Here is a 42,095-nt window from a genome sequence, read left to right on the forward strand (position 1 = left end):
TTGCCTGGGGCTGCGTTGCTCCTCGGTCACAGCCCCACTGGCGGGGGATGCTCGCTCGTCGCGCCTTGCCCCAGGCCAAATTGGGCGCAACGAACGTGAGCGTATTTACGAAACGGACCACTTAGGCGTGACTATGCAATTCGACGCCGCGTTCCCCATCACCCCCTCCCTCTCCCTCAGGGAGAGGGAGGGGTTTTCCTCGGCGCAGGAATGGTCACCGAATCGTGAATTAGAACAACGCCGTGGAAATGTTCTCCCTCTCCCCAGGGGAGAGGGCCGGGGTGAGGGGAAGAGCGGCGTCGGACTGAATAGTCACAGTTCAGTGTGATGGCCCAGATGGAGGAGGAACAGGTCCATATTCCCTCCGAAGGCCGGCGCCTCGAAACGCCGGCGCGCGACGCCTTGCTCGAACATTACGCGCGCACGGATTCCATATCGAAAGGGGCGCTGGCGTTTGAAATCATCGTGATTGCCGGTCTGAGTTTGTGGCTTCTGGGCCGCGGCCTGCAGGTCACCTCGGCGCTTCCCTGGCTGGCGCTGGCTCTGGGCGGATTCGGGGTTTTCCGCTGGTTCCTGCACCACGTCTTCCTGAACAAGAAAAAGCTGAACGAAATCCGCCCGGACGCGCAATTCGGCATTCACAACCGGGACTCCCTCCTGGCTCTGACGCGGCGCGTCTTTGCGCAACTTGGGCTTAAACCGGACGCCGCGCCGGTCTTTGTTATCCGCGCGAAAGACGTGAACGCCCATGCCGTGCGCTGCGAGCTCTGGCCCGGCCTGCACCTGTTCAACGGCGTGTTTCTGAACCGTTCCATCCTCCACTTGCTGGACGAACCGGAACTGGCGAGCGTGGTCGGACACGAACTGGGCCATGTGTTTCCGTACGCGCCGTTGCTGTCCCGCTGCTATCTGCTGCACGCGGCGTTCGCCGGGATCGCCTCGTTCGCGATCACTGCGCGGCTCGAATCCGCCGCCGTGGCGATCCTCGCGCCGCTGGCGATTCTTTGGGCGCTCGACTGGGTGATCGCTTTCCCGCACCTGCGGCTTTCGCGTGGCATCGAGTTTCTCTGTGACGATTTTGGCGCGCACGCCGCGGGTTTGCTGCCGGCGCTCAGTTGCGAAATGAAAATCGCCGCCGAACAGGAGACCCGGCAGAAATTGCTCCTCCGGATTTTTGAAGCCCGCCAACAAGGGAGCCCTCTCAACCTGGCCAGTCTTGCGGAAGCCTATGAAGCCGCGGTCCCATTCGGAAAAGCGGATCCGCAGGAATTTGAGCGGGAGTTCCAAAAATTCGTGGGGCAAAAGAAAAGCGCCGCCGGCCGAATCTCCCTCGGAGGTTTCCTCGGCTTTCTCCAGGACGCTCCGTCCGGCGCCGCCGAGGAAGGCGCGGAGGAATTGGCGGCTGAACTGCGGCATCTGCAAGATTTGCCGCTTTTGCCCCTGGACCGCAGCCTCTACGAGCGCGGCAGCAAAGGGTGGTCGATTGGCCTGGCGGAGCGGTTGACGCGCGAAATCGAGAGCTGCCCTCAACGCGTGCTGTTCCAATTGCCCGTTGAAGTGGACGACCGTACCGCCTCGCATCCCAACACCACCCGGCGTGTTCTATACCTCTGGCGGAACCAGGCGCACTATCCCGTCTGCGTTTGAAGGGGAGCACACGCGCCCTCGCGGGTGCCGACTGGCGCCGTACCTGTTTTGCGCGGTAAGGACGGATTCCACTCCGTCCCAACTGAGACCTTGAGGGCAGACTGCCTTCCAGGAAGAGACGGTGGGGCAACGGAGGCTCCTGGTTTTTCCATTGTCCGTCTCTCCATTCAAGGACGGCCTCCAAGATTAGCAGGGACGGAGTGGAATCGGTACGTACCGGCGCTAACACATACGGAGCCTCGACCCGGCCGCGAGACGCGCGCGCGCTCTTCTCCGGAATGGTCGTTTCCTACGACGACCCCATCTCCAGCCCACGCATCGTGCCGGTGGAGGACGCGAATTTGTCCGTTTCCAAACCCATCCGCTGGAGCATGGAGACGAACAGATTGGGCAGCGGATAATTGTGCGCCGTGTCGAACGCCAGGTGCTGGCCGTGCTTGAAGCCGCCGCCGGCAAACAGGGCCGGCATGTTCGTCGTCACGTGGGTGTTCGCGTTGCCGAGGTTCGAGCCGTAGAGAATCATTGTGCGGTCGAGGAGCGGTTCGCCGTCTTCCTGCACGGCCTTGAGTTCGCGGAAGAGATTCGCGAGCAGGTTCATGTGCCATTCGTCGATGGCTTTCAACTGCGCCAGCTTTTGCGCCGATTTGCCGTGATGGGAAAGATTGTGGTAGCCGTCGCTGGTTTTCACGTCGCCGAACTCGATGGCCGGCGAGTTCACGCTGTCGAGCAGCAGCGAGATCGAGCGTGTGGAATCGGTTTCAAAGGCAAGGCGCGCCATGTCGTACATCAGCTTCACCTTTTCCATGTAGGCGGCGGGACTGGCGGGATCGAGCGGCACCGAAGCGCTCACTTTCGGCTTGGGCTTGCGTTCCCATTCGCGCGACATCTGCATGCGCCGCTCCAATTCGCGCACGCTGGTGAAGTATTGGTCGAGCCGGTCGCGGTCGCGGGCGCTGACATTGCGCTGTAATTCTTTGGCCTGCCCGGCCACAGCGTCGAGAATGCTTTGGCCGGTCTCCAGTTTGCGAACCTGCGCTTCGGTCTCGTCCTGGGTTCCCTCCAGGAACATCCGGGCGAAAACGTCGGCGGCCTTCTCTTCACAGGGAATGAGCACGCCCGACCCCGTCCAGGAAAGGCTGCGCACCCCTTGCTGTACGTTGACGCCGAGCGTGAGCGACGGAAATCGCGTCAGATGCCCGATGCGCTCGCCGATGTATTGATCGAGCGAGATGGTGTTGCGAAAGCCGGCGCTGCCCGGATGCGGCGCGGCCGTGAGAAAACAGTTGTCCGCCGGATGCCCGCCATCCACGTCCGGATGCCACACGCCGCTGAACACCGTGAAATCGTCGCGGTGGTCCCTGAGGATTTCGAGGTAGGGCGGCAGGGGGTAGTCCCGCCCGCTCTGCTTGGGGAAGAAATGGTCCGGCAACAAGCCGAGGTTATTGCAGATGCCGAAGAAGCGCCGCCGTTTGCCGCCTGGCGTCCCATCGCTTGCCGTGCGCTTCGCCACGGCGGCAAAGGCCGGCGTCATCGCCTCCAGCAGCGGCAGCGAAAGCAAGATGCCGGCGCCGCGGAGAAATTTGCGGCGGGAAAGCGGGGAACGCGTGGAAACAAAGGGGGCGTTGGTCATCATAGGCGCAAATGGTTGGCGGCTTACTGGCTCGTAATTTACTTACGCTTGCGGATTAGAAAAGGAGGATTTTAGGAGAAACGTAAAAGTCGATCAGCCACTCGGCGGGAGACCTTCTTTCGGATCCGCCGGTGTGAAGTGCGCGCAGGAGTGCGGATCCTCCCAAGAACCTCATTCACCTCCGCTATCTCAGTTTTCTCCTGTTGAATTCTTTTGGAAGTGCGATTTGCCGCATCGAAGCTTTGGCAGGCCGACTGCACTTGACCGTGCCGGAAGTGCTTTGCAAGGCCGCAGAACAGATGGTCCTGCGTCAGGCACCACGCCAGCCGACAGCGAACGGCGACTGGCGATTTCCAGAAGGCCGCCATCTCGGGGCCTTCCGCGTCTCGGTCGAGACCTGGCGCCTGCTGGGAAACGAAGCGGCCGTTTGAGCCACTATGATTTCCTTCGACACCAACCTCCTCCTGTACTCGCTGAACCAGGACTGTGCGGAATACAATGATGCACGCGCTTTTTTCGCCTCCTTACCCGCAACGCCGAACACCGTGGCCGTTTGCGAACTCGTCCTGATCGAGCTTTATGTGCTGCTGCGGAATCCTGCAGTCCTGGCCAACCCGCTCGACCCGGCCGACGCGTTTGTCGCGCAGCCGTTTCGGGCGCCGGCGCGGACGGAAGGTGTAGGAAAGTTGCGTGACGGTGAAGATGCCTTTGCTGCGGAGTTTCTGGCGCTCCTTCGCGCTCATGCCGGCCAGCAGGCTCAGATCGTCCTTGTCGATGGCGATCTTCCGACAGCGGGCCTGGAATTCGCACTCAGCGCAGTGGCGGTTCAGGACGAGATCCGGCGGCGTGGTGCTGGAGAGCAGCGCGGCGATTTTCTCAGTGCGTTTCCTCACTTCGCTAACGAGGGCGGCAGCCTTCACCTTCAAGATCGGTGGCCGCAGTTGGAGTCATGAGGGGTCGCACGACGCCGCTCCAGGTTGGCACGTTTCCATGGAGTCTCTGGACTCGGCAGTGCTTTCTGAGCCTGTTGGGGTGATTTTCATGCGACAAGCTTACACTTTGTCGCGTTGTCTCTCAGCGGCGGCGTCAATGCATAGACTTCATTGGATGAGCGGTGAGCATGCCATCCGGGATGGGGAGCACACGCGCCCTCGCGTGTTCCGACCGGCGCCTCGCCGGTCGGAAGGAACGCATCGGTTGGTCACTTCCCAAATTTAAGTGATGGTTGTTCGAACCCACCGAGGTGGTCGGCGAGGGCGCCGACCACAGCACGCGAGGCGCGTGCGCTCCCCGTCTCGATGTCGCCGCTACCTTCTATTTGTTCCGGAACAATTCGCTCTGCACGATTTCATGCATGAGCGAGCGCACGCCGTAGTGGCTCGGTTTGGCGCGTTGGAGAATGGCTTCGATTTGGGGACGGTCCGCGAAGCGAATCGGCGCGCCGGTGGCATAGACGGCCAGTTGCCGCGCGAGATTGCGCGCGAGCTGCGCTTCGTCGGCCAGCAGAAGTTGTTTGAATTCGCGCACGTCGCGGAATGTTCGACCGTCGGGCAGCACGCCACTGGAATCCACGGGCAGCGCATAATGGAACGCGAATTTCTGTCCGCTCTTGGCCAGGCCTTTCTCCGGCGTCCCGCCGCCTTCAGCGCGATAGCGCTCGCGCCAGCCGCCCAGGACGTCGAAGTTCTCCAGGGCGAAGCCGGGCGGATCAATTTTTGCGTGACAGGCGGAGCAGCTTTCCAGCGTGCGATGCTGGTCAAGCTGCTGGCGAATGGTGACGGCGCCGCGAATGTCCGGCTCAACGGCAGGAACGCTCGGCGGCGGCGGCGGCGGTTTCTGGCCCAGGATGCGTTCCATGATCCATGCGCCGCGCAACACGGGCGAAGTTGTGGTGCCATTGGCGGTGACCTTCAGCACGGCGGCTTGGGTCAGCAATCCGCCGCGAACACTGTCCGCCGGGAGCGCAGTCCGGCGCAGAGCCACGCCCTGCACGGGCGACAATCCGTAATGCGCCGCGAGCCGTTCGTTCAGCAGGGCAAAATCCGACGCCGCGATGTTGCGGGCGGGCAAATCGCACCGCAGCAGTTCCGCGAAGAACAGCCGAGTTTCCTCCAGCGCGGATTCGGTCAACAAATCGTCCAGGTAGTAATCGCCGTACAAATTCGCGTCCGGCGCGGTGGCCACAATCTTCCGCAAGTCCAGCCAGTAATCGAGAAAGGCCTCCACAAAGCGGCGGGATTTGAGATCGGCCAGCAGGCGTTCCGTTTGGGCGCGCAACACGTTCGGTTTGTACAACTCATTCATCGCCGCGCAAAGCCGCAGTTCATCATCCGGCGGCGAGTTCCAGAGAAAGAAGGAAAGGCGCGAAGCAAGCGCGTAGTCGTCGAGACGTCCTGGCCTTTCTTCCAGGCAAATGAAGCCGGGCGAAGAAAGAACGGCCGTGTACGCCGCCAGCATGGCGTCGGTGAAGCTGTTTCCCAGCTTCAGTGCGTTTTCGACGACGGGAAGAAAGCGCGCTACTTCGACCTTGCTCGTGGGCCGGCGATAAGCGCGGCGGATGAATTCAGGCAGCAGCCGTTTCGCATCGCGCAACGGCTGGTCTGAGAAGACCTCAACTCCCGGCGGCGGCGTGAACCGGCGGTCGCCGAACCGATTGGTGCGGGCCAGATTTCTCGCGGCGCGCCCTTCTGCGTTCGCGTCCACTTTTCGGCTGACCAATGACAGGTCGCCGAAGAGGAGTCTGTGTCCCGCCGGCGGCCACTCGTCATAAATCGGGCCTTCGACTTCGAGCCACCGGAACACGACGCCCGGTTGCCCGTCCTTTTCCGCGAGTGGATTCTGCCAGCGCGACGCGCCGGGGCGGGAACGAAAAAGTCGTCCGGCGTCCGGACGGATCATCTCGCCGGCCAGCAGCCAGACGTCGAGTTCATGCACGGACGGTTCCGGCGTGACATCAAAATCGCCGAGCTTGCGCAGCAGACGAGGGGGAGTTTCGGCCGTGATCGTGACCGGTTCGTCGCGGCGGCCTTTAGAAATATCATCCAGATTGGGAATGAACCATTTGTTGCTCGGCCCGAGGCCGACCCAAACCGAATAGGCATGGAAACGGAGTTTGTAGCGGCCTGCCAAGGGAGCCCGGAACTGGTTGAACTTCGGCTCAATCGGCTCGTAAGCGCTCGCGACCACGCCGACGCCCTCCAGTTCGCGCAACTCCGCGTTGGTGCTGCCGACGGTGATTGGCGCGTCGCCGCGGCGCACGTCCGGCTGCCCCTGAAAACCGAGCACGGGAAACGTGGCGCGTTCCGGCGCCGTGTTGAACACGGAAAATTTCATCGGCCCGGTGTAACTGCGCTGGTCGCGCGCGTAATAGCGGACCGTGTTCGTCTCGGGACGAGCTGCATAGGGCGCCATGGCTTGACGGAGCGCGTAGTCCGCGGCGTTGAGGTAGCGCGCCATTTGCACGTGCGACACATCCAGCGCATCGCCGACCTTGTTGAAACGGTGCGCTTCGCCGTCTTCGGGAAGCGAGTCCCTGATCTGCAGCCACGGCGCCTGCAACAAATCCCGCAGCGCGTTTTCGTACTCGTAGCGATTGAGCCGCCGCTGCGTGGCACGGCCTTCACGCTTCAGGTCGGCCTGTTCAGCAGCGACGAGCGAACCGGACAGCGACCTGGCGAACGCGGCCAGCTCCGCCGAATTCGGGCGGGGTTTTTTCTTCGGCGGCATTTCACCGGCGCTCACGCGATCATGCACGAGAACCCATCGATTGAAGTTGGTGGAGTTCGCGAGATCGAATTTCAGCGCTGCCAGATCCAGTCCGCCTTTCTGCGTCTCGGCGTCGTGGCACTCGAGGCAATGCTCCTGCAGGAATCGATCGACGTTCGACGTTCGTTCACCGGACGCCGCGGAGGCTGCCGTGGCGAAAAGGAGAGAGAACCGCAGAAGTTCTTTCATGGTAACTCTTCAGTTAACGACGGTGGAGCGACGCTCCTGCGGAGCTTTTCTTCGATGGCATGGCTCGGCAGGAGCCTCGCTCCACCTTAACTAACTACCTTAACTGAGGGGGTACGTTTCATGGGGCTTTCGCGAACCAGGTCGTCCTCCATCACGGCCGAGTGAAATACTCGATTTTCTTCGTTTCGACCGAGGCGCCCCAAATCTTGATGTTGTTCACCTTTCCCGTGTCGTCAAACGAACCGAAACCGATGTGCCCGGCGCCGAAAGTCTTGTCCTCGGCAACCATGATCGGTTTCGTCAAATCGTCGAAATAGACCTTGATCGAGCCGTCGGAGAGTTTTCGTTCGAGGCGGACTTTGTGCCAGACGTTCAGGCCCCAGTTGACGCCTTGGGTGGTTTCTTTGGCGATGTTGGTCCGCGGTTTGTCATTCACGATGAAAATGTTGTGCGCATTGGGGTCGGCCGCCGTCGCGATGTGCGCGTAGTAAAACTTGCTCGGATCCTTGAACCCGAAGACCAGGACCATGTCGCGGTGCCCGTATTCTCGCCCCGTCTGAACGAGGTCCGCTTCGAGAATGAAGTCGCCAAAGGCCTTTTCCGCGATCAAGGCGATGTTGAAGGGCGAGCGCACTTTCGGGGTGTATTTGCTTTGCGCGACGAGTTCCAGCGCGGAGGACTTTTCATCCGCGGAGAACTTCCAGACCTTCGCGTCCGTGAACACGAAATGCTTCAACGCGGATTCGTCCTCGAACGTCTGTTCGTAGAGAAGTCTGAAGCCGTCGGGCAAAGGGAGTTTGCTCTTCTCGTGGAATACCAGCGCCCCACCGGATCGAGTGGGAGGGAACTGGGCTTTGGGGCCGTCAGCCGCGGGGGTCTGCGCTGAAGCGCCGGGGGCGCCGAGGAGAAGGAGCCACGTGGAGACGGCGCCGATTGGGAGGGAAGCAATGATGTTCATGACGTGCGAGCGTTCAGATCGGTTGCCAAAAGTAATTGATTCAGCACTCGTCCCGTTATCTCTCTCTCCCCGCGAGGAACGAGTAGGGAGAGAGTCGGGGAGAGGGGAATTCTCGACCGAACGCCCTCCCCTGCCCTCTCCTCCTTGCTTGGGAGGAGAGGGAGAAAAGCGCGATGCATCGCAAGGATCAGACGTTTTCCGGAACGACGAACGGCGGACGGTAGTTGTCCTTCAACAATTTGTCGGCTTCAGGATTGTCGATGAACCGCTCGGTTTTGCCGTTCATCCGCAAGAAGGCCCCCAACGAAGCTCGGGTCTTTTTCAGATCGACGCCATTCGCCGCCAGGTGCTCTTCCATCCGGCCCAGGGTTTCCACGGCGGCTTTGTCCGCCTTGAGCGCCTCGCGGATTTCCTCCGGGTTCGCCTCTTTGCCCAGGCGATAAGAGATGTTCGAGGTGTGGCAAAGCGCGCTGGAAAGGTGGCCTTCCAGGATGTCCGCGTTGAGATCCGAAACTTTGCGGCTGCGGACGGCCTTGATGAAATTCTCAAAGTGTCCTTCTTCGCCGCGCCCCATGAAACTGCGGATGACCTGCCCGTCGTTGTCATAAACCGACGTGCCCGCCAGGTAGCCGCCTTCGCATTCGATCACGTGCCCGACGCTTTGCGTGCGGTATTTGTCCATCTCGCGTTTCCCGGTGCCGGCGGGCAAACCGCGGACCTCGAAGATCAGCAGCGCATCGCCATAATCGTGCACGGCAAATTGCGTATTCGGCGTTTCGCCATCATCGGCGTAACCGAGCCGGCCGCCAACACTAAGGATCTTCGGCGAAAGCTCCGGCTTGTTCAGCGCCCAGCGGCAAATGTCCATCTGATGGATGCCCTGATTGCCAATGTCGCCGTTGCCCGTGGCCCAGACCCAGTGCCAGTCATAGTGCAGGCGGCTGCGCATCAGCGGACCGTTCGGCGCGGGACCGCACCACAGATCGTAATTCACCGAAGGCGGAATCGGCTGCGGGCCCTCGACTTTCCCGATGCTCGGACGAGGCTTGTAGCAAAGCCCGCGGGCAATCTTGATCTTGCCGATATTGCCCGCGCGCACCCAATCGAGCGCTTCGCGCAACCCGGCGTTCGAGCGACTTTGCGTGCCGGCCTGGACGATGCGCTTGTATTTGCGAGCCGCCTCGACGGCCTTCCGGCCTTCCCAGACGCAGTGCGAGATGGGTTTTTCCACATAGACGTCTTTGCCGGCCTGGCACGCCCAGATCGTGATCAAGCCATGCCAATGATTCGGCGTGGCGGTGCTGATAACGTCGATGTTCTTGCTTTCGAGCAGGCGGCGGACATCGATGTGGGCTTCGATGGTCTGGCCTTTCTTTTGCAGACGTTGCGCGGAGGCGTCCAATACTTTGCTGTCCACGTCGCAAAGCCCGGTCAGGCGCACGCCCGGAATATTGGAGAACCCGCTGATATGACTGCCTCCCCGCCCATTGAAGCCAACGACCGCCACGCGGATGTCTTCGTTTGCGCCCAGGACATTATTCCACGAACGCGCCGAAAGGCTCAGGGCGCCGGTGGTGATGAGGGAGGATTTGATGAAACGACGACGAGACAGTGTTTTCATTTGATTATCTCCAGGTTTGTGTTTTCGGATCAGGCTCAGAAACTTGGTTCCGCTGCGTTTGGATTGAGCAACCTTTCCCCTCACCCTGGCCCTCTCCCCAAGGAGAGGGAATCCCGATCTCCACGCCTCGCAGAATGCCAGCGGGCTTCTTCTGCGCCACCGCGCAATTCGATACCCCCTCTCCCCAAGGGAGAGGGTTGGGGTGAGGGGAACGAGACGCCCGATGGAGAACGCGCAATCATTCGTGAGGGCGACGCTCGGCTAAACGATTTCAGGCACAACGTAAGGCCGGCGATAGTGGCGCGTGAGCAGGGCGTCGGCTTCCCGGCTGTTGGTGAATCGCTCCGCCTTCGGGTCCATGGTCAAGAACTCGCCGAAGGTGAGTTTGTCGTGATTGAGATCCACCTCGTTCGCCTTGAGGTGCTCGACCATTCGGCCAAATGTTTCCAGCGCGGCGCTGTTGCTTTTGAGTTTCTCGCGGACTTCGTCCGGGGATTTCTTGGCTCCCAGCCGATAGGACACGTTGCCGGTGTGGCAAAGCGAGCTCGACAAGTAGCCTTCGAGGATATCGGCGTTCAAATCAGTGTGCTTCCGGGAGCGGCACGCTTTGATGAAGTTGTCGTAGTGGTCGGTCGAGCCGCTCCACCGTTTGATTTCTTTGCCGTCCTTGTCGTAAGCAATCGCGCTGTTGTAATTCGGACTCACGACATAACCGCCTTCGTAGTGCACGATCGCCGCCACCCGCCCGCCCATGAACGTGTCCATGTTCCTGGAACCGCTCTTTTCCGGCAAACCGCGCACCTCGAAAATCAGCGGCGCCTTCGGGTAATCATGGAATACGACCTGAGTATTCGGCGTCTCCGCGTCGTCCTGGTAACCGAGCCGGCCGCCAAAACTGAAAACGCGCGGGGACAATTCCGACACGCCAAGGAACCAGCGGGCGCGGTCCATTTCGTGAATGCCCTGGTTGCCGAGATCGCCGCAGCCGTAGGCCCAAAACCAATGCCAGTCGTAGTGCAGGCGCTTGCGCCGGAGCGGATCGACGGGCGCCGGGCCGCACCAGAGATCGTAATTGATTTCGTCCGGTATTGTCTGCGGGCCTTCGGTTTTTCCGATGCTCCCACGTGGCTTGTAACAGAGACCGCGAGCCACAAGGATTTTGCCCAGGTTCCCGGCTTGAACCCAATCGACTGCCTCTCGGATACCGTGGCTGGACCGGCTCTGCGTGCCGGTTTGGACGATCTTTTGATACTTGCGCGCCGCCTGCACCATCTGGCGGCCTTCCCAAACATTATGGCAAACGGGTTTCTCGACGTACACGTCTTTGCCCGCCTGCACAGCCCAGATCGTCGCCAGCGCGTGCCAGTGGTTCGGCGTCGCCGTCGTGATGACATCAATATCTTTTCGCTCGAGCAATTTCCGGATGTCTGTGAATCCGTCGGCCACGTTGCCTTCCTTGTTGAGCGAACCCAGCCCTCGGCTCAGAACAGTTTGGTCCACGTCGCACAGCGCAACGATGCGAACCTGCTTGTCCTTCAGCTTACGCATGCCGTTGATGTGGTCCCCGCCGCGCCCGCCAAAGCCGACCACGGCCACGCGAATGGTTTCGCTGGAACCGGGGACTTGAGACCAGGAACGGGCGGAAAAACTGAGCGTGGTGGCGGTGAACAGGGAACTTTTCAGGAAGGAGCGACGCGTAAGATGTTTCATGGTTTTCAATTTGGTTCGTAGTTAATGGACGACTGACGAATTAAATTCATTGCTTCAAAGTAGGGCAGGCTTCCAGCCTGCCCAGAAATTCAATCCAGATGAACCGTTGCAACAATCTGCTTCATGAACCAAAATCGATTGGCTTCTGCGGAAGCGAGAAGGAGGCAGGATGCCTGCCCTACTTTTGGGCGACCTTCGTTCGCGCGTATTCCTCGTACTGTTCGGCAACTTTCCCGTGCTTCTCGTCGCCTTCGTGGAAGTAGATGCGATACCGGAACGTCACGCTCTGGCCTTCCGGAAGAACCAGGTTGCCGGCCTTTCTGTCGGGCAGACTCTCGAAATCGTGGCGGCCAAAGGCATTCGCGGCAAATAATCCGTAATCGCGCACGTGCCACCAGGTCGGATGCCGCGGATTCTGTGGGTGATCGAAGATGGCGACGCCGACCACCTTGCCATCGACCGGCCCATAGTAATCGCACCACTTGGCGCGTTTGCCCCAGGTCTGGCCGTCGCGCACGCCTTCGCTGTTGACGATGCGGCCTTCGCCAGGACGGCTTTTCTTTTCACCTTTGGCCGGCGGTTTCGTCAGGCGCATCGACTCGTTCAGACGGAGTGCCATCGTCCCCTCCTTCGTGTCACCAAACGTCACGTCGCTCTCAGAGGCGTGAATCGTCACCTCGAAGTCCATCATCCGGTCGTGAGCGCGATTGTAGATCCGCATCGTGCGATCTTCAGTGCAAACCATTTTTCCATCGACCGCGACCAGTTTGTTTTGAGTCCGGATCACACCCACATCCTGCCCGGATTTGATTTCCGTAAAAGCAACATGAACGGTCTTGCCTGACTTGGCGCTCTCGGCCCAGAAGTCATGGCCATTGATGTCGCCGTGAGCGTACCAAAGAGAGCGGTGATGCGGATGATCGTGCGCTTCGCCTTCAACATCCTTCATTGGCCAATTGCGCGTCATGGGCACGCCACCGGGGCCGATCACAGGATAAAAAAACGGCCTGGACACTTCTTTGCCGCCATACGCTTTGGAGTGGTATTCGGAGAAGAGCTGGCCGCCGACTTTGATGACGAGCTTGCCGTCCTGCTCCGTGATCTGGACGCCTCCCGGTTTGCTTTCCGCCGCGTTGGCTCCGACAGCACCCACACCTGCCAGAAGCGAAATGACAAAGGCAATTGAAGGACGATGGAATTTGGCCAGTGGTTTCATGATGGAGATCGTATCGCCGCCCCAAATTCGCGGTCAATGGGAAATCGAACACTGAGTCGCGGCAATTACTCATTTCCGTAGCCCATTGGGAATCGCCAGTGCGATCGATTCATCGACCGGGTCGGACTCGGTTTCAATCAAGTAGGCCGCGCCGGGATCGCACGTCACCGTTTTGCTTTTGGGCTGCGCATTCTCGGCCCAGGTGTGCGTTACCGTGATCGGTGCGGCGGCTCTCGGCCGGTCATCCAGGCAATGGGCGTAAATGCGGATGTTGTTCAAGCCGGGATCGCCAACGTATCGGACGAAAACCGTGGCGGCGCGCTTGTCCAGCATTACTTCCCGATCCACGTTGAAGTGCCAGTGATCCTGATCCTCGGGGATTTGCGCGCGGTAGATTTGTTGAAAATGTTCCGGGGTTTCCATCTTCAAACGCAGATTTGTAATCTGCCGTATCGCGGAATTGTATTCCGCAGGGGCTCGACAAGTTCGAGGGCTCTGGAACTCGCCGAAGCACCGCCGATTGCAAATCGGCGATACGGCAGGTCCAACTCTGCGCTACGGGGAAATGGACCTTCGCGACGGTTTACGCGATCGCCTTCTTGATCACCTCACCCGCCACATCCGTCAGCCGTTCGTCGCGGCCATTGTGGCGGAAAGTCAGGCGCGTGTGATCGAGTCCGAGCAGGTGCAAGAGAGTGGCGTGAATGTCGTGAACGTGAGTTTTCTCCTGCTCGGCGCGCAGGCCTACGGCATCGGTCGCGCCGATGACCCGTCCGCCTTTGACGCCGGCGCCGGCCAGCCACATGCAGAAGCCGTGGGGATTATGATCGCGGCCGTCCGAACCCTCACTCATCGGCATCCGGCCAAATTCTCCGCCCCAGACGACGAGGGTGGAGTCCAGCAGCCCGCGCGACTTCAAATCTTTCAGCAAACCGGCGATGGGCAAATCACTTTGAGCGCAAAGTTTGGCGTGATTGTCTTCCACAGCGGAATGGCCGTCCCAGCCGTTGGTGTCGCCGCAGTAAAGTTGCACGAACCGCACGCCGCGCTCGATCATGCGCCGCGCCAGCAGGCAGCGGAGGCCAAATTCGGCGGTCGTTTTGTTGTCCAGGCCGTAAAGTTTCTTCGTGGCTTCGCTCTCACTCGAAACATTGACGACGTCCGGCGCGTGGGCCTGCATGCGAAACGCCAGTTCGTACGCCGAAATGCGCGCCGCTAACTCCGATTGCTCTTCCCCGGCCCTCAGGTCTTCGCGGTTGAGCCGGTTGATGAAATCGACCGTGGCTTGCTGCTGTGCCGCGCTGATTCCTTTCGGGGTATTGAGGTGCAGAATAGGCGATTCGCCGCCGCGCAAAATCGTGCCTTGATAAACGGCGGGCATGTAGCCGTTGCCCCAGGCGGGCGCGCCGCCTTTGACCCACCCGCTCGGATCGGGCATGACCACAAACGCGGGCATGTTCTGATTTTCAGTGCCCAATCCATAAGTCGCCCACGCGCCCAGGCTCGGTCGCCCCATCAGAATCGATCCCGTGTTCATCAAATAGACAGACTCCGGATGCGTGACGCTGTCGCCATAGCAACCGCGCAAGAGGCAAATGTCATCCACGCAGCCGGCGATGTGGGGCAGAAAATCCGAGACATCCATTCCGCATTGGCCGTGCTTTCGGAACGGACGAACCGGCGCCATGAGTTTGTTCTTCGCCACCGCGCGGCGCGTCTTGAACGTGCCGAACGATTCCGGAATCGGCTGGCCCGCGAGGCGAATCAAGTCCGGCTTCAGGTCGAACAAATCGACCTGGCTCGGCCCGCCGGACATGAACAGAAAAATGACGCTCTTGGCTTTGGTCGGGAAATGCGGCGGCTTAGGGAGCAAAGGATTGACCGGCGTTACGCGGCCCGCCGGCGTGTCGCCTGCCAGCAAACCGTCGGCATCCAGCAAGGAAGTCAGCGCCAGCATCCCGAATCCGCAGCCGCTGCGCCGCAGGAATTCGCGGCGTGAGGTGGGCCTGGTTTCGGGTCCGTTCGGTCCCGTGCAATGGCAGCTCATGGCTTTGAGGAAGAATACACCTTTCCGGCGAAGAGAACAGAAGGAAAAATGGTGAGAGCGGTAACGAAAATGAACTGGTTGCGATGGATTGCGCTCGTGTCGGCGCTTCATTAGCACTCCGCTCCATACGTGTTTAGCGTGGTAGGGACGGATTCCACTCCGTCCCAAATCAAGCCGCGAGGCAGACCGCCGCCCAGGAAGAGACGATGGATCAACGGAGGCTCCTGGTTTTTCCGTTGTCCGTCTGTCCCTTCAAGAGACGCCCCAAGGATTAGTCAGGGACCACCAGGGATATTCTCCTTCGTCGCGCCTGAGCCCAAATGCGATGCAACAAAGTGTATTCTATCCCACGGTCTGATCAGTACACCCCGCTGAAGCGGAGTGTTATTAATAATGAGACGAACCGAAGAGGTAATCTGTCGTTCCGAGTTCGAGATGGTCCAGGCTGGTTAGGATTCCGGTCTCGCTAATCCACGTACACGAACGCATTCAAGTTGAACAGCGCGCGGCACAGCTCGCTCAACGGCGCATTCTGCAAGAATGAGCCGGCTATTGCTTGCTCCTTCTCCGAAGGCCCGCGCCCCAGAATCAATCGATAGGCCAGCGTGACGCGCGCCGCATTCGTGCCGGCTTCACTCGTCAGGCGCGCCGCGGTGACCTCGCTGGCGGTCATCACTTCGTCCGCGTTGAGCAAGGTCAGCGATTGCGGCGCGGACGTGCTGCGCGGGCGATCGGGACAGGTCAAGTTGCTGTCCGGTGCATCGAACACTTCGAGAAAGGGAAACCGCAAGTTGCGCCGCGCAAAGATGTAGATGCTGCGGCGATTGTGCTCGGCGGCGTTCTTGCTCACAGTCCAACCTCTCGATCCTTTGAACACGTCCTCAGGAATGGCCGGAAAAACTCCCGGCCCGCCGATCTGTCGATTCAATTCTCTGCTGATCGCAAGCAAACTGTCGCGGATGACTTCGCCTTCGAGCCGCTTCCGCTGCCAGCGCGAGTAAAGCCGATTTTCCGGATCGCGCTCAAGCGCCTCTTCCGAGGCCCGACTCGACTGCTGATAAACCGATGAAAGCAGCAAGAATTTGTGCATCTCCTTGACGCTCCAGCCTCGCGCCACGAATTCGCTCGCCAGCCAATCCAGCAATTCCGGATGCGACGGACGTTCGCCTTTCAAACCGAAGTCGCTCGGAGTCGGCACAAGACCGCGTCCGAAATGATGTTGCCAGATGCGGTTGACCATGACGCGGGCGGTGAGCGGGTTGTTGGGGCTTGCGATCCATTCCGCGAGCGTGGTCCTCAGAATTGCGGTCGCACGGTGAGCACTCTGCTCTCCAATTTGAAATTTGAGATTTGAAATTTGAGATTCGCCCAGCACGGCCGGAAATCCCGGCTGCACCTCGTCGCTGGGCCGGTTGTAGTCGCCCCGCGCCAAAATGAAGGTCTTCGCGAGTTTCCCTTTGGCCTTCTGCAGAGCCATCGTCATCGGCAAAGGCGAGGGCTTCGGATATTTGGCCAGCGCCTCCTTGGCAGTTTTATGGCGTGCTCGGTCCTCCTTGCTCATGGCGTTGAGCATCTCCTTTTCCATGACTTCGACGAGAGCCGCGGTTTCTTGGATTTGGTTGACCTGCTCGGTCGTGCGTTCGGCGGGAGGAGTCTTGTGCGCCGCCTGCGCTTCGGGCGAAAGTTTGGCCAGCTTTTGCTCAAAAATCTTTTGGCGATACGGCGCTTCGATCGCCGCGATTTCTTCCTGCTCCTTAAGAGTCAGTTGACTGTATTTCAGGAGCGCGGACTGGTGCGCGGCTAACTCCTCGCGCCGGGGCGCCGGTAGATCGTCGCGGAAAGTGGCTGGGGTGAAAAACGCTTGAAAGCGGTAGTAATCTTTCTGGGAAAGCGGCTCGAATTTGTGGTCGTGGCAGCGCGCGCAACCCATCGTCAAACCCAGGAATGCCGAAGCCGCCGTGTCCGTCATGTCGTTGAGCCGGTTGAGCCGGCGCTGAATCTGGTCCGCTGAATCCACCATGTCCGGTCCCAAAAGATTGAACGCGGTCGCGATCAACGCTTCGGGTTCGTCCGGATACAACTCGTCGCCCGCGAGTTGTTCCTTGATGAACCGATCGTACGGCTTGTCGGCATTGAACGATTGCACGACATAGTCGCGATAGCGCCAGGCGTGAAACCGAACGGCGTCATGCTCGAAGCCGTCCGTCTCGGCGAATCGCGCCACGTCAAGCCAATGCCGTCCCCAGCGCTCGCCATAGTGCGGCGACGCCAGCAACCGATCGATCAGGTTCGCGTACGCGTCCGTTGAAGTGTCTTTCGAGAACGCATCGATTTCGCTCAGCGTGGGCGGCAGTCCGATCAGATCAAAGGTGGCGCGGCGGATCAGTTCCTCCTTGGTCGCCGATGTGGCTGGCGGAACGCCCTTCGCTTCCAACAACGCCAGGATGAAATGATCCACAGGCGTCTTGAGCCCGCGAGTGTCTTTGACCGCCGGGGGTGCAATGCGGTTGACCGGCTGGAATGCCCAATGCGTGCGAGCGCTGGTTGCGAAAGGGACTTCAGTGACACGAGCATTCTGGTCAGCCTCTTCCGGGGCAGGATCTGCCGAAGCAGGCCCGCGAATCGCTATCACGACGAAGGCGCAGAGGATCAAGGCGTGAACTGCCTGCATGGTTATATTCTTGGCCTCTCCCGTGCGTTCGGTCAACTCGTCATGGCGCTTTCCCATACCGGACTTGCTTACGCTCAGTTTACTCTGTTACCTCCTGTTTGAAACCATGAGCGTCACCGACAAATCATCCGCAAGTCCGGAAGACATCTATTGCGTTCAAACCAAAGCGCCCGGGCCGGCCGGCGCGTTGCCGCTGACCGAAGAAATGCTTCTGAATCGTCCCAGCGGCGACATTTTCGGCCTGAGCCAGAACGCGGGCATGGGGTGGGACCCGCGCGAACTCGGCCGCAAACAATTCTTGATTCTCAGCACGCAAGGCGGAGTGCGCGCGCCGGATGGCCGGCCCATCGCGCTGGGTTATCACACCGGCCATTGGGAAGTCGGCTTGCTCGTGCAGGCGGCGGCGAATGAACTTCGCGCGTTGAAAACCCTCCCGTTCGCCGCGTTTTGCTCCGACCCGTGCGATGGTCGCACCCAAGGCACGCCGGGGATGTTCGACAGCTTGCCGTATCGCAACGACGCCGCGCAAATCTTTCGCCGTTTGATTCGTTCGCTCCCGACTCGCTCCGGCGTCATGGGCGTCGCGACGTGCGACAAAGGGCTTCCGGCCATGATGATGGCGTTAGCGTCCATGCACAACCTGCCCGGGGTCCTCGTCCCTGGAGGCGTGACGTTGCCGCCTTCGGATGGTGAAGATGCCGGAGCGGTGCAAACGATTGGCGCGCGCTTCAGCCACGGCCTGCTTTCACTTGAGCAAGCCGCGGAACTCGGCTGCCGGGCTTGCGCTTCGCCAGGCGGCGGCTGCCAATTTCTGGGCACGGCCGCAACCTCGCAAGTGGTCGCCGAAGCGCTCGGTATCGCGGTGCCGCATTCCGCTCTGGCTCCATCCGGGCAACCCGTCTGGACGGATGCGGCAGTCCGTTCGGCGCGCGCGGTCACGCTTTTGGAAGAACGCGGAATCCGCATGCGCGACGTTCTGACCGACGCCAGCATCCGCAACGCCATGGCCGTGCACGCCGCGGTGGGCGGTTCGACGAATCTGCTCCTGCACATCCCGGCCATTGCGCACGCGGCCGGTTTGCGCCGCCCGACGGTCGATGACTGGATCGCGGTCAATCGCCGCGTCCCCCGGATTGTCGATGTCCTGCCGAATGGGCCGAGGAATCATCCCACGCTTCGGGTCTTTCTCGCCGGCGGCGTGCCGGAAGTCATGTTGCACTTGCGGCATCTGGGAATTCTCGAAACAAACGTGCTCACCGTGGCGGGAAAATCTCTGGGCGAAGTTCTGGATGAATGGGAGAAATCCGAGCGGCGGCAGCGATTCAAGGAAATCCTCACACGCGAAGACGGCGTCAACGCCGACGATGTCATAATGCCGCCGGACCAGGCGCGGGCCAAGGGCTTGACCAGCACGATCACTTTCCCGCGCGGCAACCTCGCGCCGGAAGGAGCGGTTATCAAGAGCACGGCCATTGATCCAAGCGTGGTCGATCACGACGGCGTCTATCGCAAGGAGGGGCCGGCGCGGGTCTTTGTGAGCGAAAAAGAGGCGATGGCCGCGATCAAAGCAGGCCGCCTCCAGGCCGGAGATGTCATGGTGTTGATCGGCTGCGGGCCAATGGGGACCGGGATGGAGGAAACCTATCAACTCACGTCTGCGCTCAAGCATTTGCCGTTTGGCAAGCACGTGGCGCTGATCACGGATGCGCGGTTCTCCGGCGTTTCCACCGGCGCTTGCATTGGTCATGTCGGCCCTGAAGCGCTGGCAGGCGGGCCGATGGGCAAGCTGCGCGACGGCGATTGGATCCGAATCGTGATTGATCGCACTCGCCTGGAGGGTAGCGTAGATTTCGTCGGCGAAGCGGACCGGCGCTTCGAGCCGGAAGTCGCCGCGAAGATTCTCCACGAACGACCGCCACACGATCGGCTCGCGCCAAATCCAGCTTTGCCCGATGATACGAGGCTCTGGGCGGCGCTCCAGCAAATCGGCGGCGGCACCTGGGGCGGCTGTATTTATGACGTGGAGGGGATTCTGGAGCGCGTAGCCAGGTGAGCGGGCAGAATCTACTACTGTATCAGAAAATTGGGCGCATCTGTACCCTGCCCGTGATTTCAGAGTGGACCGGACCGCGGCGTTTACGCCGCCTCCGCGGTCAACAGGCCGAGCGTGCCCAAACTTCCAATGCGCTTTCAATGGCCGGCGTTTAAGCGGTCTGAAGACCGCGGTCCGTCTTGGTTTTGGTCGGGGGCAGTGTTCGGATGCCCCCCCTGGGCCCCGGTTTCAAGTTGTCGGCACGTTGAATTCAGCCTATGGTTCCCATCACACCAAGCCGACGCCAGAAGCGCTTTTGGAATCCGCCGACTTGCGGTTGAGGTCTCGATTCGCAAGGACGCGATGGCCGCTAAAATGCCGATCTTGCTATGAAAACTCCTGCTTCCTGCATCCCGACGAACCTCCCCCTCATCCCGGCCCTCTCCCGCTCCGAAGAGGAGAGGGTGTCCGGAGGAAGGGTGAGGAGGAAGTTTAGTTGGCCAACGTGCGAGGCTTCGCTTGGGCGAATTCTCTCCCAAAATCCTCGCCCCTCGAATGGCTTCACGCTCATCGAACTCCTTGTCGTGATCGCAATCATCGCCATCCTGGCCGGAATGCTGCTGCCGGCGCTGGCGAAGGCCAAATCGAAGGCGCAGTCCATCCAATGCGTCAGCAACGGGCGCCAGATTATGTTGGCGGGGAAAATGTACACCGACGACAACAACGGGAAACACGTCGTCACTTACATTTATCCTCCCTACACGAGGGGGCTGGTGACCTGGTTTCAATTGCTCCAGCCGTATCTGAGCAGCACGAATATTCTCCTGTGTCCCGCGCGCAAAGGCAAACCGTTGAACCTCGAACGCTGGGATGGCATTCCGGTCACGGCGCCGACGGTCTCGGACTACGCGATCAACCACCAGATGGCCGGCGAACTTAGCCATTACGTGGGTTACAATCACAAACCGGAGATCACTCTCCGCAATCCTGCGCGGACCGTCTTCATCACGGACTCAGGCACATGGGCCGAAGCCAACAAAAAACCGGCCGTTACAACGAAGTCGAAAACCAAGTTCGGCGCCTGGATGCTGGGCGATCCGCAAGTCGGGGATTGTCCAGGCTGCGTGACCGGCGACAATCCGAATTGGTGCGGGCCTCACCTTCGTCACAACGAACGCAGCACGGTGGGCTTCGCTGATGGGCACGTGGAAAGCATGCGCGCCAATTGGTATTATGGCAACACGCCCTGGCTCGACCCGCTGCGGGGAGGAGAGTAGGCGGGAGTGGTGGAGTGGTGGAGTAATGGAGTATTGGTCCCACCATCACTCCATCACTCCATCACTCCATTACTCCATCACTCCATTACTCATTACTTCATTACTCCACCACTCCAGCCCTCTTACGCCAGAATCTCCTGAATTACCCGCCCGTGCACGTCGGTGAGCCGGCGGTCAATGCCATTGTGCCGGAAGGTCAGTTTCTCGTGATCGATGCCAAGGAGGTGCAGGATCGTCGCGTGGATATCATAGACCTGCGTGGGATCGCTTCGGTCGGCCGGTTTGTAGCCCCATTCATCGCTCGGCCCAAAGCTCAGGCCGCCTCTGACGCCTCCGCCTGCAAGCCAGTTGGTGAAACAGAACGGATTGTGGTCTCGGCCTTTTCCGCCTTGCGCGCAGGGCATCCGCCCAAATTCCGTCGTCCAGAACACAATCGTGTCGTCAAGCATCCCACGCTGTTTGAGGTCTTGGATCAAAGCGGAGGCGCCCCGAGCCATGCCGATGGCCAGCGGCCCGTGGTCACGCTGGATGTCTTCGTGGGAATCCCAATTGCGGCGAGGAAACCCGTTGTCGTTGCCGGACCAGATCTGCACGAAGCGCACGCCTCGTTCGAGCAGCCGCCGGGCGACCAGACATTTGCGGCCAAAGTAATCGGTCTCTTCGATGGGATTGATTTCTTTGTCGAACGTCTGCCGGCGATGATTCAGCCCGTAGAGGTCGAGGATATAGTCGGGCTCTTTGGAAATATCCAGGGCTTCGGGCGCGGCCAGTTGCATCCGCGCGGCCAGTTCGTACGAGCGGATGCGGGCGTCCAGGCGCTCGTCTCCGGGGCGCAAATCAGCATGCTCGCGGTTCAACCGGGTCATGACCGCCAGAGCATCGGCGTCGCTTTGCTTCGTGATGAAGTCGCCTTGTTTGGCCGGGAACAGGTCTGTGATGGGATGGTCCGTGCCCGGCCAGATCGTGGTGCCTGAATGCCGGGAAGGCAGGAAAGCCGAGTGCCAGTTCTTCGGACCGTTCGAGGCGTATCCGCGGTGGTCAGGCAACACCACGAACGTCGGGAGATTCTCATTCAAACTTCCCAAGGCGTAACTCACCCAGCAACCCATTCCCGGAAATCCGGGCATCTGAAAGCCGGTGGCTTGCAGATAGGTCGCCTGGCTGTGAACGCCGGTCTTGCCGACGACATTGTGAATGAACGCGAGGTCGTCCACGCAAGAGCGGAGCGCGCTGACGATTTCACTGAGGTATTTTCCGGATTGGCCGTATTGCTTCCAACTCCAGGGCGACGCGAAGGTCGCGCCGTGGCCGTTCTGAAACAACTCCACTTTCTCGCCGGGATCCCAGGGCTGCCCGTGGCGCTTCAGGAGTTCCAGTTTGTAATCGAACGTATCAACGTGGCTGGCCGCGCCGCCCATGAACAATTGAACGACCCGCCTGGCTCTGGCGGGATAGTGCAGGGCACCCGTGAACACGCCCTCCGCGGCGGTTGGAGCCGCCCGCAGCCGCTCCTGGCCGAGCAAGCAACTCAACGCGATGCCTCCGAGCCCTCCGCCGGAAGCCCACAAGAATTCACGGCGAGACATGGGCGGTCGTGGCCGCTCCAGACGATGATAAAGCGAGGTGTTCATGAACGGAATTCTTTGGGCTTGTTCTTTGACCACGGATTTCGCGGATTTCGCGGATGAAGAAGCGGTTTATCCGTGTGATCCTTGTAATCCGTGGTTGAATCCGGTTCGTGGGGAGGGAGCATCGATCGTTGCATTTCGATGGATCGAGCGCACAGAGTTGTTCTCGGTGCGGAATGCCTCTTCCCCTCTCCTTGAGGGAGAGGGACAGGGTGAGGGGAAGCTGACATACGCAATCTACTCTTCCGGTTTACCGCGGAAAGTTTTCGCAAGGCTTGTTCATGCATCAAGCATTCGTCAGTCCACGAAAAGGAATTCGTTCAGGTTCAGGATAACCCGGCAGGTGTTCGCCAATCCATGTTGCTTCGCGTAATGGGCAAGTTCAGTCCGCTCCGGCGCGGACGGACGGCGTCCAATGGCCAGGCGAAACGCGGATTCGACTTTGTCCGCCAGTTCCCCGCCGGCTTTCTCCACGCGCGCCGCAAAGTGTTTCGCCATCGTCAGCATGAACGCGTCGTTCAACAACGCCAGAGCCTGGAGCGCGGAAAGAGTTTCGTTGCGCTTGTCCACCCGCATCGACGGGTCCGCGCAATCGAGCGTCGTCATGAACGGTTGCTGCTGCGAGCGGACGATAAACCGGTAAATCGAGCGCCGGTGCGAACGTGGGTCCTCCGGATCGTGCAGGTGATACTGATAGTGCGGAGAGTGCTCCGGCTTCTCGATCACGAAATCCTGAAAGCTCGGCCCGTAGAGCTTCGGGTCGAGTTTGCCGCTGACGAAGAGCACGCTGTCTCGGAGCGCTTCCGCTTCCAACCGTCGGCGGTTCATGCGCCAGTAATAAGCGTTGTTTGCATCGGTCTTCGCATGCGATTCGTTGGCCGCGGACACCTGCCGATACGTTGCGCTCGTGACCAGGAGGCGATGCAATTGCTTGAGCGATTGGCCGTGGTCCCGGAATTCCAGGGCGAGCCAGTCGAGCAACTCCGGATGCGTTGGCATTTGCCCCATGCGGCCGAAATCATCCGGCGTATCCACGAGGCCGCGTCCGAAGTGATAAAGCCAGACGCGATTGACAATGGACCGCCAGGTGAAGGGATTGCCTGGATCAGTAATCCATTGAGCCAGGGCCAGGCGCCGCGCGCCTTCGGCGTGTTCGGGCGGGAGATCGAAACGCGCCGGCAAGGCCGCCACAGATTTCAAAGCCCCAGGACGCGCCTCCGGGCCCGGATTCTTGACGTCCCCGCGGTTGAGAACATGAATCGGCCGAGGCCTGCCGCCCTCCGGTCCTGTGCCGCGGAACGCGCCGCTGCCGTAGTGAACTGTGCCCACGAAGGCCAGGTTTGGTTTGGGGAGCCTCGAAATCTCCGCATCCACTTGCGCAAGCAAGGTCGTGACTTCGCTCAGTTCCTTCTTCGTGTCCGCATCCATCGCTCGATCCAGCAACGCTTGCCGCTCCGTCTGCAATTTGGCCAGCGCTTCGGGATTGGCCTTGGCCTTTGTGTAGGTGTAGCCATCCACGAGGTTCTTCGTTTGCCATCGAACCGGCGCTTCGATGGCGTCGAGTGCGGTCACCCTTGCGCCCAACGCAGCGTTTTTCCCGTCGGAGTCGAGCACGCTCAATTCTCCGAGGGCAAAGATGTAATCGTCTTTGCGCGGCGCGAGCTTCGTGGCCGTCACCCGGACATAGCGCGCCGACTTGCCGTGGACGATGGCAGTCTGGGGATCGACACCGGGATTGGTGAAGTCGGCCTGCGTGTGATCGACGATTCGAACCGCGCCTGCGCTAAACTCCGCGTCGTCTGAAATCTCGATCTTGAATCGGACCGGAAAACCAAATCCCTCTCCGATGTTGTTGAAGTCGTCGTGGCAACCAACGTAGATCACTTTGTCGATAACCACCGGACGCCCGAGATCGACCTGGACCCACTTGATCTGGTCGGGCGTGGCTTCAATCTGGCTATGGTAGCCGAACTCCGGACGCGCCGCGCCACTGGACGCCTTGCGGGCGGCTTCGATCTTTTTCTCCAGATCAGCCAGTTCGCTCCCGCCAAGTTTCGCGATCTTCTCCTCGAGCGTCTTCTTCTGCTCGGCAAGCGCGCGTTGTCGGGCTTCCAGATTCGAGCGCTGCCGGGTCAACGAGGGATCGGAATAATACTTGCGATCGGCGCGGTCCAGCGCCGCGAACACCGATTGGAGGCTGTAGTAATCTTCCTGGGCGATGGGATCGAATTTGTGATCGTGGCATTGGGCGCAATGCACCGTCAAACTCACGAACGTGCCCATGGCGTTCGCGACCATATCGTCGCGGTCCAGGTGACGCGCGATCTTGCCGTCAATTTTGTCCTCCGGCACTTCCATGTGCCCGATCAAATCCCACGGCCCCGCCGCGATGAATCCCGTGGCCTCGATGCCGTCCTCTGTGTCGGGCGCCAGGACGTCGCCGGCGATTTGCTCCTGGACGAAGCGCGCGTAGGGTTTGTCCGCGTTGAACGCGCGAATGACGTAGTCGCGATAAGGCCAGGCGTTGGGGCGGGGTTTATCTTTGTCGTAACCGTGGGTTTCTCCGTAATGCACCACGTCGAGCCAGTGCCGCGCCCAGCGCTCGCCGTAGTGTGGAGAAGCCAGCAAGCGATCCACGAGATTCTCGTAAGCCTTGGGATTGGAGTCGGCAAGGAAAACGTCGATTTGTTCCGGCGTCGGCGGCAAACCGATCAAATCAAAGTAAAGCCGCCGGATCAACGTGCGGCGATCCGCTTCGGGCGACGGCGCGAGACTCTTCTCGTGAAGTTTGGTCAGAATGAACGCGTCGATCGGATTGCGAATCCACTTCAAATCCGCGCCGTGGAATGCTGGGACGGCGGGACGTTGAACGGGGCGGAATGACCACCCGTTATTCTGGTTCGCCTTGGCCGGTTCAGACGTTTGCCCGGCGTGTGCCGGTAAGATTGAGATCAAGGAATGCAAAAGCACGAAGCCCACAGCACGGCGAAGCCGCAACCGAGGGATGGCTGCAAAAAGGCGCAGAAGGCGCAAAGAAATCCCCGCTTTTGTGCCTTTTTGCGCGTTTTCGCGGCCAACAAAAATTTCTTCGCAGCGTGCGAGCCAGTTGCGCCATTGCAGGACAAAGCACGCTCTGAGTCGCAGAATGGGGAACCGTGAAGGCCCGCGAAGACCCGCGAATGCGAAAGCTTCCCATGAACCCGGGAGGGCTGCGTTGCCGCGCAGCCGGTCTTCTGTCGATACGGCGGCGCAACAGCACCGACCTACCGGACGCGTGGACCATGCCCACCGTCGGACGCCCTTGGAGCCATTCTGTGAATTCAGGTCAAGATAGCTCGCGCCCCGCGCCGACAAAGCCAAGGCCGCTGGTAGATGCTCCTTCCGCTTCATGAGTCTCCTGTTGCGAAACGAAAGGCCATGTGATTCGACGCGCTAAGTAACGTCGTTACTTTGGGACCAACCCGCCGCTTCGTCAACTCCGACCGAATTCCCGGAATTCCCGCGAATTTTGACCACGGATTTCGCGGATTCCGCGGATCGAGAAGCGATCGTATCCGTGCGATCCGTGCCACAAATTCCACAGGATTTCCACAAGAGCCCACAGCATTCAATCGCTCGGAAGGCCTTGTCGCTTACTGATCAGACCGTGGGATTGACGACAGATCGACCGGAGAACCGTAGCGCAGATTTTCAATCTGCGGTATCGCCGATTTCCAATCGGCAGGGCGCCGGCAAGTCCCAGCGGGCTCGGACTGGGAGACGCCCCGCAGAATACAATTCTGCGATACGGCAGAGTGCAACTCTGCGCTACGAGCTTTGTCGTCCATCCCGCGGACCAAGCAGTAACCAACAGGTTGACATTTGGCCTGCGCTCCGTTCCAGCAAACTATGCGTTCTTCAGCAAATCCCTGGGAGACGCTAGCCAGTCGCATGCTTGCGCTCTTGTCGTTGACGGACAGGGAACGGTCCGAATGTTCCTCGATGGAATTCCTGCCATGGAGGGTGCTGACCCCGGGGTTTTGATGGCGCAAGGTTCTTACGATCCCGCCCTCAATTTTGATTTTCATCGGAACCGGTGGACGAACCTGGTTCCGTTGCCGGGGCTGGAGTGCCGGAGAGGCCCGTTCGCGGCCTATTTTCCTCCGCTCGAGGCCGTCGTTGTCGTCGAGGGTTGTTTATCGTCCGATCCCTATCCGACGTATCCGCGCATGCACGTCTTCAGAACTGGCATGGACAAACAATTCGTCGAAGCCATGAGCGTTGGAACCCTCCCCGACAGCCGAAAAGGCGGGTTCGTCTGTTACGACCCCATCAGACGACGCTTGCTCAGCTTTTTTCAAAGCGGGATTTACGGGATCGGTCTGGAGTCCAGCCGAGGAACGGCAACGGCGAGCGATCCGGAAACCGGGTTTGTTGAACTGCCAGGAAATCCCAAACTGCCGTCTCGTTGGAAGCACGCTTTAGATTTTTAGCGAAAATTTAAGATGCGGTGTGGCATTTTTTCTTCTACCCTGCCGCCATGTTTGATCGTTGGGTTGCCGCAACGCTGCGCGAAAAACTGACCCGGCCGTTTGTTCACCTCGTATTCGGGGCCCGGCAGACGGGCAAATCCACCTTGATCCGGTCGCTGCTGCCTGAAGACGCGCTCGTGATAAATCTCGCCAACCCTATTGAACGCAGCCTGCACCTGGCCGATCCAGGGCGGTTCCTTGTCGATTGCCGGGCGCTCAAGCCCAAGGCGGGCGGGCGGTTCGTCTTTGTGGATGAGGCGCAGACGGCACCCGCGATTTTCGACGCCGTTCAAACGCTCTACGATGGCGACAAGCAGCGGTGGCGATTCGTCCTTTGCGGAAGTTCCGCCCGGAAACTCAGGCGCACGGGCGCCAATCTGCTCCCCGGCCGCAGCTTCTTGCACCGGCTGATGCCCCTGGTGCTGGCCGAGCAACCGCCGTCGGAAGATCCCAACTCGGATGCAGAATCACCGTTGCCGCTGGCGTGGCCAAAGGGGCGCACCCCAGATCATCCGTTTCGTTCGTGGGCGCTCGATGAGCGCCTGGCCTGGGGTGCATTGCCGGGAATTGTCGCGGCAGAGGAGAAAGATCGCGCAGACCTGCTGCAGGCATTCGCTGCGGTGCATCTGGAGGAGGAGATGCGCCGTGAGGCAATGGTCAATGATTGGGGCGCGTTTCTGCGTTTTCTGCGGCTCGCGGCGATGGAATCCGGACAGATCGTGAACTACTCCGCAGTCGCCCAGCAGACCGGCCTCTCGCTCCCCACGGTGAAGAACTATTACCAATTGCTCGAAGACATGTATGTCGGGGTGCCAGTGTCGGCGTGGTCGGGCAGCCAGCGCAAGAATCTGATGAGCGCGGGGAAATTTCTGCTGTTCGATCTGGGTATCCGGCACGCGGCGGCTGGCTTGCGGCCTGCGATCGAGACGGTGCAGGCCAATCCGGGGCCGCTTTTCGAACAGTGGGTGGGACTCGAACTCTGGCGGCGTCTTCATTACCTCGGAGGGGGCGGCTTGCATTACTTGCGTACCTACGCTGGCGCGGAGGTGGACTTTATCGTAGAACACGAGGGCCAACTGATTCCGGTGGAAGTGAAGTGGAGCGAAAACCCGGCGCCCGGAGACGCACGCCACCTCCTGACCTTTCTCGACGAGAACCGCAAGCGGGCAAAGCGCGGTTTCATTGTGTGCCGCTGCCGCCGCCCCATGCAACTTCATGATCGGGTCATGGCGATTCCCTGGCAGTGCCTTTGAGCGGTTTTTCGGCGCCCGGAGAAGGCGCAGAGATAAGACACGCTGTGCGAAACCTTTTAATTCACTTGATCCACTGGGGCAGGAAAGTGGTCAGCGGCGGGAGGTACGTGATCAGGAGCACGCCCGTCAGGAGCACGAGTTGCATGGGCACGACGGCGCGCGTGACTTCGAAGACGGGTTTGTTGAAACGGTACGAGGAGAGGAAAAGGTTGATGCCCACCGTCGGCGTCAGAAGGCCCAGTTCCATGTTCGCCAGGAAGATGATTCCGAGATGAATCGGATCGATCCCGTAGGCAATTCCCAGCGGCACAAGCAGCGGGACGACGACGACGATGGCTGAGAAGATATCCATCAGGCAGCCGACCAAAAGCAGACCCAGATTGAGCACGAGCAGGAACGCATACTTTGATTTGATCGCGCCGGTCACCCATTCAACGCCTTTGGCCGGCACTTGCGCGTCGATCAAATAATTTGTGAAACCGAGCGCAACGCCCAGAATCAACAGCACGCCGCCAACGAGCAGCCCGCACTCGGACATCACGCGCGGCGCATCGCGCACGACGTGCAAATCGCGATACACAAGAGTCTCGATGAGGAATGCATACAACGCTGTGACCGCAGCCGCTTCAACCGGCGTGGCGAATCCGCCAAACAAGGCCACCAGAGCGACCACGGGCAGCAACAGTTCCCATTTCGCTTCCCAGATCGCTTGCCGGGCTTCTCCCCAAACGAAGATTGGCCGGCTGCCGCGTTCCTTTGGACCTCGGCTGATTCCCCAGAGCGACGTCAGCGTGACCAGCAACAGTCCCGGGCCAAGGCCGCCTAAGAACATTTTTTCAATGGTGACGCCGCTGTTCTTGACGTTGGAGCTGGCCACGATGGCAAACAAGATCAAGGGCAGCGACGGCGGGAACAGCAGCCCCAGCCCTCCGGAGCCAGTCAGCAACCCAAGCGCCGAGCGTTCGGAATATTTCGCTGCGGTGAGCACCGGCAACAGCAACCCGCCCAGCGCCAGGATCGTCACGCCGGACGCTCCTGTGAACGAGGTGAAGAACGCGCACATCAAGACCGTGACAATCGCCGGGCCACCGTGCAGTGGTCCCAGGAGCGCCTGAAACACGCGAACCAATCGCTTCGACGCGCCGCCTTCAGCCAGAAAATATCCGGCCAGCGTAAACAGGGGAATGGTCGGCAGCGTTGGATTCGTGACCATCGAATAATGCGTGAGCGAGATCGAAGCGATGGGCAACTCCTCCCGCCAGAAAAAGATCAAGGCCGCGCCGCCGAGGAGTACGAAAATGGGAGCGCCGAGCGCCATCGCAATCAGCAGCGCCACCAACGCCGGCGCCGCGAGCCTTTCGGGAGTCAAGGGGGGATGAAGTCCCAGGTAAATCACGCCGGCTGCGATCAGCAGAGTTGTCACGCGCCCCGGCCATCGTTCCGACGCTCGCCAGATCAAGCGCAGCGCGATCAATCCGAATCCCACCGGCATGGCCAGTTGGATGACCCAGATGGGAATGCCGTAGGCAAGGACTTTGCCGCTCTCTTTTTCGGTCAGCAGGAATTGGTAACTGGCCAGACCGAGAAAGGAGCTGATGGCCGCAGCGAAAGATCCGCTCGCGATCCGAGCCGCAGCCCGCCAGCGGCCTTTGAGAAAAGCGGTCAGGGTTGAAAGCGAAAGCAGCCGGCCTTCCCGCGCCGCAAGCGCGCCGCCCAGCAGTCCCACAATCAGCGTGAAGTGCTGGAGAAACGCGCTCGCGCCTGTGATGCCGGTGTGGAAGAGCTTCCGAAGAACGATTTCGGACAACGGGAGGAGCACCATCGCGGCGAGGGTCGAGGACAGGATGAGATTCTCCCCGCGCCGCAACGTGCCGCGCCAGCCTCTAATTTCGGGAGCCGCCGCGGGAAGGTGATGAGGGTCGAGCGCAATCTCGCCAGGCATTATTTCGCCCCTTCCTGTGCCGCTCGATAATCCTTCAGCAAGCGCGCGACTTCGTCGAATATGTCCGCCGGAACGATTCCTCCGCGGATCTTGGGATAGACGGCTTCGGTGGCCCGCCTCCATTCGGATTCGATTTCCGGTGTCACGGCATGCACTTTGAGGCCGCGTTTCTTCATCGCTTCGACGGCTTCGCTGCTTTCGCGGCGGTTGTCAGCCTTGATCAGGCTGCCGGCCTCCTGGGCGGCTTTGAGCAAGTGGGGATGAGCGGCGGCTGGAATCGAATCCCAGGTTTTCTTTGTGACAACGGTTGCGCCAACCAGCGGCGCCCAGTTCAACTCCAGCATATGGGGAGCGGGACCGTCAATCTGCGTGGCCAGCGCCACAAACGGCGGCACCGGCACGGCCGTGATCAATCCCGTTTGCAGGTTGGGGAGGATGTCCACGGTTTCGAGCGGGACCGGATCAAACCCGGCCGATTTGTAGATATCGACCTGCGCCGGATTCCCCGCCCACGAAAACAGCTTGGTCCTTTTCAAATCGTCCGGGCGAAGGACGGGGGTTTTGGAGAAGAAACGAACCCACCCGGCGTCCCCCCAGAAGAGCACGACGAAACCCTTTTCGAGAAGCCGCTTCTCCAGGGTCGGCCGCAACTTTTCGCCAATGTAATCGACCTCCTCGAGAGACCGGAACATCATTGGCAAGTGCTGCAACCCGGTGACGCCGGGTTCGATCTCGGAAAGGCCGACGGCGGTGAGCATGCCCGCCTGGAGCTGGCCGATCCGCATTCGCCGAACCATGTCTGCTTCGCCGCCCATGGTGCCATCCGCGTAGATGGTGAGGGTGGCGCTGCCGCCGGAAGACTGTTTCCACTTGTCCCCCATCGCGAGCACGTGTTTGTAGGAGGACGACCCTTTGGGCGCCAGCGTGCCGAGGCGAACGCGAACCGGAGCGGCAGCCGCCGAGGCCACCTCAGTCAATAATGCCGCACTCCAAAAGCTCAGGAACAGGCTGGGAACGAACCCGCACGTTGTCCGCAAGAAGAGAGGCTTTAGCAGGAGGCACAGGAAACGGAGCCCTCGATTCAATGTTGCAGCGTGGTCACGTTGTAACGCGGTAACGATTCGGATGCGGCTGCGCCGGGCTGCGTTTCTTGCGCTTCGGTTGAGTTTGCCAGCGGCGGTCATAAATCGATTCATTTCCATTAGCTTGAATCCGACGGTTAGCAACACTGCTTTGGGAGGATTGTTGCACGCGGCCCGTCTCTTGCAAGAAGGACCGCAAACTCAAGGAGAGGAAATGAGGAACAGTTCCTCCTTGCGCGAAAGAAGCCAGCGGGCCCGGCGTTGCATGACCAGATTGATCAACCGCGAATCCGGATCGGCGTCCGCGTCGATGGCCAGGGCGCGATTCAGCAAGGACTCGAATTCTTTGATGTCCTGCTTTTGCACCGTCACAGCCTCGGCGAGCGCGATGAGAGGCGCGGCTTGCCGGCCTTGGCTGAGTCGCCAGGCGCGCCCAAAGTGTTGGCGCGACCGCTCCGCCGGATCGCCGGCCTTTCCCTGGCGGCTCATTTCATACGTGATCAGAAAAGTGTGGATCGATCCCTCGCCAAAGCTTTCATCCAGTTCCAACGCGTGATCCATCATCGCCTCTACGAGCGGCAGGTCGGCGACGAGTTCTGGTTTGTCCTTGGATAGAGCAATCGCGGCTGCCCAGGCCGCGGCTGTCCAATACAGCGCCGGCACGTCCGGCTTCCGGGCGATCTGGACCGCTAGCTTCGGGTTGGCGCGCAGCGTGCTTGCAAAGCCGGGATGAGAGACGTCGAGGCCGCGCAGCCCGTAATTGCGGGCGCGCAAATAGAGCCGGCGGGCGCGGTCCCGCAGCGCGGTTGCCACCGCGAGGTCGCGGTCTTCTATCTCGTCCGCGTCCTGCTGGACGAACGCGTAGGCGTATTGAGTAAACCCGCTCGCTGCGGCGAGCAACAATCCGGCATGGTTCGGCGCTTCCGCGAGGAGACTCTCAATCAGCTTGAGGCTGAAAGGCGCCGCGTCCTTGATCAGATCGGGATCGTCGTCGCGGGCAAAGGCCGATCCCGTTTGGGAAAGGGCGTCGCCGAGCTGGTTGATGGCGAACTTGCGGATCGAGCAGCCCGGACCGACGCACACCAGAAGTCCGAGCAAAGCGGGGAATAGAGATCTCAAACTCATCAGCAATTCTGGGCTACGAAGAATTCTTTCCTGCACCGCGCAATTGGAATTGAAAACTGACAATTATCAATTTTCAATTGCCGTGATCGCAATCGTTGAACTGTATCTGACTTCCGCAAGGGAATGATTATTCAAGGCAAAGCCGCCGTAGTCACGGGCGCCAGCCGAGGCGTCGGCAAGGCGACGGCCCTGGCCCTGGCGCGCGAAGGCTGTTCCGTGCTCGTGAATTTCAGCCGGTCGCGTGGTGAAGCCGAACAAACGGTCAAAGAAGCGCAAGCCTTGGGAGCGAAGGCCGCGCTTTTTCCTGGCGACGTTTCCGACGATCGCGTTTGCCGCGAGATGATGGACGAAGCCGCGCGCACGTTTGGCCGTCTCGATATCCTGGTTAACAACGCCGGCACGACTCGCTTCATCCCCCACGGAAACTTCGACGAAGTGCGCGACGAGGATTGGGAGCGGATTATGGGCGTGAACGTCAAAGGCCCGTTCCAATGCGTCCGCGCGGCCCGCAAGTATCTCGAGGCTTCGGGCGAAGGCGTGGTCATCAACGTTTCCAGCATCGCCGGAATCATCGGGTCCGGGAGCTCGATTCCGTACTGCGCGTCAAAAGCGGCGCTCATCACGATGACGATTTCGCTGGCGCGGGCGTTGGGGCCGAAAGTTCGCGTGAACTCAGTTGCCCCAGGATTCATCGCCGGCCATTGGACCCAAGAAGGCCTGGGCCGCGACTATGAAGCGGTGAAGCAAAAGGCTGAAGAGCGTTCAGCGCTGGGTCGTGTTTGCCGGCCTGAAGACGTCGCGGCGGCGATTCTGAGTTTGATCACGGGATCCGATCTGATCACGGGCCAAACGATCGTCTGCGACGGCGGCTTTCTGGTCGGCCCGAGGGGATGATCCCTGATCCAACAGTTGCGCCCACGAAATACACGAAAGGCACGAAAAGAGGAGGTATTGGCCCCGGGGAGCGCCGGTTGGGTGAGGATCGCTTCCGTGGCAACTCGTCTTGTTTTTGTGTGTTTAGTGTGTTTCGTGGGCCAACTGCTTTTCCCAAGACGACCGGTTACAGCAACTCCAGCAGCCGGTTGAGTTCCGCGTCGGTGTTGTAGAAGTGAGGAGAGATTCGGATGTAGCGCTGCCCGCTTCGGTCCGCGCGCAAGGAGGTGATGACATCGGCGTTTTCCAGCTTCTGATGGAGCGCGACCAGGTCCACTCCGGGACGGAAAAAACTGACGATGCCGCTGGCGTTCTGGGCAGGGGCCTTGGCTTCGAGAACCGCATAGCCCTTGGCGGCCAAAGCAGGCACGAGCCAGGCGCGCTTGCGCAGCAACTCCGCTGCAATCTGGTCGATTCCGATTTCCAGGAGCAATTCCAGGGCGGCGTTGAGCCCCAGGAGGCCCAGCAGGTTGTGCGTTCCGGCTTCGTAACGGCGGGCATCCGGGCGGAAGATCATGGATTCTTGCGCGACGTAATTCGGACAGCGCACGTTGTTCCACCCGAATGCGGTCGGCTGCAACTTTTCCTGCAGCGCCTTGCGCACAAAGAGAATGCCCGCCGCGCAAGGGCCGAGAAGCCACTTGTGCGCATCCGCCGCCAGAAAGTCGATCCCTTCGACGGAAGTGGGGAAGGCACCGACTGTCTGAATCGCATCCACGCAGAAGAGAATGCCGCGCTCCCGCAAGGATTCGCCGATGGCCCCCAGGTCAATTCGGTAGCCGGCCACGAAGTGGCACGAAGCCAGCGCGACCAGTCGCGTGCGCGGATTGACCTGGGCGAGGACATCGGCCGGTTCAATCCGCCCCACCTGGCTGACCTTCAAGAATCGGACTTCGACTCCGCGCGCCGCGAGCGCCATCCAGGGGTAAACGTTGGAAGGATAGTCATCCCGGTAAATCAGGATATCGTCGTCCGGCTCGAATTGGAGCCCACCGCCGACAAAGCTGAGGGCGAGCGAGGTCGGCCCAACAAAGGCGATCTCGTCGGGCCGCGCGTTTAGAAGGCGGGCCGCCAGTTCGCGCGCATGCTGCAGGTGATAAGCGGGCAGCAAGGTTTCCTGGTCGCCGCGCGTGCATTGGCTCGCGTAAGCGCGAATCGCTTCCGCAACGCGGCGGGGCAAGGGACACACGCCGGCGTGAGCGAGGAAAATCTTTTCCGAAGCAACCGGGAATTCGTGCCGGCGGAGTTCTTCGTTGGCCAGAATATCAGCCAGAGTCACGGCGGGAGTTTACTCGAAGGTCTTCATGATCCCGCCATAGTAACCTGTCCAGAACGTCACGACGCGATAGGCGATCATGAAGATGATGGCGAAATAAATCAGCCGGGGAAACCATTCGGCCAGGAGCTGGAGCTTCCGCAAGGCTTCCTCCTGATAATACTTGTGCAAGCGACGCAAGGTGTCGTCGAGGCTCCCGCTGATTTCGCCGGTGTGATAAAGGTTGGCAAAGAGTTCGGGGAATTCAGGGGATTCCGTGAGGATTTCCGAAGGCGGTTCTCCGCGCACCTCGATTCTCGGTCTCCAGGTGGACACGGCGCGGTGCAGCGCCGGCGAGCCGCTTGCGGCCGCAGCCAGTTCCCAGGCATGCACGATGGAAACACCCGCGCTCAACAAGGCCTCCAGGGCCGCAGACAACCGGGCCAGGGCGAGGTTGCGCCGCGCGTGGCCGAGAATGGGAACGATTCGAAACAGCCGCTCCAGCAGCGAGCGCCAGGCTTCGCCGTGGCGGCCCTGGCACGCAAGAATCAGCAAGAACGCAATCGCATAAAGCGGCGCCAGAACGCCGAGGGTTTGCGTGAGATACGCGGAGAGGTTGCCCGTCGCGAAGAGATCCGGAAACGGGCCGAGCAGAATCGCAAAGTGCAGGAGAAAGAGCGGATAACGGAGTTGGCCGATGGTCTTGCGGACGAGTTCAGCGCGGTCGCGATAGTATTCCGAGAGCAACTTGAAACACGCGTCCAGGCGCCCGCTTTGCTCGCCGGCCTGGAGCAGCGCAACATCAAAAGCCGGAAGCCAGCCCTCTGCGTGCAGCATCGCTTCGCTGAAAGTTGATCCGCGCTCGAAATGAGTCAGCAAGCGAGCGACAGGGTGCCGGAAGGAGCGTGCCGGAGGATTCTTGTGGAGCGTCTCCAACGCGGTGAGCAGCGGCAGTCCGGCCGAGAGCATCGTCCCAACCTGGTAGTACAACTCGCCGCGCAAACGCAGTTGCCTGGGCGTGACGATGAGTGGCATACCCCGCGGCGCGGCACAGCCGCAAATCCGAATCTCGTTACAACGTCAGAAAGGTTAAACCGCCAAGCCGGTGGAACGGCTCATGAAAATCACTCCCGGTTAGCGAAATGGACTGCAAGAGCCGGAAGGTTCGCCCGCGCTATCCCACCACTCGATCCAATCCTGCCTTCAGATCCCGTTTGCTCTTCAAACCGATGATCTGGTCTGCGACCTCGCCGTCTTTGAACAACAACAGAGTCGGCACCGCGCGAATGCCGTGCTGCACCGCCAGGGATTGCTGTTCATCGATGTTGACTTTGCCCACTTTCAGTTTGCCGTCATATTCGCTGGCGATTTCATCCAGGATCGGCGCGATCATCTTGCAGGGACCGCACCACTCCGCCCAGAAATCAACCAGCACGGGAGTTGATGACTGAGTGACTTCCGCGGCGAAATTCGTTTCGGTCAAAGTGATAATGTTTGATGCTGTCATACACACCATTCCTCTTTTCTGAAATCCGTTTTCCGAGGCCAGGCCGTGCTCATCAGGACTGCCCCGTCAACATGAACAATCGAACCACGACGAGCACCGACACGATGGCCGCCGCAACGGCCAGGATGATATCCATTCCGCTGACTCCCGATCCCGCCGGCGCGGGCCTCGGCGCAGCCGCCGGCCGGGGAGCGGCGGACGAAGCGGCGGCTCGTGGGGCGGACGCAGGCGCCGGCGTGGGAGCCGGAGCCGCGGCGGTTGGAGCGGGGGTTGGAGCCGGGGAAACTGCAGCAGCGGGCGCTCCCGGCGCGGGAGCGGCCCCGGCAACGGCCGCCGGCGCAGGAATCTTGATGGTCGGCGCGGCGGTTGGCTTCGGGGGCAAATTGATTCGAACGGTTTCCTTCTTCGGCTGAATTTTGGCCGCTTCCGCCGGTTTCGGCGGCACGGAACCCGTCGGAGTGTTGGGAGTCTCTTCAGGCATAAATGTTATGTTTCAACCTAGGAGTCGGTTGGCGTAGTGTCAAATCGTTATTCGCGGGACTCAGGTTGGATCGAATCGGGATTGACGACCCTGCGATGGGGCCGCATCCGGCGCCCTATCGTGAGTCGCGCCGCCCGGAATCGCGATGGTAATCCCCGCCTTGGCCGCGGTGTTCTCCGGATCGCGGCGGGCGATCCTCCTTGGGCCGCGCAATGTTCACCGTCAACTGACGGCCTTGAAGTTCTTTGCTGTGGAACATTTCAACCGCTTTGTTGGCTTCCTCAGGAGTGGACATCTCGACAAAAGCGAACCCGCGGGATTTCCCCGTGAATTTGTCGAACATCACATCGACGGAGCGGACCACGCCCGCCTGCGAAAAATAATCCTGCAAATCACTCGCCAGGGTCTGATAGGACAGGTTGCCAACGAAAAGTCTGGTAAGGTTCATTTGGATTGGTTGAGTTGCGCTCGAGAACCCAGTAAGGTGATCCCGCACCCGCAGGAATCATGGAAAGTCGCCCGAAATGTTTGCCTGACCATCTGTTTTGCTTGACGCCAACACTGCTTGTTTCTCGCGCAAGGCGCCACGGTAGCAAACCGCTTTCGGGAGTCAACGAGAGATTCGAGAGAGCAGAGACTCGAACGATGAACCTTGTTCGTCAACCGGTTCCCTCGCCACGCCAGGTCAGCCAATCGCCGTCAACCGCGCGGCGGGAGCGTCTGCGAGCAGCATCTTCACCTTCCCCACGATGGTGTCCACGGTCAGGCTATATCTCTCACGCAAGTCCTCCGCGCTTGACGCGTGTTCGATGAATTGATCGGGCCAGCCAATGCGCACGACCGGGGTCGAGATGTGGGCATCGCTCAGAATTTCCTGCACCGCGCTGCCGTAGCCGCCCATCAAAACATGATCTTCCAGCGTAATCACCAGGTCGGCGGCGCGCCCGAAAAACTCCGTTGTGCCCGCGTCGATGGGTTTGATGAAACGCGGATTGATGAGCGCGACGTCGAATCCTTGTGTCTTGAGTTCTGCACCCGCTTGCCAGGCCAGCCGCAACATGTTGCCCAACCCGAAGAACACGATTTTGCGCCCGCCCGTCTGAGCGAAATTCTCCACGACTTCGGCTTTGCCGATCTCGAGGAGTTTCGGTTGCTCCTTGATCGGGACGCCTTCCGCCGGGCCGCGCGGATAGCGAATGAACGTGGGATGCTTTTCCCGAGTCGCGGTGAACATCATGTCCACCAGTTCGTCTTCGTCTTTGGGCGCCATGGCGACGATGTTTGGCACGGTCCGGAGGTACGCGATGTCGAACATGCCGTGATGGGTCGGCCCGTCTTGCGGCGACAATCCCGCGCGGTCCATGCAGAAGATAACCGGCAAATCCTGCAGCGCGGCGTCATGAATGATGCAGTCATAAGCGCGCTGCAAAAACGTTGAGTAAATCGCGCACACGGGATGAAAGCCCATCGTCGCCATGCCGCAGGCGAACAGCGCGGCGTGTTCCTCCGCGATTCCCACGTCGTAATAGCGATCCGGCATCGCCTTCTCCAGAATGTTCAGCCCGGTGCCGCTCGGCATGGCCGCGGTGATGCCGACCACGGTATTGTCGCGCTGGCACAGTTTGACCATGGCCTGGCCAAAGACATCCTGCCAATTCGGAGGCGCCCCGGCCTTCTTCGCTGGCGCCGCGCCGGTTTTCACATCGTACGGCCCCGTGCCGTGGAGGCGTTCGGGATGCTGGATCGCCGCTTCGTATCCCTTGCCCTTCTTGGTCACGGCATGAATGACGACCGGCGACTCGCAGTTTTTCGCGTATTCCAGAACGTTGATCAGCAACGGCAAATTGTGTCCATCGATCGGACCGAGGTAGCGCAGGCCCATCTCCTCGAAGATCAAGCTGCTGCCAAAACCGCCGCGGCCATCGGATTCGACGTTCGTGGTGCTTGGTCTGAGCGCCACTTCGGTGACAGCCCCTTTGAGCGCTTCCTCCGCTTTGTGTCCGAGCTTGAGGGCGATCTCTCCTTTGGGGATGAGCCGCATCCAACGCTCGAAATCCTTTTGGAGGCGGTTGTAGGAGGGATGCGTGATGAGCTTGTTCAAATACATGGCGATCGCGCCGACGTTCTTGGCAATGCTCCACTCGTTGTCGTTGAGAATCCCGATGAAACGCTGCGTGGTCGAGGCAATGTTGTTAAGGGCCTCGAACGAAATCCCGTTCGTCAAAGCGGCGTCGCCAAAAATGGCCACGACGTGTTCGTCCCGGCCCAACCGGTCGCGCGCCACGGCAATTCCCAGCGCGGCCGAAAGCGCCGTGCCCGCGTGAGCGGCCCCGTAGCAGTCATGCTCGCTTTCGGTCCGGAGCGCGAAACCGTTCAGTCCGCCTGTGGTGCGAATCGTGTGGAACCGGGCTTTTCGTCCCGTCAACAGCTTATGGACGTAAGTCTGATGACTCACATCCCAGACGAATTTGTCCTTGGGGGTCGAAAACACCCGATGCAACGCCAGGGTCAGTTCAACGACGCCCAGGTTGGGACCCAGGTGCCCGCCGGTTTTGGCCAGAGTCGAAATCAGCTCGGAACGGATTTCTTCGGCCAGTTCACCCAATTGCGGCAAAGTCAATTTCTTGACGTGCGTCGGGTCGTCCACCATGTCCAGGTATCGGCTCATAAATCTTCAGGGTTCTGTTCGTTCGCTTGAACGGGTTTCAGAACAAATTCGCCCGCGGCGTTCTTCTCCAGTTGCTGGATTTTCAATTCGGCCTGGGCCAGTTTGGTCTGGCAAATCTGCGCCAGGCGCGTTCCTTCTTCAAAGCGAGCGAGCAATGTGTCCAACGGCAATTCGTCGGATTCCATCGATTCGACGACGGACTCCAGCTTCTTGAGCGCTTCCTCAAACGGCAAATCCGGAGCCGCGATTGTGGCCGCGCTGACGCTTTTCGCTGCTTTCGACATTTCGCGAAAGGTAATGGAAGGCGCCGCGCTCGTCACGAAAGATGTTTTGTTCCTTGAACCGGCCTGCGCCGTTTGGGAAAATCCCGCGAAACGCAACCTGGAAACTTATGCTTCCCCCTCATCTCCTGGACGAATTCCCCAAAGACATCACGCTGAAAGATGGCTTTCACTGCCTGATCCGGCCCCTCCACTCGAGCGACGAAAAGGCGTTTCATGAATTCTTTCTCGCGGTGCCGGAAAAGGAGCGCATGTTCATCAAGCATCGCGTTACCGAGCAATCCGTCATCCGCGATTGGTGTGACAACATCGATTACGGACGGAACCTGCCGTTGCTCGCGCTGACCGACGGCAAGATCATTGCCGACGCCACGCTGCATCAGCAATTCGGCGGATGGAAACGCCACATCGGACGCGTGAGCGTGCTCGTGCTGCCGCAGTATCGAGGCCGAGGCCTGGCGCGGGCTTTGATCCATCAAATCGTCGAAATCGCCCGGCACATCGGCCTCGAAAAGGTGGAAGCGGAATTCATCGGCGAACAGGAAGCGGCCATAAAAATGTTCGCGCTGCTCGGCTTCAGCAATCTGGTCCGGCTGCCCGATTACGTGAAGGACATGCAAGCCATCTCGCACGACTACATCCTGATGGGGTTGGATTTGACGACGGACGAGGAATACGCCGGCATGGAATAGCCGCGGAAATCCCAGTTCTTCGCTGTTTTCAGTGGCGACACACCGGTCGATGCGCCGGAACGCGCGTCACCGCGGAACTTCCGATTCGCTGCGCGGTCACTTCAGCCTGAGCCGATAAAACTTTTGCGCCGTGGCCATGGGCAGCGTGACCGTGATCCGGGTCCCATCATTCTGCGGCGTCGCTGCGGTTGCGCTCCAGTTTGGGCTGGCGAGATTCTCCGTGAATTCAGCCGTTGCGTTAGGGAAGTCTTTCGGCCACGACAGCGTCACCGCAGTTTGGGAGACCGCGATCGCCAGCTCCGGCGTGGCGGCATTGGGTCCCCAGGTCTCCAGACCGACGAGATTGGGCGGGGGCATGATGCCTCCGCCGAGTGTGATCTTGACGGCATTGGAATAAACTTCCCCATTTCCGGCCGTGGAGAAGGCGCGGACCTTGAGCGTCGCCTCTGAACCCGCCTCGACGCCGGGCACGACCGCCAGTCCGCCGAAGAAATATCCGGCGAGATTGAAAGTTTCGAGAAACACGGGTTGGCCGACGCGCTGCAAGGCGCCGCCGCGGCTGACGAGCAAAAGCTCCGCCTGCCATTCGGGACCTTCCAGTGCGGCGTTCGCCAGAAGGACGGGCGCATTCACACCCGCCGCGCCGTTGGCGAAATTGACCGTCCCCTGCCCTGCGGTCTGCCATGTGACCAACCCCAACAAGCCTGCACATAATGCGGTCTTCATAAAGCCGTTCCTTAATTGATTGTGAAAGCGCGAGTCCATCTGAGTTCTTGATTAGCGCGAATGAAGAACGCTTCGCCCACTTCGATGTCGGGTTCGGAAGGCATCCACGTTCCGTTCGGCAAGAATGTGTAAACGTCGAATCGATTCGACCGCCATCGATAGACATTGTCGAAAGGAGCGAGCCGCAAACCGAGCGCGCTCATGACACCTCCGCGTTGCGGCACTTTGCTGGACTTGATCGAGAGCCCGCTGGGAATGGTGTTATCCAGATTGCCGGTCAGGATTTCGCCTTGAAAAATCGCCCTGAACTGAGTTCCGCTCCGATTGTAAACGAGAAACCCTTCTCCAGGCTCCAGCGCCTGGTCCGGGTTCGTCCAGACACCGCTGCTGAATCGGTTCGTCGAAAACTTGCCGTTGCTCAGGGTGTAAATCTCCGTACCCTCGGACGCCTGCGCAAACCGCTTCACCACGCGGTTGTCCGGCACTTTAAGTGGATTGGCCGCGAGCCTGATTCCAGGACCGCAGGTGATGGTCACATAGCCCATGGCCGGCGGCACAGCCGCCATGGCTCCGAAGCCGAAACCGGCCAAAGCCAAACTGAACAGGAAGGTGCGGATTCTCATAATGCTCCTTTGGTTTTTGCTTGTTTCTCCGAGGTTGATTCATAAGCGAGTCCCAACGCGCTCTCTTGGTTCGAGGAATGTAGCACGGCTCTCAAAACAGGCCAGTGCGTTTTCTGCGCTGTCTCCTCTGCCGCGGTGCTCACTCATTCCTCGTAAAGAAACTGAAACCAGACCCTCTTCGCCTCTCTTCGTTTCTTTCTGCCATTCGGTTTGTGGGAAGTTTCCTTGGTTTCCGAACCATGCACTCGGCCCTTGAACCCGTCGATGGTAGGGCGAGTCCGTCCCGGCGAGCCGCTCGACGCGCTTGGAACACGTCTGACTCGGCTCGCTGGGGACAGGCTCGCCCCACCGTCTGGTTTCATGGGAAGCTTCCTTGGCCTGATTACCATGCTCTCGCCCCATGAATCCGGTAGAGACGGATTCCACTCCGTCCCTGACTTTCTTGATCCATCGAGCGAAACAGATTCCAGGGACGCGGTGGAACGCGTCCCTACCCGGTGGAAGAGTGAACAGGCTGGAAGCCTGTCCTACTTTAGCCGTTGCTGGGCTTTGCGCTTGGCGTCCAGCAGGCGGCTCGTCGTGCTCGCTGCTTCGGGCGCATCGGCGGATTTGGCGGGGGTGATGG

31 protein-coding genes and 1 pseudogene are annotated in these 42,095 nt (G+C 60.2%); 8 read left to right on the forward strand and 24 right to left on the reverse strand.

What is annotated here, in order from left to right:
* Nucleotides 1-324 precede the first annotated feature (324 nt).
* Nucleotides 325-1,647, forward strand: coding sequence for a hypothetical protein (locus FJ398_05230; protein MBM3837357.1), 1,323 nt, complete (start codon nt 325-327; stop codon nt 1,645-1,647).
* A 289-nt stretch (nt 1,648-1,936) separates the two neighbouring features.
* On the opposite strand, the gene FJ398_05235 is transcribed toward FJ398_05230, so the two are convergent.
* From FJ398_05235 to FJ398_05280, 10 genes are all read right to left on the reverse strand, one after another.
* A complete protein-coding gene (locus tag FJ398_05235; GenBank protein MBM3837358.1) occupies nt 1,937-3,277 on the reverse strand; it encodes a DUF1552 domain-containing protein in 1,341 nt (446 codons plus the stop codon).
* Nucleotides 3,278-3,801: 524 nt separating this feature from the next.
* The gene (locus FJ398_05240) at nt 3,802-4,170 is read right to left on the reverse strand and encodes a hypothetical protein (protein MBM3837359.1); all 369 of its coding nucleotides are present in this window, start codon (nt 4,168-4,170) and stop codon (nt 3,802-3,804) included.
* A gap of 421 nt (nt 4,171-4,591) precedes the next feature.
* Nucleotides 4,592-7,231, reverse strand: a complete 2,640-nt coding sequence (locus tag FJ398_05245) for a DUF1592 domain-containing protein (GenBank protein ID MBM3837360.1) — start codon at nt 7,229-7,231, stop codon at nt 4,592-4,594.
* A 151-nt stretch (nt 7,232-7,382) separates the two neighbouring features.
* The gene (locus tag FJ398_05250) at nt 7,383-8,189 is read right to left on the reverse strand and encodes a hypothetical protein (GenBank protein ID MBM3837361.1); all 807 of its coding nucleotides are present in this window, start codon (nt 8,187-8,189) and stop codon (nt 7,383-7,385) included.
* A gap of 187 nt (nt 8,190-8,376) precedes the next feature.
* On the reverse strand, nt 8,377-9,810 hold the full coding sequence (locus tag FJ398_05255) for a gfo/Idh/MocA family oxidoreductase (protein ID MBM3837362.1): 1,434 nt from the start codon (nt 9,808-9,810) through the stop codon (nt 8,377-8,379).
* A gap of 261 nt (nt 9,811-10,071) precedes the next feature.
* Entirely contained in the window at nt 10,072-11,520 is a 1,449-nt protein-coding gene (locus tag FJ398_05260; GenBank protein ID MBM3837363.1) for a Gfo/Idh/MocA family oxidoreductase, read from the reverse strand.
* Nucleotides 11,521-11,698: 178 nt separating this feature from the next.
* Nucleotides 11,699-12,736 carry a hypothetical protein gene (locus FJ398_05265; protein MBM3837364.1) on the reverse strand — a complete coding sequence of 346 codons (1,038 nt, stop codon included), beginning with the start codon at nt 12,734-12,736 and terminating at the stop codon, nt 11,699-11,701.
* A 69-nt stretch (nt 12,737-12,805) separates the two neighbouring features.
* Complete coding sequence (locus FJ398_05270) at nt 12,806-13,165, reverse strand: hypothetical protein (GenBank protein MBM3837365.1); 360 nt, start codon at nt 13,163-13,165, stop codon at nt 12,806-12,808.
* Between the two features lie 154 nt (nt 13,166-13,319).
* On the reverse strand, nt 13,320-14,783 hold the full coding sequence (locus FJ398_05275; protein ID MBM3837366.1) for a DUF1501 domain-containing protein: 1,464 nt from the start codon (nt 14,781-14,783) through the stop codon (nt 13,320-13,322).
* Nucleotides 14,784-15,249: 466 nt separating this feature from the next.
* The gene (locus FJ398_05280) at nt 15,250-17,511 is read right to left on the reverse strand and encodes a DUF1553 domain-containing protein (protein MBM3837367.1); all 2,262 of its coding nucleotides are present in this window, start codon (nt 17,509-17,511) and stop codon (nt 15,250-15,252) included.
* Nucleotides 17,512-17,560: 49 nt separating this feature from the next.
* On the opposite strand from FJ398_05280, the gene FJ398_05285 reads away from it, so the two are divergent.
* Nucleotides 17,561-19,507, forward strand: coding sequence for a YjhG/YagF family D-xylonate dehydratase (locus FJ398_05285; GenBank protein ID MBM3837368.1), 1,947 nt, complete (start codon nt 17,561-17,563; stop codon nt 19,505-19,507).
* Nucleotides 19,508-19,875: 368 nt separating this feature from the next.
* Entirely contained in the window at nt 19,876-20,763 is an 888-nt protein-coding gene (locus FJ398_05290) for a prepilin-type N-terminal cleavage/methylation domain-containing protein (GenBank protein MBM3837369.1), read from the forward strand.
* Between the two features lie 122 nt (nt 20,764-20,885).
* Here the strand turns inward: FJ398_05290 and FJ398_05295 are convergent, their stop codons facing one another.
* Nucleotides 20,886-22,349 carry a DUF1501 domain-containing protein gene (locus tag FJ398_05295; GenBank protein MBM3837370.1) on the reverse strand — a complete coding sequence of 488 codons (1,464 nt, stop codon included), beginning with the start codon at nt 22,347-22,349 and terminating at the stop codon, nt 20,886-20,888.
* A 339-nt stretch (nt 22,350-22,688) separates the two neighbouring features.
* Nucleotides 22,689-25,781 carry a DUF1553 domain-containing protein gene (locus FJ398_05300; protein MBM3837371.1) on the reverse strand — a complete coding sequence of 1,031 codons (3,093 nt, stop codon included), beginning with the start codon at nt 25,779-25,781 and terminating at the stop codon, nt 22,689-22,691.
* A 605-nt stretch (nt 25,782-26,386) separates the two neighbouring features.
* Here FJ398_05300 and FJ398_05305 point away from each other — a divergent pair.
* Together FJ398_05305 and FJ398_05310 are read left to right on the forward strand one after the other, a co-directional pair.
* Complete coding sequence (locus tag FJ398_05305; GenBank protein ID MBM3837372.1) at nt 26,387-26,863, forward strand: hypothetical protein; 477 nt, start codon at nt 26,387-26,389, stop codon at nt 26,861-26,863.
* 47 nt (nt 26,864-26,910) lie between these two features.
* Complete coding sequence (locus FJ398_05310; protein ID MBM3837373.1) at nt 26,911-28,155, forward strand: ATP-binding protein; 1,245 nt, start codon at nt 26,911-26,913, stop codon at nt 28,153-28,155.
* Nucleotides 28,156-28,216: 61 nt separating this feature from the next.
* On the opposite strand, the gene FJ398_05315 is transcribed toward FJ398_05310, so the two are convergent.
* The 3 genes from FJ398_05315 to FJ398_05325 are packed head-to-tail and all read right to left on the reverse strand — an operon-like array spanning nt 28,217 to nt 32,304.
* Nucleotides 28,217-30,220, reverse strand: coding sequence for a TRAP transporter large permease subunit (locus FJ398_05315; protein ID MBM3837374.1), 2,004 nt, complete (start codon nt 30,218-30,220; stop codon nt 28,217-28,219).
* Complete coding sequence (locus FJ398_05320; GenBank protein MBM3837375.1) at nt 30,097-31,326, reverse strand: C4-dicarboxylate ABC transporter substrate-binding protein; 1,230 nt, start codon at nt 31,324-31,326, stop codon at nt 30,097-30,099. Before FJ398_05320 ends, FJ398_05315 begins: the two co-directional genes overlap by 124 nt.
* Nucleotides 31,327-31,380: 54 nt before the next feature.
* A complete protein-coding gene (locus FJ398_05325) occupies nt 31,381-32,304 on the reverse strand; it encodes a hypothetical protein (protein MBM3837376.1) in 924 nt (307 codons plus the stop codon).
* A 123-nt stretch (nt 32,305-32,427) separates the two neighbouring features.
* On the opposite strand from FJ398_05325, the gene FJ398_05330 reads away from it, so the two are divergent.
* Entirely contained in the window at nt 32,428-33,198 is a 771-nt protein-coding gene (locus FJ398_05330) for a glucose 1-dehydrogenase (GenBank protein ID MBM3837377.1), read from the forward strand.
* A 166-nt stretch (nt 33,199-33,364) separates the two neighbouring features.
* Here FJ398_05330 and FJ398_05335 read toward each other — a convergent pair whose 3' ends face one another.
* From FJ398_05335 to trxA, 3 genes are all read right to left on the reverse strand, one after another.
* Nucleotides 33,365-34,516: an aminotransferase class V-fold PLP-dependent enzyme gene (locus FJ398_05335; protein MBM3837378.1), complete on the reverse strand. Its 1,152-nt coding sequence runs from the start codon at nt 34,514-34,516 to the stop codon at nt 33,365-33,367.
* A gap of 9 nt (nt 34,517-34,525) precedes the next feature.
* Nucleotides 34,526-35,527 carry a hypothetical protein gene (locus FJ398_05340; GenBank protein MBM3837379.1) on the reverse strand — a complete coding sequence of 334 codons (1,002 nt, stop codon included), beginning with the start codon at nt 35,525-35,527 and terminating at the stop codon, nt 34,526-34,528.
* Between the two features lie 139 nt (nt 35,528-35,666).
* Complete coding sequence (gene trxA, locus FJ398_05345; protein MBM3837380.1) at nt 35,667-35,999, reverse strand: thioredoxin; 333 nt, start codon at nt 35,997-35,999, stop codon at nt 35,667-35,669.
* A 155-nt stretch (nt 36,000-36,154) separates the two neighbouring features.
* Here trxA and FJ398_05350 point away from each other — a divergent pair.
* A pseudogene (locus FJ398_05350) lies at nt 36,155-36,280 on the forward strand (TetR/AcrR family transcriptional regulator).
* Nucleotides 36,281-36,595: 315 nt separating this feature from the next.
* Here FJ398_05350 and FJ398_05355 read toward each other — a convergent pair.
* The 3 genes from FJ398_05355 to xseB form a co-directional block, all read right to left on the reverse strand.
* The gene (locus tag FJ398_05355; protein MBM3837381.1) at nt 36,596-36,928 is read right to left on the reverse strand and encodes an RNA-binding protein; all 333 of its coding nucleotides are present in this window, start codon (nt 36,926-36,928) and stop codon (nt 36,596-36,598) included.
* A gap of 237 nt (nt 36,929-37,165) precedes the next feature.
* A complete protein-coding gene (dxs, locus tag FJ398_05360) occupies nt 37,166-39,148 on the reverse strand; it encodes a 1-deoxy-D-xylulose-5-phosphate synthase (GenBank protein MBM3837382.1) in 1,983 nt (660 codons plus the stop codon).
* Nucleotides 39,145-39,432 (reverse strand): exodeoxyribonuclease VII small subunit, encoded by a 288-nt coding sequence (gene xseB / locus FJ398_05365; GenBank protein ID MBM3837383.1) that lies wholly within the window; start codon nt 39,430-39,432, stop codon nt 39,145-39,147. The genes dxs and xseB overlap by 4 nt, the downstream gene beginning before the upstream one ends.
* A gap of 41 nt (nt 39,433-39,473) precedes the next feature.
* On the opposite strand from xseB, the gene FJ398_05370 reads away from it, so the two are divergent.
* On the forward strand, nt 39,474-40,121 hold the full coding sequence (locus FJ398_05370; GenBank protein MBM3837384.1) for a GNAT family N-acetyltransferase: 648 nt from the start codon (nt 39,474-39,476) through the stop codon (nt 40,119-40,121).
* A gap of 96 nt (nt 40,122-40,217) precedes the next feature.
* On the opposite strand, the gene FJ398_05375 is transcribed toward FJ398_05370, so the two are convergent.
* From FJ398_05375 to FJ398_05385, 3 genes are all read right to left on the reverse strand, one after another.
* Entirely contained in the window at nt 40,218-40,847 is a 630-nt protein-coding gene (locus FJ398_05375; GenBank protein ID MBM3837385.1) for a hypothetical protein, read from the reverse strand.
* Between the two features lie 11 nt (nt 40,848-40,858).
* Nucleotides 40,859-41,470, reverse strand: coding sequence for a hypothetical protein (locus FJ398_05380; GenBank protein MBM3837386.1), 612 nt, complete (start codon nt 41,468-41,470; stop codon nt 40,859-40,861).
* Nucleotides 41,471-41,613: 143 nt separating this feature from the next.
* Nucleotides 41,614-41,832, reverse strand: a complete 219-nt coding sequence (locus FJ398_05385; protein MBM3837387.1) for a hypothetical protein — start codon at nt 41,830-41,832, stop codon at nt 41,614-41,616.
* Nucleotides 41,833-42,095: the final 263 nt, after the last annotated feature.

Source organism: Verrucomicrobiota bacterium, from assembly GCA_016871535.1.
In the GTDB taxonomy this organism is placed as follows: domain Bacteria; phylum Verrucomicrobiota; class Verrucomicrobiia; order Limisphaerales; family SIBE01; genus VHCZ01.

What these genes read in the sequence shown, in the direction of transcription:
- FJ398_05235 (MBM3837358.1), bottom strand. Translation starts at nt 3,277, where the DNA reads ATGACCAACGCCCCCTTTGTTTCCACGCGTTCCCCGCTTTCCCGCCGC.
- FJ398_05245 (MBM3837360.1), bottom strand. Translation starts at nt 7,231, where the DNA reads ATGAAAGAACTTCTGCGGTTCTCTCTCCTTTTCGCCACGGCAGCCTCC.
- FJ398_05250 (MBM3837361.1), bottom strand. Translation starts at nt 8,189, where the DNA reads ATGAACATCATTGCTTCCCTCCCAATCGGCGCCGTCTCCACGTGGCTC.
- FJ398_05255 (MBM3837362.1), bottom strand. Translation starts at nt 9,810, where the DNA reads ATGAAAACACTGTCTCGTCGTCGTTTCATCAAATCCTCCCTCATCACC.
- FJ398_05260 (MBM3837363.1), bottom strand. Translation starts at nt 11,520, where the DNA reads ATGAAACATCTTACGCGTCGCTCCTTCCTGAAAAGTTCCCTGTTCACC.
- FJ398_05265 (MBM3837364.1), bottom strand. Translation starts at nt 12,736, where the DNA reads ATGAAACCACTGGCCAAATTCCATCGTCCTTCAATTGCCTTTGTCATT.
- FJ398_05275 (MBM3837366.1), bottom strand. Translation starts at nt 14,783, where the DNA reads ATGAGCTGCCATTGCACGGGACCGAACGGACCCGAAACCAGGCCCACC.
- FJ398_05280 (MBM3837367.1), bottom strand. Translation starts at nt 17,511, where the DNA reads ATGGGAAAGCGCCATGACGAGTTGACCGAACGCACGGGAGAGGCCAAG.
- FJ398_05285 (MBM3837368.1), top strand. Translation starts at nt 17,561, where the DNA reads ATGAGCGTCACCGACAAATCATCCGCAAGTCCGGAAGACATCTATTGC.
- FJ398_05290 (MBM3837369.1), top strand. Translation starts at nt 19,876, where the DNA reads ATGAAAACTCCTGCTTCCTGCATCCCGACGAACCTCCCCCTCATCCCG.
- FJ398_05295 (MBM3837370.1), bottom strand. Translation starts at nt 22,349, where the DNA reads ATGTCTCGCCGTGAATTCTTGTGGGCTTCCGGCGGAGGGCTCGGAGGC.
- FJ398_05300 (MBM3837371.1), bottom strand. Translation starts at nt 25,781, where the DNA reads ATGAAGCGGAAGGAGCATCTACCAGCGGCCTTGGCTTTGTCGGCGCGG.
- FJ398_05305 (MBM3837372.1), top strand. Translation starts at nt 26,387, where the DNA reads ATGGAGGGTGCTGACCCCGGGGTTTTGATGGCGCAAGGTTCTTACGAT.
- FJ398_05310 (MBM3837373.1), top strand. Translation starts at nt 26,911, where the DNA reads ATGTTTGATCGTTGGGTTGCCGCAACGCTGCGCGAAAAACTGACCCGG.
- FJ398_05315 (MBM3837374.1), bottom strand. Translation starts at nt 30,220, where the DNA reads ATGGAGGCGGGCCACCGAAGCCGTCTATCCCAAGATCCGCGGAGGAAT.
- FJ398_05325 (MBM3837376.1), bottom strand. Translation starts at nt 32,304, where the DNA reads ATGAGTTTGAGATCTCTATTCCCCGCTTTGCTCGGACTTCTGGTGTGC.
- FJ398_05330 (MBM3837377.1), top strand. Translation starts at nt 32,428, where the DNA reads ATGATTATTCAAGGCAAAGCCGCCGTAGTCACGGGCGCCAGCCGAGGC.
- FJ398_05340 (MBM3837379.1), bottom strand. Translation starts at nt 35,527, where the DNA reads ATGCCACTCATCGTCACGCCCAGGCAACTGCGTTTGCGCGGCGAGTTG.
- trxA (MBM3837380.1), bottom strand. Translation starts at nt 35,999, where the DNA reads ATGACAGCATCAAACATTATCACTTTGACCGAAACGAATTTCGCCGCG.
- FJ398_05355 (MBM3837381.1), bottom strand. Translation starts at nt 36,928, where the DNA reads ATGAACCTTACCAGACTTTTCGTTGGCAACCTGTCCTATCAGACCCTG.
- dxs (MBM3837382.1), bottom strand. Translation starts at nt 39,148, where the DNA reads ATGAGCCGATACCTGGACATGGTGGACGACCCGACGCACGTCAAGAAA.
- xseB (MBM3837383.1), bottom strand. Translation starts at nt 39,432, where the DNA reads ATGTCGAAAGCAGCGAAAAGCGTCAGCGCGGCCACAATCGCGGCTCCG.
- FJ398_05370 (MBM3837384.1), top strand. Translation starts at nt 39,474, where the DNA reads ATGTTTTGTTCCTTGAACCGGCCTGCGCCGTTTGGGAAAATCCCGCGA.
- FJ398_05375 (MBM3837385.1), bottom strand. Translation starts at nt 40,847, where the DNA reads ATGAAGACCGCATTATGTGCAGGCTTGTTGGGGTTGGTCACATGGCAG.
- FJ398_05380 (MBM3837386.1), bottom strand. Translation starts at nt 41,470, where the DNA reads ATGAGAATCCGCACCTTCCTGTTCAGTTTGGCTTTGGCCGGTTTCGGC.
- FJ398_05385 (MBM3837387.1), bottom strand. Translation starts at nt 41,832, where the DNA reads ATGAAACCAGACGGTGGGGCGAGCCTGTCCCCAGCGAGCCGAGTCAGA.